48 protein-coding genes are annotated in these 52,519 nt (G+C 62.1%); 22 read left to right on the plus strand and 26 right to left on the minus strand.

The window, feature by feature from the left end; all coding sequences use genetic code 11:
- From PHS32_RS15785 to PHS32_RS15810, 6 genes are all read left to right on the plus strand, one after another.
- Window positions 1-210 (plus strand): hypothetical protein (locus PHS32_RS15785; protein ID WP_301079997.1); only part of this gene is annotated, 210 nt, incomplete at its 5' end.
- Between the two features lie 312 nt (window positions 211-522).
- The gene (locus PHS32_RS15790) at window positions 523-1,776 is read left to right on the plus strand and encodes an MFS transporter (RefSeq protein ID WP_301079998.1); all 1,254 of its coding nucleotides are present in this window, start codon (window positions 523-525) and stop codon (window positions 1,774-1,776) included.
- Between the two features lie 62 nt (window positions 1,777-1,838).
- Window positions 1,839-2,282 carry a PTS fructose transporter subunit IIA gene (locus PHS32_RS15795; protein ID WP_301079999.1) on the plus strand — a complete coding sequence of 148 codons (444 nt, stop codon included), beginning with the start codon at window positions 1,839-1,841 and terminating at the stop codon, window positions 2,280-2,282.
- The gene (locus tag PHS32_RS15800) at window positions 2,251-2,520 is read left to right on the plus strand and encodes an HPr family phosphocarrier protein (RefSeq protein ID WP_301080000.1); all 270 of its coding nucleotides are present in this window, start codon (window positions 2,251-2,253) and stop codon (window positions 2,518-2,520) included. The genes PHS32_RS15795 and PHS32_RS15800 overlap by 32 nt, the downstream gene beginning before the upstream one ends.
- 45 nt (window positions 2,521-2,565) lie before the next feature.
- Window positions 2,566-4,344 carry a phosphoenolpyruvate--protein phosphotransferase gene (gene ptsP, locus PHS32_RS15805; RefSeq protein ID WP_301080001.1) on the plus strand — a complete coding sequence of 593 codons (1,779 nt, stop codon included), beginning with the start codon at window positions 2,566-2,568 and terminating at the stop codon, window positions 4,342-4,344.
- A 90-nt stretch (window positions 4,345-4,434) separates the two neighbouring features.
- Window positions 4,435-5,511 (plus strand): LD-carboxypeptidase, encoded by a 1,077-nt coding sequence (locus tag PHS32_RS15810; RefSeq protein ID WP_301080002.1) that lies wholly within the window; start codon window positions 4,435-4,437, stop codon window positions 5,509-5,511.
- Window positions 5,512-5,532: 21 nt separating this feature from the next.
- Here PHS32_RS15810 and PHS32_RS15815 read toward each other — a convergent pair whose 3' ends face one another.
- Genes PHS32_RS15815 through PHS32_RS15835 form a run of 5 tightly spaced genes read right to left on the minus strand, consistent with a single transcriptional unit; the run spans window position 5,533 to window position 12,151 of the window.
- Entirely contained in the window at window positions 5,533-6,315 is a 783-nt protein-coding gene (locus PHS32_RS15815) for an N-acetylmuramoyl-L-alanine amidase (protein WP_301080003.1), read from the minus strand.
- Window positions 6,316-6,342: 27 nt separating this feature from the next.
- On the minus strand, window positions 6,343-7,251 hold the full coding sequence (locus tag PHS32_RS15820; RefSeq protein WP_301080004.1) for a BadF/BadG/BcrA/BcrD ATPase family protein: 909 nt from the start codon (window positions 7,249-7,251) through the stop codon (window positions 6,343-6,345).
- A 4-nt stretch (window positions 7,252-7,255) separates the two neighbouring features.
- On the minus strand, window positions 7,256-8,230 hold the full coding sequence (locus PHS32_RS15825) for a succinylglutamate desuccinylase/aspartoacylase family protein (RefSeq protein ID WP_301080005.1): 975 nt from the start codon (window positions 8,228-8,230) through the stop codon (window positions 7,256-7,258).
- Between the two features lie 28 nt (window positions 8,231-8,258).
- Complete coding sequence (locus tag PHS32_RS15830; protein WP_301080006.1) at window positions 8,259-9,554, minus strand: AmpG family muropeptide MFS transporter; 1,296 nt, start codon at window positions 9,552-9,554, stop codon at window positions 8,259-8,261.
- Window positions 9,551-12,151 carry an MFS transporter gene (locus PHS32_RS15835; protein WP_301080007.1) on the minus strand — a complete coding sequence of 867 codons (2,601 nt, stop codon included), beginning with the start codon at window positions 12,149-12,151 and terminating at the stop codon, window positions 9,551-9,553. The genes PHS32_RS15830 and PHS32_RS15835 overlap by 4 nt, the downstream gene beginning before the upstream one ends.
- Window positions 12,152-12,335: 184 nt before the next feature.
- Here PHS32_RS15835 and PHS32_RS15840 point away from each other — a divergent pair, with 184 nt between their 5' ends.
- Window positions 12,336-13,217: an N-acetylmuramic acid 6-phosphate etherase gene (locus tag PHS32_RS15840; protein WP_301080008.1), complete on the plus strand. Its 882-nt coding sequence runs from the start codon at window positions 12,336-12,338 to the stop codon at window positions 13,215-13,217.
- Window positions 13,217-14,773, plus strand: a complete 1,557-nt coding sequence (locus PHS32_RS15845; RefSeq protein WP_301080009.1) for a family 10 glycosylhydrolase — start codon at window positions 13,217-13,219, stop codon at window positions 14,771-14,773. Before PHS32_RS15840 ends, PHS32_RS15845 begins: the two co-directional genes overlap by 1 nt.
- Before the next feature lie 123 nt (window positions 14,774-14,896).
- On the opposite strand, the gene PHS32_RS15850 is transcribed toward PHS32_RS15845, so the two are convergent.
- Both PHS32_RS15850 and PHS32_RS15855 read right to left on the minus strand, forming a co-directional pair.
- The gene (locus PHS32_RS15850) at window positions 14,897-17,740 is read right to left on the minus strand and encodes a TonB-dependent receptor (protein WP_301080010.1); all 2,844 of its coding nucleotides are present in this window, start codon (window positions 17,738-17,740) and stop codon (window positions 14,897-14,899) included.
- A 125-nt stretch (window positions 17,741-17,865) separates the two neighbouring features.
- Window positions 17,866-18,465, minus strand: a complete 600-nt coding sequence (locus PHS32_RS15855; RefSeq protein WP_301080011.1) for a M15 family metallopeptidase — start codon at window positions 18,463-18,465, stop codon at window positions 17,866-17,868.
- Window positions 18,466-18,613: 148 nt separating this feature from the next.
- On the opposite strand from PHS32_RS15855, the gene dacB reads away from it, so the two are divergent.
- Window positions 18,614-20,062 carry a D-alanyl-D-alanine carboxypeptidase/D-alanyl-D-alanine-endopeptidase gene (gene dacB, locus PHS32_RS15860; RefSeq protein WP_301080012.1) on the plus strand — a complete coding sequence of 483 codons (1,449 nt, stop codon included), beginning with the start codon at window positions 18,614-18,616 and terminating at the stop codon, window positions 20,060-20,062.
- Between the two features lie 6 nt (window positions 20,063-20,068).
- Here the strand turns inward: dacB and PHS32_RS15865 are convergent, their stop codons facing one another.
- The 11 genes from PHS32_RS15865 to PHS32_RS15915 form a co-directional block, all read right to left on the minus strand.
- The gene (locus PHS32_RS15865) at window positions 20,069-21,079 is read right to left on the minus strand and encodes an SIS domain-containing protein (protein ID WP_301080044.1); all 1,011 of its coding nucleotides are present in this window, start codon (window positions 21,077-21,079) and stop codon (window positions 20,069-20,071) included.
- A complete protein-coding gene (nagA, locus tag PHS32_RS15870; RefSeq protein WP_301080013.1) occupies window positions 21,069-22,199 on the minus strand; it encodes an N-acetylglucosamine-6-phosphate deacetylase in 1,131 nt (376 codons plus the stop codon). Before nagA ends, PHS32_RS15865 begins: the two co-directional genes overlap by 11 nt.
- Window positions 22,196-23,044, minus strand: coding sequence for an N-formylglutamate amidohydrolase (locus PHS32_RS15875; protein ID WP_301080014.1), 849 nt, complete (start codon window positions 23,042-23,044; stop codon window positions 22,196-22,198). Before PHS32_RS15875 ends, nagA begins: the two co-directional genes overlap by 4 nt.
- Before the next feature lie 11 nt (window positions 23,045-23,055).
- Window positions 23,056-24,030, minus strand: coding sequence for a dipeptide ABC transporter ATP-binding protein (locus tag PHS32_RS15880; RefSeq protein ID WP_301080015.1), 975 nt, complete (start codon window positions 24,028-24,030; stop codon window positions 23,056-23,058).
- Complete coding sequence (locus PHS32_RS15885) at window positions 24,027-25,055, minus strand: ABC transporter ATP-binding protein (protein ID WP_301080016.1); 1,029 nt, start codon at window positions 25,053-25,055, stop codon at window positions 24,027-24,029. Before PHS32_RS15885 ends, PHS32_RS15880 begins: the two co-directional genes overlap by 4 nt.
- A 2-nt stretch (window positions 25,056-25,057) precedes the next feature.
- Complete coding sequence (locus tag PHS32_RS15890) at window positions 25,058-25,987, minus strand: ABC transporter permease (protein ID WP_301080017.1); 930 nt, start codon at window positions 25,985-25,987, stop codon at window positions 25,058-25,060.
- Complete coding sequence (locus tag PHS32_RS15895; protein WP_301080018.1) at window positions 25,953-26,912, minus strand: ABC transporter permease; 960 nt, start codon at window positions 26,910-26,912, stop codon at window positions 25,953-25,955. The genes PHS32_RS15890 and PHS32_RS15895 overlap by 35 nt, the downstream gene beginning before the upstream one ends.
- Before the next feature lie 23 nt (window positions 26,913-26,935).
- Complete coding sequence (locus tag PHS32_RS15900; protein WP_301080019.1) at window positions 26,936-28,726, minus strand: peptide ABC transporter substrate-binding protein; 1,791 nt, start codon at window positions 28,724-28,726, stop codon at window positions 26,936-26,938.
- A gap of 59 nt (window positions 28,727-28,785) precedes the next feature.
- The gene (locus PHS32_RS15905; protein WP_301080021.1) at window positions 28,786-30,027 is read right to left on the minus strand and encodes a nucleoside recognition domain-containing protein; all 1,242 of its coding nucleotides are present in this window, start codon (window positions 30,025-30,027) and stop codon (window positions 28,786-28,788) included.
- Window positions 30,028-30,128: 101 nt separating this feature from the next.
- On the minus strand, window positions 30,129-30,593 hold the full coding sequence (locus tag PHS32_RS15910; RefSeq protein WP_301080022.1) for an SRPBCC family protein: 465 nt from the start codon (window positions 30,591-30,593) through the stop codon (window positions 30,129-30,131).
- A gap of 53 nt (window positions 30,594-30,646) precedes the next feature.
- Window positions 30,647-31,246: a TetR/AcrR family transcriptional regulator gene (locus PHS32_RS15915; RefSeq protein ID WP_301080023.1), complete on the minus strand. Its 600-nt coding sequence runs from the start codon at window positions 31,244-31,246 to the stop codon at window positions 30,647-30,649.
- Window positions 31,247-31,369: 123 nt separating this feature from the next.
- Here PHS32_RS15915 and PHS32_RS15920 point away from each other — a divergent pair, with 123 nt between their 5' ends.
- The 4 genes from PHS32_RS15920 (at window position 31,370) to murA (ending at window position 36,483) form a co-directional block, all read left to right on the plus strand.
- Window positions 31,370-31,870 (plus strand): DUF2141 domain-containing protein, encoded by a 501-nt coding sequence (locus tag PHS32_RS15920; protein ID WP_301080024.1) that lies wholly within the window; start codon window positions 31,370-31,372, stop codon window positions 31,868-31,870.
- A 79-nt stretch (window positions 31,871-31,949) separates the two neighbouring features.
- Window positions 31,950-32,750, plus strand: coding sequence for an ABC transporter ATP-binding protein (locus tag PHS32_RS15925; protein WP_301080025.1), 801 nt, complete (start codon window positions 31,950-31,952; stop codon window positions 32,748-32,750).
- Complete coding sequence (locus tag PHS32_RS15930; protein WP_301080026.1) at window positions 32,747-35,113, plus strand: ABC transporter permease; 2,367 nt, start codon at window positions 32,747-32,749, stop codon at window positions 35,111-35,113. The genes PHS32_RS15925 and PHS32_RS15930 overlap by 4 nt, the downstream gene beginning before the upstream one ends.
- Window positions 35,114-35,205: 92 nt before the next feature.
- The gene (murA, locus tag PHS32_RS15935) at window positions 35,206-36,483 is read left to right on the plus strand and encodes a UDP-N-acetylglucosamine 1-carboxyvinyltransferase (RefSeq protein WP_301080028.1); all 1,278 of its coding nucleotides are present in this window, start codon (window positions 35,206-35,208) and stop codon (window positions 36,481-36,483) included.
- A gap of 197 nt (window positions 36,484-36,680) precedes the next feature.
- Here the strand turns inward: murA and PHS32_RS15940 are convergent, their stop codons facing one another.
- The 3 genes from PHS32_RS15940 to PHS32_RS15950 all read right to left on the minus strand — a co-directional run bounded on the left by PHS32_RS15940 (window position 36,681) and on the right by PHS32_RS15950 (window position 38,561).
- Window positions 36,681-37,085, minus strand: coding sequence for a cupin domain-containing protein (locus PHS32_RS15940; protein WP_301080045.1), 405 nt, complete (start codon window positions 37,083-37,085; stop codon window positions 36,681-36,683).
- Between the two features lie 196 nt (window positions 37,086-37,281).
- Window positions 37,282-37,986, minus strand: coding sequence for a class I SAM-dependent methyltransferase (locus PHS32_RS15945; protein WP_301080029.1), 705 nt, complete (start codon window positions 37,984-37,986; stop codon window positions 37,282-37,284).
- Window positions 37,987-38,021: 35 nt separating this feature from the next.
- On the minus strand, window positions 38,022-38,561 hold the full coding sequence (locus PHS32_RS15950) for a GNAT family N-acetyltransferase (RefSeq protein WP_301080030.1): 540 nt from the start codon (window positions 38,559-38,561) through the stop codon (window positions 38,022-38,024).
- Window positions 38,562-38,771: 210 nt separating this feature from the next.
- On the opposite strand from PHS32_RS15950, the gene PHS32_RS15955 reads away from it, so the two are divergent.
- Window positions 38,772-39,044, plus strand: a complete 273-nt coding sequence (locus PHS32_RS15955; protein ID WP_301080031.1) for a hypothetical protein — start codon at window positions 38,772-38,774, stop codon at window positions 39,042-39,044.
- Between the two features lie 111 nt (window positions 39,045-39,155).
- Here the strand turns inward: PHS32_RS15955 and PHS32_RS15960 are convergent, their stop codons facing one another.
- Window positions 39,156-40,658: an FAD-linked oxidase C-terminal domain-containing protein gene (locus tag PHS32_RS15960; protein WP_301080032.1), complete on the minus strand. Its 1,503-nt coding sequence runs from the start codon at window positions 40,656-40,658 to the stop codon at window positions 39,156-39,158.
- Window positions 40,659-40,867: 209 nt separating this feature from the next.
- On the opposite strand from PHS32_RS15960, the gene PHS32_RS15965 reads away from it, so the two are divergent.
- From PHS32_RS15965 to PHS32_RS15975, 3 genes are read left to right on the plus strand one after another with little or no spacing between them, the layout of a single operon-like run.
- Window positions 40,868-42,169 carry an MFS transporter gene (locus PHS32_RS15965; protein ID WP_301080033.1) on the plus strand — a complete coding sequence of 434 codons (1,302 nt, stop codon included), beginning with the start codon at window positions 40,868-40,870 and terminating at the stop codon, window positions 42,167-42,169.
- A 52-nt stretch (window positions 42,170-42,221) separates the two neighbouring features.
- Window positions 42,222-43,076: an archaetidylserine decarboxylase gene (gene asd, locus PHS32_RS15970; RefSeq protein ID WP_301080034.1), complete on the plus strand. Its 855-nt coding sequence runs from the start codon at window positions 42,222-42,224 to the stop codon at window positions 43,074-43,076.
- A 27-nt stretch (window positions 43,077-43,103) separates the two neighbouring features.
- The gene (locus PHS32_RS15975) at window positions 43,104-43,889 is read left to right on the plus strand and encodes an enoyl-CoA hydratase-related protein (RefSeq protein WP_301080035.1); all 786 of its coding nucleotides are present in this window, start codon (window positions 43,104-43,106) and stop codon (window positions 43,887-43,889) included.
- Here PHS32_RS15975 and purU read toward each other — a convergent pair.
- From purU to PHS32_RS15995, 4 genes are all read right to left on the minus strand, one after another.
- Entirely contained in the window at window positions 43,882-44,730 is an 849-nt protein-coding gene (gene purU, locus PHS32_RS15980; RefSeq protein WP_301080036.1) for a formyltetrahydrofolate deformylase, read from the minus strand. The two genes, PHS32_RS15975 and purU, sit on opposite strands and share 8 nt — an antisense overlap.
- Before the next feature lie 22 nt (window positions 44,731-44,752).
- Window positions 44,753-45,583, minus strand: a complete 831-nt coding sequence (locus PHS32_RS15985) for a ChaN family lipoprotein (protein WP_301080037.1) — start codon at window positions 45,581-45,583, stop codon at window positions 44,753-44,755.
- A 31-nt stretch (window positions 45,584-45,614) separates the two neighbouring features.
- Window positions 45,615-45,926, minus strand: a complete 312-nt coding sequence (locus PHS32_RS15990) for a DUF3567 domain-containing protein (protein ID WP_301080038.1) — start codon at window positions 45,924-45,926, stop codon at window positions 45,615-45,617.
- An 82-nt stretch (window positions 45,927-46,008) separates the two neighbouring features.
- Window positions 46,009-47,103, minus strand: coding sequence for a DUF3108 domain-containing protein (locus tag PHS32_RS15995; protein WP_301080039.1), 1,095 nt, complete (start codon window positions 47,101-47,103; stop codon window positions 46,009-46,011).
- 248 nt (window positions 47,104-47,351) lie between these two features.
- On the opposite strand from PHS32_RS15995, the gene PHS32_RS16000 reads away from it, so the two are divergent.
- From PHS32_RS16000 to PHS32_RS16020, 5 genes are all read left to right on the plus strand, one after another.
- On the plus strand, window positions 47,352-48,326 hold the full coding sequence (locus PHS32_RS16000) for a thiamine pyrophosphate-dependent dehydrogenase E1 component subunit alpha (RefSeq protein ID WP_301080047.1): 975 nt from the start codon (window positions 47,352-47,354) through the stop codon (window positions 48,324-48,326).
- A complete protein-coding gene (locus PHS32_RS16005) occupies window positions 48,317-49,282 on the plus strand; it encodes a transketolase C-terminal domain-containing protein (RefSeq protein ID WP_301080040.1) in 966 nt (321 codons plus the stop codon). Before PHS32_RS16000 ends, PHS32_RS16005 begins: the two co-directional genes overlap by 10 nt.
- Before the next feature lie 60 nt (window positions 49,283-49,342).
- The gene (locus tag PHS32_RS16010; RefSeq protein ID WP_301080041.1) at window positions 49,343-49,870 is read left to right on the plus strand and encodes a TRAP transporter small permease; all 528 of its coding nucleotides are present in this window, start codon (window positions 49,343-49,345) and stop codon (window positions 49,868-49,870) included.
- A gap of 85 nt (window positions 49,871-49,955) precedes the next feature.
- Entirely contained in the window at window positions 49,956-51,254 is a 1,299-nt protein-coding gene (locus PHS32_RS16015; RefSeq protein ID WP_301080042.1) for a TRAP transporter large permease, read from the plus strand.
- A 40-nt stretch (window positions 51,255-51,294) separates the two neighbouring features.
- Window positions 51,295-52,332, plus strand: coding sequence for a DctP family TRAP transporter solute-binding subunit (locus tag PHS32_RS16020; protein ID WP_301080043.1), 1,038 nt, complete (start codon window positions 51,295-51,297; stop codon window positions 52,330-52,332).
- The last annotated feature ends 187 nt before the right edge of the window (window positions 52,333-52,519 follow it).

Genomic DNA, 52,519 nt, shown 5'->3' on the forward strand with positions numbered 1-52,519 from the left:
GAACTTGGCAATCGCCTTCAAACGCCCACACTTATCGGCTGTATGTTTTTAAAGATCCAGAGCACTCCACTTGACTTTCGTCTAGCTTCTTTACCCCTCTTCACTGTGATCAGCGAAGCCTTGAATTATGCCATGCTTTTTAAGCATCTGTCAAACCGCTGGCTGTTTTTTTTAACTAAACAACCAAAACCGCTCGACCCCCTCGCTTGATACGAATATGCTTACGTCTCTTTAGCGAAGCCTTTTACTATAACACTGCCGCACCAGCTTTGGCGACTTCTTTCACACCCAAGGTGTTCATCGGGAGTAAGCCGACAAGTCCCAACAGCGCCATAAGGACGAAATTCCAGGCTGATCCGCTCGTACATACGGCAACAGGAACAAAGAAACGGAAAATTGAGGTGCTTTGGTTGCAGCGATGAGGCGCCACCGTTTTGGTGGCGAAGGGCTGAGCAGCCGGAATCCGACACCGCAGCGGACTGCCTGTGGCAGCGCGACTGAAGCAGCACAGATAATCGGCCCATGCACCCTTTCCCCAACGTCACCGTTCTACCCAAACAGCCCGCCATCATCGTCTTTCTGGCTTTTGCCTTTGCCTACTTCTTTTCGGCACTCATCCGTGCCATTACGGCCACACTGGCACCGGTTTTGACGCAAGAATTTGGACTTAGCGCCAGTGACTTGGGCTTGTTGGCGGGGGGCTACTTTCTGGGTTTCTCGGCCACTCAGTTGCCTTTGGGGACGTGGCTGGACCGGCATGGCCCCAAAAGAGTTATTCTCTACTTTCTGACAGTAGCCGTGGTGGGATGTCTGGCCTTTTCTTTGGCCACCAGTTTTTCCGGGTTGCTGGCGGCGCGGGTTTTCTGTGGTGTGGGTGTCAGCGCCTGTTTGATGGCGCCGTTGACCGCCTATCGCCGCTGGTTTGCCGCAGCTACCCTGATGCGCGCGAACTCCTGGATGTTGATGACCGGATCCCTGGGCATGGTTGCCTCGACCCTGCCGGTGCAATGGCTGATGCCGCTGGTCGGCTGGCGCGTGTTGTTTGTACTCTTGGCCGCGCTGGTACTGATATCCATGGCATTGATCGCCTGGTGGGTACCTGGCTGGGATCTTTCGGTGCCGCCTGAAGGGGAACCAGCGCGAACCACACCCAGCTACGCCGAGGTCTGGAAGCATCCCTATTTTCGCAAGATGGCGCCCATCGGCTTTTTTTGCTACGGTGGTTTGGTCGCCATGCAAACACTGTGGGCGGCGCCCTGGATGATCACGGTAGGCGGTTACAGCCCGCTGCAAGCCGCCGCCGGATTATTCTGGATCAATGTCGCAATGCTCTGCACTTTTTGGACCTGGGGCTTGCTCAACCCCTGGCTGACCCGCAGTGGTTTCCATGCCGATCGTCTGATTGCGTTTGGCCTGCCCTTGAGCTTCGTTCTTCTTGCCATGATTACCATGGCTGGACCCAGCCTGTCAAAAAACTCGGGGGCATTCTGGGCTCTTTATTGCATGAGCTGCACCTTTGTTTCATTGGCGCAACCTGCGGTCGGCATGGCCTTTACGCCAGCGCTTGCTGGGCGGGCACTCTCGGCCTACAACCTGGTGATATTTGCAGGAGTGTTTGTGGTGCAGTGGGGAATCGGCCTCGCCATAGACGGATTCAAAGCGCTGGGGCTGACCGAAATACAAGCGTTCCAGTCGGCGATGAGCGTATTTTTACTGTGCTGTGTCGTCTCATATGCCTATTTCCTGACTACAAAAAGCCATAATCAATCCATCTGAAATGTTCCGGGCTGGACCGGCTTGGCCAACGCCGGGCTGGGGTCCACCCCTATAGTGACCAAATGAACGGGATTCTCATCATCGCTCACTCACCCCTGGCCAGCGCGCTGTGCCAGTGCGTTTTGCATGTATTTCCAGATGGTGCGGCCGGGGTGGCGGCGTTTGATGTGCAGCCCAATGTTCCTCCCGAAGAAACACTGGCTGGCGCGGCGCAGGCGCTGGCTCTGCTCAACACCCCCCAGACCCTGGTATTGACCGATCTGTTTGGTGCAACACCCTGCAACGTAGCGCAAAAACTGGTGGATGGTTTGAATTCAAAGCTGATAGCCGGAGTCAATCTGCCCATGCTGCTGCGCACCGTTACTTATCGTCGTGAATCGCTGGATGCGTTGGTCGCCCGGGCTTTGGCCGGTGGCACGCAGGGCATCATGCAGGTGGCAACGACGGCGCCGCAGAACCAGGTGAAAAGGAAAAATGATCAAAGCAACAACGACCATCAACAATAAGCTGGGCCTGCATGCACGTGCCTCGGCCAAGCTGACCAAATTGGCGGGCAGTTTCCCATGTGAGGTCTGGCTGTCAAAAAGCGGGCGACGCGTCAACGCCAAAAGTATCATGGGGGTCATGATGCTGGCGGCCGGCATGGGCAGCCTGGTTGAAATTGAAACCAGCGGCGAACGCGAGCAGGAAGCACTGGACGCCTTGCTGGATTTGATATACGACAAATTCGGGGAGGGTGAGTGATGTCGCCCCCACGCTCTCCACTTTCGCAATGACACGGGCCAAGAAATGACTTTCTCCATTCACGGTCTGGCGGTTGCCCGCGGTATCGCCATCGGGCGCGCGGTGCTGGTCGCCTCTAGCCGGGTGGATGTGGCGCACTACTTCATTGAGGCGTCCCAGGTTCCCGCCGAAATTGACCGGGTCCGCATCGGGCGCAACGCGGTGGTGGACGAAATTCACCGCCTGCAAGCCAGTATCACGCACATGGGCCCCAAAGAAGCGCCCCATGAATTGACCGCGCTGCTGGACGTGCACTTGATGCTGCTGCAGGATGACGAACTGATCAGCGGCGTCAAACACTGGATCACTGACCGCCTGTACAACGCCGAGTGGGCGTTGACAACGCAGTTGGAGGTGATTGCGCGCCAGTTCGACGAAATGGAGGACGAATACCTGCGCGAGCGCAAGGCCGATCTCGAGCAAATCACCGAAAAAGTATTGCGCGCCATGAAAGGCGTGGCCTCGCCCGTGGTCCAGCAATTGGGCCGCGCGGCACGCAAGAAGTCGCAGCAAGATCTGTTGCTGGACGACACCGTTGATGTGCCCTTGATCCTGATTGCGCACGACCTTTCGCCGGCCGACATGCTGCAATTCAAGCAAAGCGTGTTCGCGGGCTTTATTACGGATGTCGGCGGCAAGACCTCGCACACCGCCATCGTGGCGCGCAGTCTGGACATTCCGGCGGTGGTCGGTGCCCGCCTGTCGAGCCAACTGGTGCGCCAGGATGACTGGGTCATCATCGATGGCGATGCCGGTGTGGTGGTGGTGGACCCGTCTTCCATCATCCTGGCGGAGTATGGTTTCAAGCAACGCCAGGGAGAGCTCGAACGCGGGCGGCTGGGCCGCTTGCTGCACACGCCAGCCATCACCCTGGATGGTCAAAAAATTGAGTTGCTGGCGAACATCGAAATGCCGGAGGACGCACCCATTGCCATCAAGGCCGGTGCCGTGGGTGTCGGCCTGTTCCGCAGCGAATTTCTTTTCATGGGCCGACAGGGAAAACTGCCCAACGAAGAAGAGCAGTACCAGGCCTACCGGCGCGCCGTCGAAGGCATGCATGGCCTGCCGGTGACCATTCGCACCGTCGATGTCGGCGCCGACAAGCCGCTGGACGAGTCCTTGCAAGACTCTGCTCACCTTAACCCGGCCCTGGGTTTGCGCGCCATTCGCTGGAGTCTGGCCGACCCCGCCATGTTCCTGACACAGTTGCGCGCGATCCTGCGTGCGGCGGCCCATGGTCGAGCCAACCTGCTGATACCGATGCTGGTTCATGCCAGCGAAATTCGTCACACTTTTGCCTTGATTGACCGTGCCCGCGCCGAGCTCGACAACCGGGGCGTTGCCTACGGGCCGGTCAAGATCGGCGCCATGATCGAGATCCCGGCGGCGGCCCTGACGCTCAAAGTGTTCCTGAAATATTTTGATTTCCTGTCGATCGGTACCAACGACCTGATTCAGTACACCCTGGCGATCGACCGTGCCGATGAGTCGGTTGCCCACTTGTACGACCCCTTGCATCCGGCCGTGCTGGGGCTGGTGGCTCAAACCATCGCCGAGTGCCGGGCCCAAGGCAAAGGAGTGAGCGTATGCGGTGAAATGGCGGGCGATGTCAGCCTGACCCGTCTGTTGCTGGGCATGGGCTTGCGCAGCTTTTCCATGCATCCGGCCCAAATCCTGGCGGTCAAGCAAGAGGTGTTGCGCGCCGATGCAGGCAAGCTGGTCGCCTGGGCCGAACAGGTACTTGCCAATGACGAGCCCGGCCTGCTGATGAAGAACCACCATTGATACAACGCATGGTGGCTGGCGCCACCCGCAACAAAAACTGCCATCAGAACTTCACACCCTCCGTTGGCGCGGGACAGAATTGGACGGAAATTGGAAAACTCCTCTGACAGCAGTACGCAACTGAGTCGCCGCCATCTGGCGAAAAGCGCGGCCCTGGTTTTGGCCGCATCCCTGTTGCCGGGATCCGGCGAAGCGAAAGCTTTGCCCAAAAAAAGCAAACTCATCAAACCCCCGCGTTTGAAAGAAGGCGATGTAGTGGGTTTGATCACGCCTTGCGGCTTCCTGGAGCAAGACGGCATCGACAAGGCGATACGCAACATCGAGGATCTTGGGGTCAGGGTAAGACTCGGAAAATACGTCCTGGCGCGCCGCGGGCGTTACGCCGGCACCGTTGAACAGCGGCTGGAAGATTTGCACGGCATGTTCGCCGACCCGACCGTCAATGCCGTGTGGGCCGCCACCGGTGGCTCCGGCGGCATCTCGCTGCTGCCGCACATCGACTACGCACTGATTCGAAAACATCCCAAGATTTTTGTCGGCTACTCCGACGTCACCTGCCTGCATCTGGCAATACATCGAAAAACCCGACTGGTCACCTTTCACGGGCCGGTTGGCATATCCACTTTTTCGGACTACTCGAAAGGACATCTGAAGGCCATTCTGATGCACCCCGAGAAGAAATACCTGATGTCCATGGCCGATGAAAACCGCGTCAAGGCAGAGACCGCGCCCCAGTACCAGATCAGAACCGTGCGCCATGGCGCCGCCGTCGGGCGTTTGACAGGTGGCAATTTAAGCTTGGTGGCGGCCTTGTCCGGTACGCCTTATGCAGCCGAGCTGCGCCAGCACATTCTGTTTCTGGAAGACATCAAGGAAGAGCCGTACCGGATTGACCGGATGCTGACGCAGCTTGACCTGAGCCTGGGGCTGAATACGACGGCCGCCATGATGTTGGGAGTTTTCGAAAAATGCGAGGCCCCGGAAAGCGAACTCTCCCTGACGTTGAATGAAACAGTGGATGATCACCTGAACCGCTTGACCGTTCCGGCCGTGACCGGCTACTCGGTCGGGCATATCGCCAACCAGATGACACTCCCCCTGGGTGTCACGGCACGCCTGGATACCCAGGCCCAGACTTTGACCTTGTTGGAAAGCGCTGTCTTATAGCGTCGCCAAGGCGGTTGCAGCCTATTTCACTGGCGTCGTCAAGACATCCAGAATCGCTGCCGTCTGCGCATCCGGCGTACCGTCAAATTTCGACGGGCGGTATTTCATTTGAAAGGCACTGACAACGTTGCGCGTGGCTTGGTCCAGCTCGCCGCTCTGCACCAGGCCGAAACCATGCTCCGCCAGTTTCTTTTGAAACCATGCCACATCGGGCAGTTGGCCCTCGAAGCCCGCCAAGCGCAGCGCCACTTCCTTCTCGTCGGGCCACAACACCAGACCGGCATCGGCCAACTGCTTCCAGGGGAACATGGGCCCCGGGTCCTGTTTGCGCTGCGGTGCGATGTCGCTGTGCGCCAGCACGTGGTCGGGTGCGATGTCGTGGCGCTTCACGATGTCTTTGATGAGCGGGATCAGGCGGTCAATTTGCCCTTGCGGAAACGGTATCCAGACCCGTCCCTGGTCGGTGTCGCGCCACCCCGGATTGACAATTTCGATACCGATCGAACTGGCATTCAGGCTGGTATTGCCCTTCCAGGAGCTGAGTCCAGCGTGGTAGGCACGGCGGCTCTCGTCCACCAGCCGGTAAATCTTGAAACCGTCGCCGTCATCGACCAGGTAATGCGAACTGACTTGCTGTTCAGTCAACACCTTCAAAGAAGTAGGAAAGTCGCCAAACGTGTAATGCAGTATCAGGTAGCGCACGCGACTGTCCTGGCTGACAGAACTGAAGCTGGTGTCAATGCGCGGTCCACTGGCGCAGCCGCTCAGCAGTGCGACAAGAAAGATCAGGATAATTTTTTTCATTTCGAAACCTGGGTACCAGTTGTCAATTCAGGGAGTCAAACGCAAAGCCATGCGGGCCGCGGCAATATGGGCTTGTAAATGTACCTGACGCAAATCACCGCCCGGCAGCAGGCGCTGGCGCATGGACTGTTCTATCAACGGATGCAGTTGCGGCACCCGCCCCGCCAGAACCATGGGACGCTTGCCGAAGCGGTTCAGCATGGCGTTGCCAAGACGGGCCAACTCAAAACCGGCGCGTTGCAGGATATCGTGCGCTACCGGGTCAATGTCTGCGCTAGCGGCAACAGCCAGCGCCAGCAGACCGATCCGGCCGCGACTGGCACCATAGACCAGTTGGCGTGACAAAGACCAATCGCTGCCGCCGATTTCCTTGAACAGGGCAAGCGCCATCGGCGAGTCAACCCAGCAACCGGGCGCTTCATCTTCGGCGCGCCAGATGTGGCGCAAAGCCTCAACGGCAATCCAGTAGCCGCTGCCGCCATCGTCCAGCATGCCACCACGGCCGCCGGCGCGATGAAATTCACCTTGCGCATCGACAAAGCCCGCAATCGATCCGGTGCCGGCATAGACCAGATAACCCTTGCCCGGCTCGAACGCCGCAAGGCACGCCAGTTCGATGTCATTACTGATCACAACAGCATCCCCGGGCACATTCAAAGCCTTGACCAGCAAGGCCTGCAGGGCTTGTCCCGAGCGCTCGTGCAAACCACCAAAACCTGTGACACCGGCACGCACCGAGGACACACCGCCGTAAGGCGAGAGTTCGACCAGCAGGTTCGAGAGAATATCGCTCACCTGCCTCAGACCGGACTCGCTGCCCATCTGCAAGGCGCTAAAACCGGCCAGCGTCCCCTGGGCCGTGACAGCGCCGTCCGGACCCGCCAGAGCCCAGCGGCTCTGGCTGCCACCGACATCAATGCCAAGACCTGTTCTCATGCTGTCAGACTGCGCTCAGGCGCGGGTTGGCACGGGCCAAATAGAACCACTCGTGTCCAGGGCTGGCTTTGGCGTTGGGAAACAGGATATAGCCATCGCTCTGTGCGTGCACCCGTTGGCCGTCCTGTCGCGTACCGATCAGGTCGCCGGCATGCAGCGGATCAAAGCTGGACCAGGGCCGGCTGAAGCTGTCGTCCTGGTGAACCTTGTCGATCACGTCGAAAATCCGCAAGGCTTCGATATTGGCCACGGCGGCCGGCCTGGGGGCGGCGATGTGCCCCAAATGGGCCAGCGTGTTCACAATCGCTCTGTAGGCCACCTCGGGCGCTGCCGGGTCATCGTGCTGACCACATTCCAGGGTCAGCGCATAACCGCCGACGCAGCGCATGTACTCGGTGGTGCCAACCCCGTAGCGCGGATCGGTGTCGAGTTGCTGGCTGCGGCTGAAGACCGTTCCCATGGCGGCGCGCCGGCGCTCCACGCCTTGGGCATAAGTGCTCAGCCAGCCGTCCACAAAACGGCCAACGCCCAGGCGCAAGGCCAGCGCCACTTCAGCCTCGGCCTGGCTAAAGGGCTCCAGCGCGCCGCTGTTGTTCTCCGGCCCGACCATGACAAAGGCGCGCCCCTGGGCCTGGAAGGAATGCAGGTCCAGCAACACGTCATGCCTGGCCATCAGGGGACACAGCCAGTTGGCGATATGGTCCTCAAATTCCTTCGGCTGCGCGCTAGGCCCCAGGTTGCGGTTGAGGTTGCGCTCGCCAACCCGCTGGCCTCGCTCATAAGCCAGCGGGTTGGTAATCGGCACGAAGGTCACGCTGCCCGCCACCAGGCTCAGGGTTTTGCCATCCAGTTCCCTGAGCACGCGCAGAATTCCCTGGGTTCCGGCGGTTTCGTTGCCGTGCACGGCCCCCAGCACCAGCAGGCGCGGACCCGCTTGAATGGCCTGGTAAGAGACGGCTTTGAAATAGTGTGTCTGCATGAAAAGAACTCGCTTCAATAAATACGTATCAGGATCTTTGCACCTTCTTGCCAAAGTCCTTGTCGACCCGAATCGCTGCCGTTGCGATAAACGCCGGAACAGCGGCAAAACAAACCCAGATGAAGAAATTGGCATACCCCAGTTGCGTCTGCACCCAGCCGCTGACCATGCCCGGCAACATCATGCCAAGGGCCATGAAACCGGTGCAGATGGCGTAGTGTGCCGTCTTGTGCGGCCCGTCGGAAACCATGATCATGTACAGCAGATACGCGGCAAAGCCGAAGCCGTAACCCAACTGCTCCAAGGCCACCGCGGCGCCGATCTGCCAGATGTTGGTCGGCAGCGCGTGGGACAGATAGACATAGACCAGGTGCGGTACGTTGACCGACAAGACCATGGGCCAAAGCCAGCGTTTCAACCCATGCAGGGAAATCACATAACCCCCCAGCAGGCCACCCACTGTCAAACACAGAATGCCGATGGTGCCGTAGACAACCCCCACTTGCTGCGTGGACAAGGCCAGGCCGCCTTTTTCCGCGCTGTCGAGCAGGAACGGGGCCGCCAGCTTGAGCAATTGCGCCTCGCCAAAGCGGTACAGCAATAAAAACGCCAGGATGGCGAGAATTTCCTTCTTCCTCAGGAACGTGGCGAACACGGCAAAAAATTCCCGCACCGGCGCCGTCGCCGCAGGCCCAGCCGCGTCACTGTCGGGTTTCGGCAAGACAAACTTGTGATAAATCGAAAGGGACACAAACATGGCGGCCAGAATGATGAATACGATGGACCAGGCGAAGGGCACATTGCCGGTCGCTTGTTCGACGCGGCCGGCCACAAAAACCAGTCCGCCCTGGCCTGCGATCATTGAAATCCGGTAGAACGTGCTGCGCACGCCGACAAACGCAGCCTGCTCGTGCTCCTTCAAGGCCAGCATGTAAAAACCGTCGGCGGCGATGTCGTGCGTGGCCGAACTGAAGGCCATCAGCCAGAACACGGCCAGTGTGATCTGAAAGAATTGCGGCAGCGGGATGGTCAAGGCCACCCCCGCCAACGACGCGCCTATGAGCAACTGCAGGCTCACGATCCAGAACCGCTTGGTGCGAAACATTTCAACGAACGGTGACCACAAGGGCTTGATGACCCAGGGCAGATACAACCAACTGGTGTACAGGGCAATGTCGGTATTCGAAATCCCCATTTTTTTGTACATGATGACCGACAGCGTCATCACCACCACATAGGGAATACCTTGGCCGAAATAGAGCGAAGGTACCCACCACCAGAGGCTCCTTGGCACGGCTTCACTCTGAACATTTGTTGGCCTCATGGTTCTTTCAGAATGGCGTGTCGGTAAAGCGCATCAAGCACTCTTTCCTCCCACGAATTCAGACTCGAGTACCGGCCGGGGTCGCTCTCAGGATCAAAGCCGGTCCCCCCCATGAGGTAAATCATTCCAAAGCGTTTGACCGGATCAAAAAAGAAGGCACTCTGAAGGCCATAGGCAAATCCAAGGTGCCCGTAGCCGCTGACCCCGCCGCCGGCCACCAGGCGATCGCCACGCTGGGGCGCACTGAGATCAAGAAACCGCTGCACCCCAAGACCCCAGGCGTTGAACAAGCCCTTGTAATTGTCGCCATTCTGTTTGTTTTCATCGTGGCGCCATTCTTCATGCAGCATGGCCGCAATCGAGTCCTGGCTTAACAAGCGGACGCCGTCGACTTCGCCCCCGTTGATCAGCAGCAGCATCAGCTTGGCCAGACCAGCGGCGCCGATGCGCAAGCCGCCCTGCGGACTGAAGGGCGTGGCATTGCGACCCGGCCGGTAGCGCTCCATGCCGGCGCGAGGCGCCGGCGGCTTACCCTGATAGTCATCGATCTCGGCAACCCAGGGGCCCGTCGGGTCCCAGACCTCGTTGCGGCGCTTGCGGTACAGGACTGCCAGATTCCGGATCTCGCTAGCGGACAATTCTTCGGTGTTGAAATTGCCCGGGATCTGCAAAGGCGACAGCACCGCCTGCCTCGTGTAGCGGTCAAAACGCTGTCCACTGACCGCCTCCATCACGGTCCCCAGCAGCCCCCAGTTGAGGTTGACGTATTGGAAATACTTGCCCGGTGCCCGGTCGCCGGAACTGTCGACTGCTGCCCACTGGCGGCCGCTGCCGTAGTTTTCGCCTGCCGGGTCCAGCACGCTTTGCAGGCTCTGTTCCAGCGGGAAAGAATAGCCGCCACCGTCGCGCAGGGATGAGGTGTGGTTCAGCAGCATCCGCGTGCTGATCCGGGCGTCGGGAAAATTGGGATTGCGCACCCTGAATCCCAGATAGCTGCCGATATCGGCGTCGAGATCGAGCTTGTTCTGCTCCACCAATCGCATGACGCCGATGGCCGTCACCAGCTTGGAGAGGGACGCCACCCGGTACAGCGTCTGCGTATCGGTAGTCAAATTCCTGGCGGGCATGGCGTTGTCAATGAAACGGTAGCCGAAATGCCCTTCATAGACAACTTTCCCGTCGCAAATCGCCACTGCGGACAAACTGGCAAGCGGCTTCAGCGGATCGTCCAGTACGGCTTTCAGTTCGGCATTCAATTGGCCCACGCTGACAGCGCCAGGCGCTTGCGGGGCAATAGATTGGGCGGCGCAGAAGTCAGTCATCAAGGCAGTCAACAGGACAAGGGCAAAAAACCAACGGCTTCGAATGGTAACCGGGACCGGCCGCAGCCCCATCCAGCAGTATTTCATCGCTCTTCCTTGCCAAATCGGGGATCCACTTCGATCAAGGCCGTGGCAGCAAAACAGGGAAGCGCGGCAGCGCACACCCAGGTGAAAAAATTGGCATAGCCCAGGCCCGCTTGCAGCCAGCCGCTGAACATGCCTGGCAGCATCATGCCCATGGCCATGAAGCCGGCGCAAATGGCGTAATGCGCGGTCTTGTGTTCGCCGTCCGCCGTCCGCCGTCATGATCATGAACAGTACGTAAGCGGTAAAGCCAAAACCATAGCCCAGTTGTTCAAAGGCGACGGCGGCGCCAATCAGATACAGATTGCCGGGCAGTGCCAGTGCCAGATAGACATACACCAAATGCGGCACATTGATGGCCAGCGCCATCGGCCACAGCCAGCGCTTCAGCCCATCGCGCGCAATCAGGTAACTGCCCAGCAAGCCACCCACCGTCAGCGCCACCATGCCGATGCTGCCATAGACGATCCCGACCTGGGCCGTCGACAGCGCCAGGCCGCCACTGGCCTTGGAATCAAGCAAAAAAGGCGGCGCCAGCTTGACCAGCTGAGACTCGCCAAAGCGGTACAGGAGCAGGAAGGCAAGCACCCGCCCGATGTTTTTCTTGGCCAGGAATTCTCTGAAAACCAGCAGAAAAGCGACCCCGACATGGCCGTCCCCGGCCAGCGCGTGATCGGCCGCCGGCGTGGGCAAGACGAGACGGTGGTAAACAAACAGCGCGATGAACATGGCCGCCAGCACAAAAAACACCAGCGACCAGGCGAAGGCGGTGTTGCCGGTCAACTCCGTCAATCGGCCGGCCAGGAACACCAGTGCCCCCTGGCCGGTCAGCATGGCCATGCGGAAAAACATGCTGCGCACCCCGACATAGGCCGCCTGCTGGTGCTGCTTGAGCGACAGCATGTAGAAGCCGTCGGAGGCGACGTCATGGGTGGCGGCGCTGAACGCCAAAAGCCAAAAAATGGCCAGCGTCAGTTGAAAATAACTGGCCAGGGGAATTACCAATGCGACCAAGGCAAAGCCAGAGCCAATCAGCAACTGCATGGTCAGAATCCACCAGCGTTTGGTCCTGAACATGTCGACAAACGGCGACCACAAGGGCTTGATCACGAACGGCAGGTACAGCCAACTGGTGTAGAGGGCGATATCGGTGTTGGAGAGGCCCATGTTCTTGTAAAAAACGACCGACATCGTCATCACCGCAACATAGGGCAGCCCCTGTGCAAAATAGAGTGACGGCACCCACCACCACCAGACTCTGTTTGACGTTTGACGCAACTGTTGCATCGGCTCTTTATAGTTGAAATTCGCTAGTAAAACCGGGCCTGAATAAAGTAAGCTGTGGCAAGCCTCCCGCAAGCCCTCAGAACCAACCATGCTGAACACGGAAACACCCAATCTGGCCCATGCCGCCCTCGACCAATACGCCACCGATCAACTGGTCAATGCCTTTGTCGACGACCAGTTCAACGCCGTGCAGGCGGTACGCGCAGCCGGCTCGCAACTGGCCAAGGCGGTCGACGCCGCGGTGCCGCGCATCATGGATGGGGGCCGGCTGATTTATGTCGGCGCCGGGACTTCCGGCCGTCTGGGCTTGCTCGACAGTGTCGAGCTTTACCCGACCTTTTCCTGGCCCAGGGAGCGCGCCGTGGCACTGCTGGCCGGCGGCGCGCCGGCCGTCTACCAGGCGGTCGAGGGTGCCGAGGATGACTTCGAGCAGGGCGCGATGGACCTCAGGGCCGCTGGCATCAAAGCCCTTGACGTCGTTCTGCTGCTGGCCGCGTCGGGCAGCACGCCTTACGCCCTGGGTGCCCTGGCGGCGGCGCGCTCGGCCGGCGCGCTGACCATAGGCATCGTCAACAACCCGCAGGCGCCGCTGGCCCAACAGGCCGAAATTGGCATCACGCTGGACACCGGCCCGGAAGTCATTTCCGGCAGCACGCGCCTGAAAGCCGGCACCGCGCAAAAAATTGCCTTGAACACTTTTTCCAGTTCCGTGATGGTGCGCCTGAACAAGGTCCATGGCAATTTGATGGTGGATCTGAAACCGACCAATGCCAAACTGGTGCGGCGCGCCATTGCCTTGACCGTGCTGGCCACCGGAGCCAGCGAGCAGGCGGCCCGTGCCAGCTTGCAGGAGTGCGAGTTCCAGGTCAAGGTGGCGATCGTGGCGCTCCAAAAGAACGTGACTGCTGGCGCGGCTCGGCAACTGCTGGAGCAGGCCGGGGGCAGCGTGCGACTGGCGCTCCAGGATTGATGAAGCGCAAGCGTTGGCAGTCCCTGGGTGTGCTGCGTGGCCTCGCGCTGGCGGCCATGTTGCTGTTGCTCGGTTGTGCCGGCCAACCGGTCGCGCTGGAAGCACTGGCAGACGATCTGGCACCACCCGCTCCGCGCGAATTCCGAGCCGCCTGGGTCGCCAGCGTCGCCAATATTGATTGGCCCAGCCGTGCCGATTTATCGGTGGCGCAACAGCAGGCCGAAATCATCGCCCTGCTGGACCAGGCGCAGGCGCTGCACCTCAACGCCATCGTGCTGCAGGTGCGCCCCAGCGCCGATGCCCTCTATGCCTCGACCCTGGAACCGTGGTCCGAGTACTTGACCGGCCGGCAGGGCCAGGCGCCGGAGCCTATTTACGATCCCCTGAAGATGTGGATTGAAGAGGCGCACCGACGCGGCATCGAGTTGCATGCCTGGCTCAACCCGTACCGCGCCCGCCACCCCAGTGCCAAGTCCGCCTTGGCCGCCAATCACCTGGCAAACACCCAGCCCCAAGCCGTCAAGCCGTATGGCGATCTGCTGTGGATGGATCCGGCGGAACCGGCGGCGCTCCAGCGCACGCTGGACGTGGTGGCCGATGTGGTGCGGCGCTACGACGTGGACGGCATTCACATCGACGACTACTTTTACCCCTATCCGATACAAGGGCCTGACGGCCTGGAGCTCGACTTCCCCGATGAACCGGCCTGGCAACGCTACCTGTCCTCGGGCGGCCAGGCCTCACGCGCCGACTGGCGACGCCAGCAGGTCAACCATTTGATTGAACGGATGTACACGCTCATCCACCGGGAAAAACCCTGGGTGCGCTTTGGCATCAGTCCGTTCGGACTGGGCCGACCGGAACGCCGCGCGCCCGGCATCGTCGGCTTCAGCCAGTACGACAAGCTGTATGCGGACGCGGAATTGTGGTTGCGCCAGGGTTGGCTGGACTATCTGTCACCGCAGCTTTATTGGCCTGTTGACCAGAGCCCGCAAGCGTTCGCCCAGTTGCTGGACACCTGGGCGCGGGAAAACACGCAGCGGCGTCACCTCTGGCCGGGACTCTTCACCAGCCGCATCGATGACTCGCCCAAATCCTGGCCGGCGCAGGAAATTGTCAGACAAATCACCCTCACCCGAGCCCAGCCGGGCGCAAGCGGGCATATTCACTTCAGCATGATTGCCTTGCTGCAAGATCGGCGGGGCATCGCCACGCTTTTGAAGTCCGGCGCCTATACGCAAGCCGCACTGGTACCGGCAACGCCCTGGCTGGGTGCCCAGGCGCCCAGCGCGCCCCGGCTCTCATTCAAGCACGCTGACGGGCACGGCACGCCGGACACCGTGCTGATCGAGCCTGAAGACGATTCAACCCTGCGTCAGTTCGCGATCTGGAAAAGATACGGATCAGAGTGGGTCTTTGCGGTACAACCCGCCTCCATGCCACAGGTGGCACTGGACGCCGATCCCGAACACGGAAAACCCGATGCCGTGGTGGTCAGTTCGGTCAACCGCCTGGGCAACGAGAGCCCCCGCACAACGGTGCAACTGCCACCTTAGCCGCCCCGCAACTCGGCACCCCTCAGCGTCCCGCCATTGCAGCCTGGTGAGGGCAAAAAAAAGCTCTCTGCCGGCACAGTGCCGACAGAGAGCGGTAGTTCAGCGGATCGCTACCGGTCCGGATCAGAACTTGTAGGTTGCCAGCAACGTGAAAGCACGACCACGTGGATCGGCAATCCGTGGTTCCCAGGAACTGCCGGCACCGGTGTTGCTATCGTAGGCTGCCGAGAACGGTGGATCGGTGTTGAACAGGTTCTTGATACCGAAGGTCAGACCCACGTCCTTGAAGCCGGTATAGCCGATGCTCATGTCGTAAACCGTATACGCCGCCACGTTGGGGGTCCAGTCCGGTGGCACGATGCTGCCGTTGGCGACACCCGGCAACACGTAATCCTTGTAGCCGCTACGGTAGCGCTGGGTCAGCGTGGCCATCCACGAGCCGCGTGCATAGGTACCGGTGAGCGCATGCTTCCAACGCACACCCAGATCGCCGGCGCGGGTGAAGGTGGCAACCTCGCTATCACCGAAGGGAGCGCTGGCAACCAGACGCGATTTCTTCTCGATCAGGTAGCTGCCTTCCAGATTGACGCCCCACCGGGCATTTCCGATCTTGCCATTGGCACTGGCGTTGATGTCGATGCCCTTGGTGATCGACTCGCCGGCGTTGACCCAGCGCTGGTCGATAAACGTCACGTTGCCATTGGCATCGCGGATGAAGTTCTGCGGGAACAAGGCATAGTTGTTGACCAGGTCCGTCAGACTGAGCGTCTGAATGGTACCGGTCTTGTTGATGCTCCACCAGTCGGCGCCAAAACTCATGCTGTTGGTGGGCGCCCAGACAAAGCCCACGGTGCCTTGCTTGCTCTTCTCTGGTCCGAGGTCGGGCTTGCCGCCCGACAGCGTGCTGGGCGTAATGGCCTGACAGGCGGGGGTGGCGTCAACCTTGCCGCTCGGGCACTTGGTGGGGTCCACCAGGTCCTTGCCGCTGTAGGGCGACTCGGTGATCCCGTTGAACAACTGGTTGAAGGTCGGCACCCTGAATCCGGTGCTGTAGGAACCGCGCACCAGGAACTGCTCCACCGGCGTGAAACGCAGCGCAACCTTGGGATTGGTGGTGCCACCAAAACCGGTGTAGTCGTCGTGGCGGACCGCGATCGTCGCCTCAAGTTTCTTGGTGATGGGCACCAGCACCTCGGCATAGACGGCCTTGATGTCGCGCTTGACGACATCGAGCGTGTTGATGCTGTCAAACGGTGCGTTGAAGACCCGGGCCTGCGTCACCAAGTCGGTGGCGTTGCCGTTGAAGCGGTACTCCTCGGTACGCAGATCGACGCCCACCGCTGCCATCACATCGCCGGCCGGCAGCTTGAACACCGGCCCACTGGCCGTCGCGTCAGCTTGTTGCAGTGTGAACTTGCCGCCGTACAGCGTGACGCCATTGGCCGAAGCCGCCTGCAACGCTGCCAGCGCCTCCGGGGTTTGCGCCTGACCCGGCATCAGGAACGGATTGAGCAAACCGCTGTTGATCGTGGCGGCAAACTCCTTGCCAAAAAAGTAACCATTGCCCAGCACCGAGGTGGCCGAACTGCTGGCCTTGGAGATGCCGGCACGGTAGTCCCAACCGGCCAGCCATGGCAGTGGGCCTTCGGCGCCGAGCAGCAGGCGGGCGGTGTCGCTGCTGGTATCGAGCTCGCGCGAACCGCAGGGCAGGCAGCGCCAGCGGAAGGCCATCGGTTGCCCGCGATTGGCTTCCACTGTCGGAAACACGGCGACCAATTGATTGAACACCGAGTTGTAGGAGGCACCGGTACTCGGGTAGGCCAGTTTATAAAACGGGCTGGTTGCCGAATTGCTGCTTGTAATCTGGTTCGCCGAGAAGGTCTTGGCGGATTCGACCTTGGCACCGGTGAACTCGGCATAGAGCTGGTGCTCACCAACCCGCAAGGTGCCACGCGCGACCAGATTGGTGTTCGACACCGGCTGCTGCAGCACGGCGGCGCGTCCGGTATCCCAGGCGCAAGCCCATTTGGCATTGGGTACCGCCCACAGCACGGCATCGTAGGGCGCCTGACCGTCGACCGAACCGCAACCGGCGCCGCCCGGCAGATTCAGTACATTGATACCGCCCGACATGGGCACGCTGGTGCCCGGCTGGATCGGACCATTGCCACTCTTGTTGCTGAGCGCGGTCCACATGCTGCTCAGCGGGAACAGGGTGGCGAAAGGTGTGCCGCGGGTGTCGACCGACAGGCCGCGATTCGGTTGAAAGGTGTTGACGAAACTGCGCTGGTCGCCGCGCAAGGCCTGGTTTTCGCTGCGCCCCAGGGAAAACAGCACGTTGTACTTGTCTTTGTCGAGGTCGCCGGCACCGGCGGTCAGGCTGACGCGGCTGATGTTGCCGCCGCCTTGCTGGGTGACATCGGTGAAGGCCTCTATTTCCACACCCTTGTAGTCCTTGCGCAGGATGAAGTTGATGACGCCGCCAATGGCGTCGGTGCCGTAGATGGCCGAAGCGCCGTCCTTCAGGATTTCAATGCGCTCGACGGCGGCCATCGGGATCGAATTCAGGTCCACCACGCCACCATTGAGGCCATGCGCCGCCACCCGGCGGCCATTGAGCAGCACCAGCGTACTGGTGGCACCCTGGCCGCGCAGATTGGCTGCCGACGCGCCGTTGTTGCCGCGCTGGGCGCCCGCCACCACATCGGCGTTACTGGCCAGGTTGTCCAGGCCATTGCCGTTGATACTGAGCGAGCTGATCAACTGCTCGGCAGTAGTGATGCCCTGGTTCTTCAGGTCCTGGCGGGTAATGATCTGCACCGGCAGGGAGCCTTCGGCGGCAATCCGTTTGATGCTGCTGCCGGTGATTTCGACCCGCTGCAGCGAGACGTCGGAGGTTTGTTGCGCAGCCACGCAACTGGCGAATCCAGCCAACGCCAGACATTGCGATATTCGTTTCAATTTCACTTGGGATGCTCCTGGAGGGTAATCGAATATCTTTACATATTTTTACGCGATCTCCACCTAGGGGAACCACGTATGGACCACAAAAGGGAAGCGATCCGAGCGCTAAAAAGGGGACTGCAAAGCTGCTAATCGATGCGCCGATAGCCTTGCCGGACCAGGGTCCGGTCGCCAAAATCGAAATGCCACCACTCGCTTGCGATGCCGGAGAAGCCGCCGTGCAGCATGGCCTGGCGCAGCATCCACCGATTTGCCATCTGGGCATCGCTGAGCAAGCCCTGAGCCAGATGCCTTGGTTCGTGTTCAGGATGGGAAAGCTCCGTCATTTCGTCAAAGCCGCTTCCCATGTCAAGCTCCACGCCGGCGCCATCGAGCAGCGTGACATCGACCGCCATGCCGAAGGAGTGGATGGAGCCCAGGCCTGGATCCGCCAGATACTGCTGCAAATCGGTGCCGGCCAGCCATTGCCAAAGAGTCTGCTGCACCCGGTGCGGGCGCAAGGCGTCCAGCACCAGCAAAGTGTGGCCGGGATGGTGTGTGCGCAAGTACGCCACCACGGCGTCCAGGCCGGCGGCGGCTTCCCGGTGCAACCAGGCGCAGTTCAGTTCGCCATACAGCTTGCGTCCGACAAAATTGTTGGCGCCGGCATACCGGAGATCGACACGGATGCCGTCAATCGTGGCGAGGGGCCGAAAATCGGCTTGTTCAGCTATCAGTTCACTCAGCATGGGTTTTCAAAATGTAGTGTCGTGGCATCAGGGTGCCGCTCATGAGGGGTCGGGCCGCCACGGCCTCGGGTGTGCGACTTTACCAGCCGTCAGCGGCCCCTGGCGCTGACACCTGATGGACAATCGCGCAGAATTACGCGGATAAGCCATGAAACAACACCCGGGCAAAGCTTTCTTCCTCAAATTTCTGTGGCTCGCAGGCTTGCTGTGCGCGGCGACCAGCGTTCAGGCGCAAAGCAGTTTGCCGGAGAACGTGGCGGCGGCGCTACGCGAAGCCGGCATGGACCAGACCTCGATCAGCGCGCTGGTGCTCCCGCTGCAGGGTGGCGAGCCGCGTCTGGCCCACTTGGCAGAGCGACCAATGGCGCCGGGATCGAGCATGAAGCTGGTGACCACCCTGGTGGCACTGGAGCAACTGGGCCCCACGTTTCGCTGGCACACCCAGTTGCTGAGCGCTGGCAGTATCCAGGGCGACCGGTTGCGCGGAACGCTGTACCTGCGCGGCGGCGGCGACCCGAACTTGACCTGGGACGGCCTGCGTTCCATGTTTCGTTCCTTGCGCGCGCAAGGCGTTCGACGCATCGACGCCGATCTGGTGCTGGACCGGGCCTATTTTCAGCCGGCACGCCCGGACATTGATGCGCCAGCCTTCGATGAGACACCCAACGCCTACTACAACGTGATACCGGATGCCTTGCTGCTGAACGGCAACATGATCGAATTCGCGCTGGAATCGACCGAGCGGAAAACCTCGGTTCGCAGCCAGCCGGCGCTGGACCGGTTTCGCATCGATGCCAAACTTTCCCTGACCGACACGCCCTGCCAGGACTGGGATGACGACTGGGATGCACCGCAAGCCCGGATCAACAAAGCCGGTACCGTGACGCTGCTGCTGCGCGGCGCTTTTCCCCGCAACTGCAAAACCAGAACCCGGCTCAGTCTGCTCGATCGCAACCTCTATATCGAACGTTTCCTGCGCGCCTTCTGGCAGGAGCTGGGCGGTAGCTGGAAGGGCAAGACCAGCGACGGGCTGACACCGCAAGACGCCCGGTTGCTGCTTGAACGCAGCTCCGACACCCTGGCCGATTTGGTGAAAACCACCAACAAATCGTCCGACAACGCGATGGCCCGCACGCTTTACCTGACACTGGGCACGCAATGGCCCAAAGAGGGACGCGGCGCCAACACGCTTGACAACGCCCAGGCCACGGTTCGCGCCTGGTTTGCCAATAATGGCATTGCGGCCGATGGCCTGGTGCTGGAAAACGGCTCCGGCCTGTCACGCCTGGAGCGAATCAGCCCACGACAACTGGCTGGCCTGTTGCAAGTGGCGGCCAGAAGCAACTGGTTTGCCGAATTTGCCAGCAGCCTGCCTATCGTGGCCCTCGACGGCACCATGCGCAAACGGCTGCGGGAATCGCCGGCGGCGGGACGCGCCAGAATCAAGACCGGCACCCTGAAAGACGCCGTGGCGATTGCCGGCTATGTGCGCGATGCGCGCAACCAGGACTGGATCGTGGTGGCCATCATCAACGACCCGGAGGCAAAGAAAGGGCGGGTCGCGCTGGATGCCCTGATCAACTGGGTTGGTGGCTGAGCGCCCCTATTGGGTGCGCGTGACCTTGGCCAGGTGCCGGGGCTGATCCGGATTCATGCCGCGGGCACGGGCCAGCGCCTCCACCATGGGGTAAAAACTCTGGACTATCGAGATCGGATCAAGTTCGATCGATCCGGTTTCCGCAATCGGCAGATTCGCGCCCGGTGTGCCCGGCGGCGCCGCCAACAAAACACGGGCACCGCGGGCGCGCATTTCATCCGCCAGGGCCAGCAGCCCCGCCTGTGCCGAACCGCGCGGCGCCAACACCAGCAAGGGATAGCCCTCGTCAATCAAGGCCATCGGGCCGTGCTTGATTTCAGCGCCGGAAAAGGCCTCGGCCTGAATGCCGCAAGTTTCCTTGAATTTCAGCGCCGCCTCCAGTGCCACCGACAATCCGCTGCCGCGACCCACCACCAACAGACGATCAACGGGGCGCAGCGCCTCCACTGCCACTGACCAATCGGCGCTCGCGGCGCGCGCCAGGGCGTCGGGCAAATTCGAGAGAGCCGCCTGCAACACGGGGTCCGGCTGCCAGGCCGCGACCACGCGGACCCCGGCCACCAGTTGGGCGATGAAACTCTTGGTGGCGGCAACACTGGTCTCGGCCCCCGCATGCAAGGGGAACAGCCATTGCGCGGCGCGCGCCAGCGGCGACTCGGGATCGTTGACGAAAGCCGCGGTACAGGCGCCGCCGTCGGCAAAGAAGCGCATCGGCGCCACCAGATCCGGGCTTTGCCCGGACTGCGAAAACGCCATCGACAGCAGACCATCGCAGCGAATCCGGGAATGGTAGAGCGTGATCAATGACATCGGCAGCGAAGTCACCAACCTCCCCAGGCGCGCCATGATGAGGTAGGCCATGAAGCCGGCGGCATGGTCGGAACTGCCGCGCGCCACCGTCAGGATGGAACTGGGCGTCCGGGCCCGAAGAAACTCGCCGAACGCGCCGTATTCCTTGTCGTTGTGCGCCAGTTGCCGCGCCACCGCCGCCGGAGCCTCAAGCGCCTCAATCAGCATTTGCGTGTTCAATGGAACTTCCCTCAAGATAGACATCAAGCAGCTTCAAATCGCGGTCCAGCAGCACCACGTCGCCCCAGGCGCCCACTGCCAGACGACCGCGGTCGGTCAGGCCCAGATAGTCGGCGGCATGGGTGGAAACCCGGCGCGAGGCGTCCGGCAATGTCAGCCCCAAGGCATTGACCAGATTGCGCAAGGCCTGGTCCATGGTCAGCGCCGAACCGGCCAGCGTCCCATCGGCCAGGCGCACGCCGCCCAGGCATTTGGTCACGGTATGGCTGCCCAGTCGATACTCGCCGTCGGGCATGCCCGAGGCCGCGGTGGAGTCGGTGACGCAATACAGACCGGGAATGGCGCGCAGCGCGACCCGAATGGCGCCGGCATGAACATGAATCAGGTCCGGAATGATTTCCGCATAATCGGCATGCGCCAGCGCCAAACCGACCATGCCCGGCGCGCGCTGCTGCAAGCCGGTCATGGCGTTGAACAAGTGGGTGAAGCCGCCGGCCCCCTTCGACAAAGCGGCCAGCCCCTCTTCGTAGCTGCCCAGCGTGTGCCCGATCTGCACCCGAAAACCGGCGACGCACAGCGACTCGATCACTTCCATGTTGCCCGGCACTTCAGGCGCCAGCGTGATCAGGCGGATCGGAAACAGGTCGTGCAGGCGCTGCAATTCACTCATCGCAAAGGTACGCGCGAAGTCGGGCTGCGCGCCCAGCTTGCCCGGGTTGATGTAAGGGCCTTCCAGGTGCACGCCCAGCACCCGCGCGGCACCCGGACGGCGCTGCGAACCGAGCGCCTGCATGGCAAGGAAAGCGGCCTCCAGCTCCGGCGCCGACGCCGTCATGGTGGTCGCCAACAGTGCGGTGGTGCCATGGCTGGCGTGCAACTCGCTGACGCGCGCCAGGGCATCGCCGCCCTCCATGATGTCGCGCCCGCCGCCGCCATGCACGTGCAGGTCGATGAAGCCGGGCAGCACCAATGCCTGTTGGCCGTCGCGCGCCTCCTGCTCGGTGACCGGTTCACCGGCAATGCGCGCCACCCGACCGTCGTCGCCCAACTCAAGCTGGCCCCGCACAAATCCCTGCGGCGTCAGAATGTTGCCGGCCAGTGTTTTCATCGATCCCCCGCGTAGCGCACCAGTCGGGCCATCAATTGGTCCAAATCCGACGCCAGCTTGGGGAAGCCGGCGCTGGGCTCCACGCTGCCACTGTGCAAGTAGAGGCGCTTGTTGAGTTCGATCTGCAAGCTGTGCCGGCCCTGCATAGGCGCCGAGTACCTGCGCACCAATTCGACCCCCTTGTAGGGGTCGTTGATCGCCACTGAATAGCCGCGGCTGGCGAAGAAGTCCGCCACACAGCGGGTGAAGCCGGGCTCGCAGGTCGTGCCGTCGCGGTCGCCGAGCACCACGTCGGCACGGGCGCGCCCCGTGACACCTTCAGCCATGGCGCCGCCCACCGGGTCCATCGAATGGCAGTTGATGTGGTACACAACGCCGTGCGCCGCATGCGCCTGGTCCAGCAAGCTCTTCAAGGCCTCCTGGTAGGGGTGCAGGTAATGCGTGATGCGGTGCGCAACGGTGGCCACGCTCAGTCGCGACGCATAGATCGCTTCGCCATCGTCCAGCGTGCGCCAGACCAGCGCCTTGCCCAGGCGCGCCTTGCCGCTGGGTTCATAGAGATGGGGCCAGGGGCCGTCCAGCAGTTCCAGATCGATGTCGCCGGCCGACCGGTTGGGATCGATATAGCTGCGCGGGAAACAGGCTTCCAGCAGATGCGCGCCGTGCGCCGGCGCGCCGGCATAGAGCTGATTCACCAGCACGTCCTCGGCGCTGCGCAGCCGCTCGGTGCTCAAGGCGGCACCGAAGTCAGCCGGGAACTGGTGGCCGGAGTGCGGCGAATCGAGCACCAGCGGCGCCGGCAGGCCGGTCGGTCGGTGGATTTTGAAGACGTTTTCGGGTTGCATGGCGGGTCGGATCAAGCGCGCAGGTGGCAGGCCACCCAGTGGCCGTCGCCGCTTTGCTTGAGTTGCGGCGACTCGCTGCGGCACAAGTCGTTCTGCGCCATCGGGCAGCGGGTGTGAAAGTGGCAGCCCGACGGCGGTTTGATGGGACTCGGGACATCGCCTTGCAACATGATGCGCTTGCGCTTGAACTGCGGGTCGGGCACCGGCATGGCCGACAGCAAGGCCTCGGTATAGGGGTGCAGCGGCTGCGTGTAGAGATCGCGCGCCGAGGCCAGCTCGACGATGCGCCCCAGGTACATCACGGCAACCCGGTCGCTGATGTGTTCCACCACCGAGAGGTCGTGCGCGATGAACAGATAAGTCAGATTGAACTTGGCTTGCAGGTCTTCCAGCAGGTTGATCACCTGGGCCTGGATCGACACGTCCAGCGCCGACACCGCCTCATCGCAAACCACCAGTTTGGGGCTCACCGCCAGGGCCCGCGCAATGCCGATGCGCTGGCGCTGGCCGCCCGAGAATTCATGCGGATAGCGTCGCATCTGATCGGCGCTCAAGCCCACCGTCTCCAGCAATTCGACGATCCGGTCCTGGTACTCGCGGGCGTTTCGGGTCAGCTTGTGAATGGTCAAGGCCTCGCCGACGATGGCGCCCACCGTCATGCGCGGGTTCAGCGAGGCGTAGGGGTCCTGGAAGATGATCTGCATGTCGCGTGCCATGCTGCGCAGCTCGGTCTTGCCCATGGCCGTGACGCACTTGCCGTCAAACCAGACCTCGCCCGCAGTCGGCTCTATCAAGCGCAGGATGCAGCGGCCGGTGGTGCTTTTGCCGCAACCCGATTCGCCCACCACGCCCAGCGTTTGGCCGGCCGCCAGTTCGAAGCTGACGCCATCGACGGCATGCACCTTGTCGACGACGCGCCCCAGCATGCCGCCCGTGATCGGGAAGTGCTTGACCAACTGTTTGACTTTGAGCAGTGCTTCGGTCATGGCGAGCCCAGGTCAAAAATACAGGCCACCTTATGCCCCGGCACCACCTCGCGCAAGGGCGGTGAGGCCTGCGTGCAGGCCGGCGTCGCCAGCTTGCAGCGCGGCGCGAAGCGACAACCTTCGGGCGGCGCAATCAGCTTGGGCACAACACCGGGAATGGTCTCTAACCGCACCTTGTGCAGGGCGGCCGTATCTATGCGTGGAATGGAGCGGATCAGGCCCTGCGTGTAGGGGTGGCGCGGCTGCGCGAACAGCTCTATCACCGGCGCCTCCTCAACCACCTTGCCGGCGTACATCACCACCACCCGCTGCGCCACCTCGGCCACCACCCCCATGGCATGCGTGATCAGCATGATGGCCATGCCCAACTCGTCTTTGAGCTCGGCCAGCAGGTCCAGGATTTGCGCCTGAATGGTGACGTCCAGCGCGGTCGTCGGCTCGTCGGCAATCAGCAACTGGGGCTTGCACGACAGCGCCATCGCAATCATCACGCGCTGGCGCATGCCGCCGGAAAACTGGTGCGGATAGTCGTGCACCCGCCGCTCCGGCGTCGGGATGCGCACCAGCTTGAGCATCGCCACGGCCCGCTCCAGCGCCTCCTTGCGGCCCAGTCCTTCGTGCAGTCGCAGGCCCTCGGCGATTTGCTCGCCAACCGTGTACACGGGGTTCAAGGAGGTCATCGGTTCCTGAAACACGATGGCGATTTCCTTCATGCGAATGCCGTGCATCTGGTCCTCGGAGAGCGGCACGATGTCGCGCCCCTGCCAGAGAATTTGCCCCGCAACAATGCGCCCCGGCGGCATCGGCAGCAGCTTGAGCACCGACATTGCCGTCACCGACTTGCCGCAGCCGGACTCGCCCACCACGCACACCGTCTCGCCGCGGTCTATGCCGATATCGACGCCGTCGACCGCATGCAGCCAGCCGTCGTCGGTCTTGAAATGCGTCTTCAGACCCCGAATATCGAGCAGCCGCTGCGGCGGTTCGCCGACCACGCTTGAAGATGCCAGGTTGCTGTTGCCCATGCTTACATCACCTTGCGCGGATCGAGGGCATCGCGCAGGCCATCGCCGATGAAATTGATGGTCAGCACGGTGAGAAAAATCGCCGCCCCCGGAAACATGGCCCAGTGTGGCGCCACGTCCAGGTAATCCTTGCTGTCGAACAGAATGCGGCCCCAGGTCGGGATGTCGGGCGGGAAGCCCAGGCCCAGAAACGACAGGGTCGATTCGGCGATGATGGCCGCCGCCACGTCGATGGTGCCGGCAACGATCACCGGGCCTAGCGTATTGGGCAGGATATGCCGCACCACTTGACGCAGCGTGGAGGCCCCCAGGGCCCGTGCCGCCTCCACATACTCCTTCTCGCGCAAGGAGAAAAACTGCGCCCGCACCAGCCGCGCCACCGGCATCCAGCGAAAGCCGCCGATCACCAGCACGATCAGGATGAAGACACCCACCTCCGGACCAAAAGCGGCCTTCAGCCGATCGCGAAAGAGGTAGATCAGCAGCAGCAGCAAAGGCAGTTGCGGCAGCGACAAAAACAGATCGGTCAGCCACATCAGGGCGGCGTCGACCGCGCCGCGCGAAATGCCGGCAACGGCGCCTATGGTCACGCCGACCAGAATCGCCATCGCCATCGCCGCCAGACCGACCGCCAGCGAAATGCGGCCACCATACAGAATCCGGGCCAGCAGATCCTGGCCCAGATCGTCGGTGCCCAGGGGATGCCCCAGCGACGGCCCCTTCAGGCGCGCCGTGAAGTCGATGTCATTGATCGCGACCTGCCACAGCAGTGGCCCGAGCGCCACCAGAAACACCATGGTCAGCAACACGACCAGGCTCGCCACCGCCATCTTGTGGCGCCGGAAACGGCGCCAGGCCTCACGCGCCAGCGAGACGGGAGCTGCCGGCGGCGGCGCCTTAGCGGTAACTGATGCGGGGGTCGAGCCAGCCATAGAGCAAATCGGCAATCAGGTTGAACAAAATCACCAGGCAGGCGAACACGAAGGTCACCGCCATGATGACCGGCGTGTCGTTGCGCAGGATGGCGTCGATCAGCAGCGACCCGATGCCGGGGATGCGAAAAATCTGCTCGGTGACGATGGCGCCGCCGAACACCGCCGGCATTTGCAGCGCCACCAGCGTGACCACCGGGATCAGCGCGTTGCGCACCACATGCTTGACCACCACCACGCGCTCTTTCAGGCCCTTGCTGCGGGCCGTGGTCACGTAGTCGAGCCGGATCACATCGAGCATGGCCGAGCGCACGTAGCGCGTCCAGCTGGCGCCCTGGAACAATCCCAGCTCCAGCACCGGCATGATGGACTGGCGCACCTGTTCCCACCACCATTGCCAGCCGCTGGCCGAGATGTCGGCGCGGAAGACAAAGGGCAGCCAGTCGAGCGTGATGGAGAACAGAAAGATCAGCAGCAGGCCGGTGAAAAACGTAGGCAGGGAAAAGCCGACAAAAGCCAGCGTGCTGGCAATCCGGTCAAACCACGAGTAGGGCTTGGCGGCCGAGTAGATGCCTACCGGCAAGGCAATCAACAGCGCCAGCACCTGTGAAGCGCCAATCACCGCCAGCGTGACCGGCACACGTTGCAGGATCAGCGTGTCGACGTCGACCCGGCTGATGAAGGAAAAGCCCCAGTCGCCCTGCAGCATCGCCGCCAGCCAGCGAAAGTAGCGCTGCCAGATCGGGTCGTCGAGGCCGAACTTGGCGCGCAACGCGATGCGCACCGCGGCCGGCACGTTGGGGTTGGTGGCCAGTTCCTCGAACGGGTCCCCCGGCGCCAAGGCCAGCACGGTAAACAGCACCACGCTGATGCCCAGCACACTGGGCAGGGCAATCAACAGGCGCCGCAGGATATAAGTGCCCACGGCTACGCGTTCCGGCTAACGGCTCAAGCTTCGCGATACCAGTTTTGCAGTGTCGAGAAGTCCAGATCCCAACCCGACAGACTGGCCACCAGTTTCAGATTGGCACCGCGCGCGCGCGGCCGGCTGATCAGTGGAATAACGGCGTTATCCTTGATCACCATGTCGTTCATGCGAATGAACAGTGCCGCCCGCTTGACCGGATCAAGCTCTGCTTCCGCCGCATGGTAAGCCTTGTCGTACTCCTCATTGCGATAGCGGGCAATGTTGCGTCCCAGCCATTTGTTGGCCTTCGAGGAGACCTCCCGCGAGGTGTACTGGTCCATGAAACGCTCGGCATCGGGCTGCGTCATGGTGGTGGTGTACATCTGCATGTCGCACCAGAATTTGCCGTAGGTATCCGGGTTGGCAACGTCCGAAGAGAAGAATACGGAACCCGTGACGGACTTCAGTTCCAGCTCGATGCCGGCCTTCTGGCAAGCCTGTTTGATAACCGCCTGTTCCTTCTGGCGGATTGAATTGACCGAGGTCTGGAACACCAACCGCATCTTCTTGCCGCCCTTCTCGCGGACGCCGTCGCTGCCCTTCTTCCATCCGGCGGCCTCCAGAATCTGGTTCGCCTTGTCGATATTGAATTCCCACTTGGTGTTGGGCGAACGAAAACGCGGCGGGTTGTTCAGGAAATTGCTGGTCGCCACGCCGGTGCGGCCATAGATGAAATCCTGCACCCCCTTGCGGTCCACCAGCAGCGACATGGCCTCCCGCACGGCCGGCTCGCTGAAGGCGAAGTGTTTGGACTTGATGCTGGCGCGCTCGCCCTCGACCTCGTTGAACGGATCGGTCGGATTGAGCTGGATGAACTCGATGTCGCCGCTGTCAATCACGCGCACCTTGCCCTTGCCGCCGGCTTCCATGCGCTTCAGGACTTCGTCTTCCACCTGCAGGTTCCAGGCGTAGTCGTACTCGCCGGTCTGCAATACGGCACGCGCCGCCGAAGTGGCGTCGCCGCCGCCCTTCATTTCGATGCTGTCGAAAAACGGGCGATTGGGCATGTGGTAGTTGTGGTTGATCTCGCCGCGCACGATGTCGCCCGGCTTGAAGTCGACAAACTTGTAGGGACCGGTACCTACCGGTTTCAGGTTGTTGGGCGCCTCGCGCGACTTGGCGCCACTGTAGGCAGCGAACAAGTGCTTGGGGATGATCATCCCTTCCGCCGCGACGAAAGTGGTGGCCCAGAACGGCGTCGGCTTCTGAAAGATCACCCGAACGCTGTGCGAGTCGATTTTCTCGACCTTGACATCCTTGTAGACGCCAGCCGTTATGGCTGCCGTGGCCGGGTCGCGTGCAAACTCCCAGGTGAATACGCAATCGTCGGCACTAAAAGGCTTGCCATCGTGCCAAGTGACGCCTTTTTTCAGCTTCCAGACCACCGATTTGCCGTCCGCCGCCAGACCGCCGTTTTCGCGCGTCGGGATCTCGGCCGCCAGGATGGGCACCAGATTGCCCTCGTTGTCCCACACCGCCAGCGGTTCGTAGAAGATGCGCGAGCCTTCCTGGTCCTTGGTGCCGGAAGCAAAATGCGGCTGCAACAAAGTGGCGCCCTGCCACCACAAGGCTTTGAGCGCGCCGCCGCCGCCGCGCTTGGTGGGCTTGTAGAGGGAGGTGGTTTGCGCCTGCGCGATACCCGAGTGCATCAGCAGTTGCGCCGCCATCGGCGCCGTCAGGCCCAGCGACACCAGTTGCTGGATAAAGTGCCGGCGCGGCAATTTGCCGACGCGCACATCCTCGATCAGTTCACGTAACTCGCGTTCCTGCATGACGTTTCTCCTCATTTTTGGATAACAGATTGGCTGGCAATAATATCTGAACCGTGGGCTCAGGCGTGAAAAAACAGATAGGCGACAAAAACAGCGGCCACCACGCCGGCCAGGTCCGCCAGCAGCCCCATGGGAATCGAGTAGCGGGTCTTGCGGATACCGACCGAGCCGAAATACAAGGCAACGATATAAAAAGTCGTGTCGGCGGAGCCCTGAAAAATGCAGGCCAGACGACCGACAAAGGAATCGGCGCCATAGGTTTTCATGGCATCCACCATCATGGCGCGCGAGCCACTGCCGCTCAAAGGCTTCATCAGTGCGGTTGGCAAGGCCGGCGTGAAATCGGTATTGATGCCAAGCTGCGTAAAGACCCAGGTAAAGGCCGAGACGACCAGATTCAGCACCCCTGAATTGCGCAGCACGCCAATCGCCACCAGCATGCCCACCAGGTAGGGAATGATGGTCAGCGAGGTCTGGATGCCGCCCTTGGCGCCCTCGATAAAGGCCTCATAGACATTGACGCGCCGGCGCATGGCCCCCAGCATGAAGGCGACGATGATGGAGAACAACAACAGATTGCTGCTGAGCTTGGAAAACACTTCGATTTCGGAGCGGCTCATGTGCTGGCTCATGGTCCAGACCAGGCCCACGATGAAGGCGCTGATGCCGCCCAGCCAGCCCAGCACCACCGGCTGCAGCAGATTGATGCGCTGGCGCAGGGCGACCGCTATCAGACCGACCACGGTCGCCACATAGGTGGCAATCATGCAGGGGATGAAAATATCCGACGGGTCTTGCGCGCCCAATACCGCGCGCTGCGCCATGATGGCCAAGGGGATCAGGGTCAGGCCCGAGGTGTGCAAGACCAGAAACATGATCTGGGCATCGGTCGCCTGGTCCGGATTCGGGTTCAGGCTTTGCAGACTTTCCATCGCTTTCAGGCCGAACGGCGTGGCGGCATTGTCCAGGCCCAGCAGATTGGCCGAGAAATTCATCACCATGTGGCCATTGGCCGGATGGTTCTTCGGCACGCCGGGAAAGATGCGCTCGAAAAAAGGCGCGATGATTTTGGCGATGAAATCGATCGCGCCGGCCTTCTCGCCGATCTTCATGATGCCCAGCCAAAGCGTCATCACGCCCGCCAGCGGCAGCGCGATGTCCATGACAGCGACCTTTGCCGACTCGAAAGTCCCGTCGACGATGCGCTTGAAAACCTCCACATCACCCAGGAAAAGCCATTGTCCCAAGGCCGCGATGAAGCCAACCAGAAAAAAGCCAGTCCAGATGTAGTTGAGTACCATGGTGCGTTGAGGTCGGAGTGTCGAAGGGCAGCGGGCTTTGTAACATGAATCGCAACCGGCTTGATCGGCCGGCTACCGGGCAGGCTGGCCGCCGGGAGGCCTCACCGAATATTTGCCTCGATCAGAGCGGGCAATCGGGAATCGATCAGCCGCTTCCATTCTTCAATCATCTCCGCGAAAGCGGCCCCTTCGAAGGAAACCAGGGACTCTTCGCCCTTCGGCGTCAGCGCGGTTAACGTATAGCTGACCGTGACTTCCGTGGCTGTTTCGCTCTGGGCTTGGCACTTGATTTCAACCGTCCCGGTGCACAATGCCGGCGTAACCCTTGAGTAACGGGAGTAGTGCGTCTGCGGGTCGAAGTCCACCAGATTCCAGATCGTGAAGTCGTCGCCGCTACCGGTCGTGAAAATCATGCCGCGCTCGGTTCGACCATCTGTCGGGAAATAGTAGCTAGGCTGCCAGCCATCAACCCACAATGCTTCACCGGCTGGGGTGAAAAAGCGGTGGCATTGATCGATCGGGGACGCGATAAGAATTTGATGCGTTGCGCAGCAATGTTTCGACATTTGAAATCTCCATGAGTTGATAAAGCAAGGTAGGGGCTCCTTTCGCTTGCGACTCACGCTCCCTTGCGGTCCGGCGGCAACGCCGAACACGACAGCTGGTTGAACAAGCTTGCCAGTTCCGTCGGCGGCATCGGTGTGCGCTGCTCCACCCACCAGCTGAGCAGTTCGACAAAAGCCCCGGCGAGCCAGCGCACGACGGCCCCGCGCGGCAAGCTGCCGGTTGTTGCCGGCAGCTCGGCGGCAATGAGGCGAATCACCATTTCACGAAAACGCTGTTGCACCACATAGCCACTGCGCCGACCGATCAGGCCGCGAAAGAGCTTGCGCTGTTCGTGCGCATGCTCGATCAGTCCCAGCGCGAACTGCAAGCCTGGCGGCGCCCCGGTGGCTGGACTGGCGCCGGTTGACCGGGCACGGGCCTGGCGCTGTAGCTCGGCTTGCAGGCCCGCCAGACCACCTTCCAGCAAGGCCTCCTTGTTGGGGTAGTGCAGGTAGAACGTGGAGCGGCCGATGTTGGCCGCCTGGCAGATGTCCTGCACCGCCACGTCATCCCAACCGCGCTCGGCAATGAGTTCTATCAGCGCCAGGTGCAAGGCGCTGCGCGTGCGCAGGCTGCGGCGGTCGGTCGGCGGTTTGGCAGGCGACTTTGTCATGGCAATTCCTGAACAGCAAAACGGCTTGTGTCTGTAACTGGACAAACAGGCTGTTGTGGTGCTTGGACGCCAATACCAGCCCGGGACAAAATGAACACGTGTCCATTATAGAAAGAGTTTCCGATGAATCAACCCTACGCACCAACCCTGCACCCCTCAAGCCCGATTGGAACCACCCGCCCGCAGCAGAGTGTTATGCGCAAAACAGTGCTGGGCCTGGCATTCAGCGGCGTTGGCATCCTGGCGGCGGCAGGCGAACTCAACGTTGGCGATTTGACGATCCACGCCACCGGGTTCACGCATGCTGGTGGGCACGCGATCGCCAAGCTGTTTGCTCCCGGCGACAACGTCCTTGGGCCGGGGCGCTGGCAGGCGAGCACGCCTGTTGAGGGAGGCAGCGCGGTGTTTCGCTTTAAGGAGTTGCCCGCCGGGCGCTATGCGGTTGTCGTATTTCATGACGAGAACGACAACGGAATCATCGACCACGGCTTGCTAGGCCCGTCCGAGCCACTCGGGTTTTCGGGAGGCTTCAGGTTGAACCTGCTATCTGGCCGTCCCGATTTCGAGCGGCTGAAATTCGATTTCAAACCACCGACGCAAAGGCTGGAGTTGCAAGTGCAATGAGGCCGCATGCAGCAGCTCGGGCCGGTCCGCAAATACCGCCAGCCCACCAACCACAACCAGAACGCATTGAATGGAAACCATGATGTACCAGAAGCAACTCCCGACGACCGAACCGGCGTCAACTCGACCCGCCGCACCCGGTTCATCCAACTCAGGCCTGACCACACCGGGCCGGCTGATCGAACTCCGGCAGGTCAGCAAAACCTACCCCGGCGCAGGCGGCGGATTCACGGCCCTCAGCCAGGTCGACCTGGAATTCTGCGCCGGTGAATACGTTGCGATCGTCGGCAAGTCGGGCAGCGGAAAATCGACGCTGCTGAACATGCTGACCGGCATCGACCACCCGAGCCAGGGCACGGTGCGCATCAACGGTGTCGCCGTGCACACGCTGGGCGAGAGCGCACTGGCAAGCTGGCGCGGGAAAAACATCGGCATTGTCTTCCAGTTCTTCCAGTTGATTCCGACACTCACGGTGCTTGAGAATCTGTTGTTGGCGATGGACTTCGTCAAGGTCATCGCAAGGAATGAGCGGCAGCAGCGCGCAGAGCTGCTGCTCCAGCAAGTGGGCATTGCCCAGCACGGCCACAAGCTGCCATCGGCCTTGTCCGGCGGCGAGCAGCAGCGTGCCGCCATCGCCCGGGCGCTGGCCAACGATCCACCCATAGTGGTTGCGGATGAACCGACCGGCAACCTCGACAGTCAGACCACGGAAGTCATCCAGGGTTTGTTCAAGGAACTGGCCGATGCCGGGAAAACAGTCATCGTCGTGACGCACGACAGAGCTGCCAGCGCCAGATTCGACCGCGTCGTCACGCTCAAGGATGGCGCGGTGGAAAGCGACCAGCCAAAAGCCACCGCAGAGTCAGGGGCACGGCCATGAACATGACGCTCAAGAAGGCCTTCAGTGACTTGCGAAGCTCGCCCGGCCAGACCTTGCTGGCCATCTTTGCGCTGGTGATCGGGCTGTGGGGCGTCGGCGGGATTCTGGTGTCGTACACCATTCTGACCAACGATCTGAAGCAGAACTTCACCCAGACGCGTCCGGCGCACGCCCAGCTCACCTCGAAAGACTTCGCGCGCCTCGACCTGGCCGCCCTCAGAGCCAGGCCGGAAATCGAAAGCGCGGAATTCCGCGATCTGTCGATGCAACGAATCGAAGTCCATCCCAACGACTGGATTCCGCTGTGGCTGTTCGGCGTGGCGGATTTCAAGCATCCCGCGCTGGCCCTGATTCAGAACGAAAAAGGGGCAGCAATCCCGGCGCCCGGAACCATGCTGATGGAGCGTGACGGGCGCCTGGTGTCGAATCTGAATCTTGGTTCGCGGGCACGGGTGCGTGCCGGCCAGCGCATGCTTGAGCTTCCCATTTCCGGGATCAGCTTCGATCCGGCCCAGGCACCGGCCACGCAAGACCATTTCATCTACGCCTATGTCGACCAGCAGACCTATGCCGACATTAGCGGCGAAGCCGCCAACCAGCGCTTGATTTTGCGCGTCAACAAGGCACGCAGCAAGCAAGACGTTCAGGCTGCGCTGGAGGGGACTCTGGCCTACTTCGGGTCGCTGGGCATTCATGTCGCCAGCGTCAACATTCCAAAGTTCAACGAGCACCCGCATCAATGGCAACTCAATACCCTGCTGTTTCTGCAAGGCAGTATTGGCCTGCTGGCGTTTCTGATGGGCGCCGTGCTGGTGTCCCAGCTGATGGCCTCTATCCTGGCCAAGCAGGTGCGCCAGATCGGCGTCCTCAAGGCCATCGGCGCTTCGCGCTGGCAGGTATTGAACATCTACCTGCTGATGGTGCTGGCGCTGGGCGCCGCCGCCGGTGTCGTCGCCATCCCCCTGGCGGTGGCGTCGGGCTATGCCTTCTCGAACTTCGTGGCCGGAAAATTGAACTTCAATCTGCTGACCCTGCAGTTGCCGCTGCATTTGTATTTCGCGCTGGCCGCGACCAGCCTGGTGTTGCCCATCCTGCTGTCGTTGCCCGCCATCCTGAAGGGGATCAACTTGTCGGTGCGCGACGCGTTGAGCGACTACGGCATCGCAGCGGATGCCATCGGCCCGGCGGCGGCCGTTGCGCCGTCATGGGCACCGCGCTGGCTGCTGCTGGCCGCCAGGAACAGCTTGCGGCAAAAGCGGCGCTTGCTGGTCACCGTATTGACGATGGCGCTGGGCGTCGCCATCTTCAGCACCGGCTTCAATGTGCGCCAATCCCTGGCCAACCTGCTGGCCGACTACGACCAGAGCATGAAGCATGACGTGCAAGTCGTATTGAGCGGACAGATGCCGCGCGGGCCTGCCATGGCGACCTTTGCCGGCATCGCCAATGTCGATCGCCTGGAGACCTGGAATGGCGGCCGTGGCGAGCTGCAATCGCGGGTGATCGCGACCGGCGGCGGGGTGGGCGTGGTGGCGCTGCCGCACGACACCGACCTCTTCAAGCCCAGACTGGTTCAGGGCCGCTGGCTGCGATGGGCCGAGCCACCCGAAGTTGTCTTCAACCAGCAGGCGATGGAACTCTTTGGCAACCCGCCGCTGGGCAGCAGTCAGCAACTCGATATCGGCGGCAAGCGTCTGGCGGCGACGCTGGTGGGCGTGGTCGAGGAGTTGGAAAAAGCCAAGATCTACCTCGATGAGGCCCAGTACGACGCTTTCGCCAATCCGGGCCACCAGATCAACAGCCTGATGTTCGTCGCCAAGGACAAGCGATATGAGAGCGTCATGGCGCTGAAAAGCGCTATCGAGGCGGCGATCGCCGCGTCCGACCTGAAAGTCCTTTACGTGATGTCGCAGGCGGAGCGGGTAAAAGTCATCTTCGACCACCTCAACATCATCCTGACGGTCATCGTCTTTCTCTCGCTGCTGGTGCTGGTGGTCAGCGCGCTGGGGATGGCTTCGGCAACGGGCATCGCCATCCAGGAGCGGACCCGCGAGATCGGCGTGCTGCGGGCGATCGGCGCCACCCCGCGGATGATTTTCGGACTGTTCGTCGCCGAGGGCATGCTCACCAGCCTGGCCAGCATCTTGCTGGGCTTGCTGCTGGCGTGGCCTCTGAGCCGGGTGGCGTCGGTCTTCTTCGGGAATCTGATGCTGGGCGAAGGCGCCACACTGCGCTACGCCTTCAGCGGCCAGGGGCTGCTGGTGGTGCTCGCCACAACGCTGGTATTCGGCTGGCTGGCCAGCCGCGTTCCGGCGCGGCGCGCCATTCAGCTGTCGACGCGCGATGCGCTGGCCTATGGGTAGGGGCAGGATGCAGCGCAAACCGGGGTGTTGCAGGAGCCGTGGACGGGGTTGCGGGTGATAATCCTGCCTGATCGTCACAGTTCCAAATTTATATGTCCATTTTCGAAATTGAAGGCGGTGTTCCGCTGCGTGGCACCGTGCGTGCATCCGGCAACAAAAACGCCATCCTGCCCATGATTGCCGCCTGCATCCTGACCGATCAGGAGGTGGTTCTGGACAATGTGCCCGACATCATCGACGTCCGCCACATGCTGGAGGTGATCACCGATCTGGGCGGCACGGTGGAACGCAGCGGCGAGCGCGTCAGCATCCACGTGGCCAAGCTGAACAAGAGCGAAATCGGGCGCGAACTGTGCAACAAGGTGCGCACCTCCATCCTGTGCGTGGCGCCCCTGCTGCACCGCACCGGCAAGGCAAAACTGTTCCCGCCGGGCGGCGATGTGATTGGCCGGCGCCGGCTGGACACGCACTTCTACGGCCTGCAAAAGCTCGGCGCCAGCATGACGCTGGGCGACAGCTACGATTTGTCCCTGCCGCACCCGCTGACCGGCGCCGAACTGTTCTTTGACGAACCCTCGGTGACCGGCACCGAGCACATCCTGATGGCGGCGGTGGTCAGCGCCGGCCACACGCTGATCCGCAATGCGGCCAGTGAGCCGCATGTGCAGGATCTGGCCCATATGCTCAACGCCATGGGGGCCAGGATCACGGGCATAGGCACCAACCAACTCAGCATTGAAGGCGTCTCATCACTGGGGGGCACCACGCACCGGGTTTGCCACGATCACATCGAGGCCGCCTCCTACCTGGCGCTGGCGGCCGCCACCGGCGGTGAGATCAGGGTCGAGGGAACCGATTTGCACTCGTACTGGATGTGTCACCGTGTCTTTGCCACGCTGGGCGTCAAGATCGAGCTCTACAAGGATCACATTTTTCTCTCCGGCGACCAGGAGATGCGCGTCACGCCCGATTACGACGGCTCCATGCCGGTGATCGACGACGGGCCCTGGCCGCAGTTCGCCAGCGACCAGATGAGTTGCATGATCACGCTGGCAACCCAGGTCGAGGGCAATGTGCTGTTTTTCGAGAAGATGTTCGAGTCGCGCCTGTACTTCGTCGACCGTTTGATTGCCATGGGCGCCCGTGCCGTCGTCTGCGACCCGCACCGGGTTGTCATCAGCGGGCGCTCGAAACTGCGCGCCACCACCCTCAGTTCGCCCGACATCCGGGCCGGCATGGCCTTGCTGGGCGCCGCCCTGTGCGCCAGCGGCAAGTCGACCGTGCAAAACGCCAACATGATTGAGCGCGGCTACGAGCGCATCGAGGAAAAGCTGCTCGGTCTGGGGGCCCGTATCACGCGCCGGGCTTGAGCTTCGGGTTGCCTTCAGCCCTCTGATCTACTCGCTCCAAACCGGCTGTTCGGATATGCCTTTGAAGGACGGCAATGTGGCGATTGGTTCGTCAACCTGAGTACCCGCCAACGACCAGTAGCGGACAGTCACGCTGGTGGCTCAGAGTACCCGCTGGAGGCTGAAAACGGCAATACAGATTTCCGAAAAGCAGCCGGTCAGAAATCCACCAACACTTCCAAAGCACCATTCATATGCAGCCTCTTTCCCTTCCTTGGGTACTCGCAAACATCATGTTCCAGTCGCTGTCCAGCAACCAAGAGCACCAACGGCTCGCTGCCATTGTTTGATATCGAATGTGCTGCGCCCCTCCGAGGGAAACCAAGAAACGCGCCAACCGTTATCTCAAAAGATTTGCCATCAATGACTGCGAGTCCATTGCCTGACAAGACGTAGGCACATTCTTCCTCGTAGAGATGACGGTGATATTCGGCTGACTCGTGGTCAGGCATGATGGTCACCATGTGGACGCCAAGTTGAGTAAGTCCGACGGCGTCACCCAAGGATTTGCTAATGCGAACCGCGTTTGGGTTAAGCGTATGTACCCTGACTTCGCCTTCCATCGCATTTATGGCTGCCGCACTCAAAAATTCGCGTGCATCTTTCATTGCATATCCCCTGATGTTTCCATAGGTACCAATATAGAAAGTCCCAGTGTAATGTCCCACTTGTAGACGATTGCAGGGCGGCTGCCGACCAACAGCGGACGGTCAACGCAGGTGTCGATTACCCGCTGAAGGCAGCAAGCGCTCTTAGGCCTCACATCTTTTGCGCCAGTAGCGCCCACAGAAACGGTTCTCCGAACAACCCACTCTCCGTGCTCGGCTTGTTCATCCGGCGCAGCACGCGAACTCGGAACGTGCTGGACCAGATTTCGCGCAGGCGTTCCTCAGCGTAGCCCAGGCCTCCCCCCATCGACCGGCGCTCATAAACCTCCTGGTCCCAGTAGCCGCTCCCGCCTTCAGGCCTGAAGCAGGCCAAGCCGAATAACCCGCCAGGTTTCAGTGCGCGAGACACTAGTGCCACATAGGCGTTTCGTCGATGCGGTGGAATGTGATGAAAGCAACCGGAGTCGTAGACCAAATCGTAGCTGCCGGCCTCGAGTTGCAACTCAAACACGGACTGATGGCGCAGGAGCATGTCTACGCCGGCCTCAGTTGCACGCTCTCTTGCCCAGTCGATGGCGGTTTGGGAGTAGTCAACGGCCTCAGTCGCGAACCCTGAGCGGGAAAGAAAGATGGCGTTTCTTCCGTTTCCACAGCCAAGGTCAAGAGCCCTACCTGGGCGAACCAAGCCTTCGTCTATCCAATTCGCCAGGCTTTCGTCAGGAAATGTTCCGAAGAAGGGGCACGGCTTTGCGCGGTTGTCGTAGAACGAATCCCACCAACTATTCTCGTGACCAGCCAGCAAAGCATCCAACTCCGCCAATGCCTCCCCTTTAGCGTTGTCGAAGTCGTTTGTCATTGCGCTGAGGCGGTGCCCGTTCGTGGGTGTGAGGCCTATGAGTGTGCACCGACCATGACGTGGTTGTCATGTTCCACATCTCCGAGAACAAAGACGTAGGTGCCAATTTTCGTATACCCGTGCTTGGCGTAGAACATGGTCGCCCGCTCGTTCTTCACATTCACCGTAAGCCAGAGCCTACTGCTGGCTTGAACCTTCGCCAATTCTTGCGCTTCTTTGAGCAAGGTTGAACCAATACCCATGCCAACGAAGTGCGCTTGAACATACAGAGTAGCAAGTTCAGCCGTCGCGTCTTGGGCCTTTCGGCAAGCGGTTCCCAGCTGGACAACCGCGAAGCCCAACAAATTTTCGCCTTGCTCTGCGACCAAAATCAGGGCTGACGGACTCTGCAGCAACGCTGTGTATTTTTCAGGAGTTAGCTCGTTCAGGACGTATTCGGAGATTAGGGACGACACGCCGCCCGTTGCGTATGTATGAAGCCACACTTGAGCGGCCAGCACGGACAAGCGCTTGGCATCCTCATGTTGTGCTTTTCTAACGAGGTAATCCAGACTCATTGCAGCATTGTTGCTCATGGTTGGTAGGGGACTGATGTGTCAAAGTTTGTTAGCTTATGGCTGAAGAACCTCAATCACCGCGCAAGCGACGGTCAAATTGCGACCATTGGCGGTCGTCGGCATCGCTGCTTTGCGGCTGATCGCACACCACTGTTGGCGGAAACAGTTGTTGTTGAAACGTACCCAATTGGGTATCGTTGAGAACACTCTAATGTTGGGCCAATCCCTATGAACCACAATACGGTCTCCATCGCTGAAATCAAGCGCCGTGGCATGGCGGCCATCGCCGAAAGCTTGAGACGCGGCCCGGTGCACATCGTCAAGCGAAACAAGATGGCCGCTGTCGTTCTTTCCGAAGACGACTATCAGCGCCTCACCAATCAAAAATCGGCGTCGCCGTCGGGCATGACCGCGATACAGTGGTTGCTGACACAGCCGGCGACCGAAAAACGAAGCAAGAGTCAGATCGATGCCGACCTCAAGGCACAGCGTGCCTGGTGATTTGGCGCTTCGGACAATGGCGTAATTCGCAAGGCGGGCAGCCAACATCCCGCTTCGTGTTGAGGACAGAGCTGGCTCGCTTCGCGTAGCTGCGGTCTGTCCCGCAAAGTTTCAGAAACGTTCCAGCTCCGGGAACTTCAATTTGCCGCCGCGCACCAGCATCTTGCCGTACTCGGCGCAGCGCTGCGGCGTCGGAATCACCTTGCCTGGGTTGAGCAGGCCTTTGCTGTCGAAAGCCCTCTTGACGCCGAACATCTGCTCATTTTCCGCGACTGAAAACTGCACGCACATGGAGTTCAGTTTTTCGATGCCGACGCCGTGCTCGCCGGTCACGGTGCCGCCCATGGCGACGCTGGTTTCCAGAATGTCGGCGCCGAACAACTCGCAGCGATGCAGTTGGTCCGGATCGTTGGCGTCGAACAGAATCAGCGGGTGCAGGTTGCCGTCGCCGGCGTGAAATACGTTGCAGCAACGCAGCTGGTATTTTTTCTCCATCGCCTGGATCGCCAGCAACATGTCGGCCAGGCGTTTGCGCGGGATGGTCGAGTCCATGCACATGTAGTCGGGGCTGATGCGGCCGCTGGCCGGGAAGGCGTTCTTGCGGCCGCTCCAGAACTTGAGCCGCTCGGCCTCATCTTTGCTGACCGCGATGGCAGTGGCGCCATGCCGGCGCAGCAGTTCGCTCATGCGGCCAATTTCTTCCGCCACCTCTTCCGGCGTGCCGTCGCTCTCGCACAGCAGAATAGCCGCGGCACTCAGGTCGTAGCCGGCATGCACATAGTCTTCCACGGCGGCGGTCATGGGCTTGTCCATCATCTCCAGGCCGGCCGGCAGGATGCCGGCCGCGATCACCGCCGCGACCGCGTCGCCGGCCTTGCGGATGTCGTCGAAGCTGGCCATGATGGCACGCGCCAGTTGCGGTTTGGGCACCAGCTTGACCGTCACTTCGGTGGTGACGGCCAGCATGCCCTCCGAGCCGATGACGATGCTCATCAAGTCGAAGCCGGCTGCATCCAGCGCATCGGAGCCAAATTCAACCGCCTCGCCGGTCATCGTGAAACCGCTGATTCTCTGCACATTGTGCAGCGTCAATCCGTATTTGAGGCAGTGCACGCCGCCGGCGTTCTCCGCCACGTTGCCGCCGATGGTGCAGGCAATCTGGCTCGACGGGTCCGGCGCGTAGTACAAGCCATGCGCTGCGGCGGCCTCGCTGATGGCCAGATTGCGGACCCCGCACTGCACCCGCGCCGTGCGGCTGGCCGGGTCAATGCTCAGGATTTTGTTGAACTTGGCCAGCGACAGCGTGACCCCCAGGCGATGCGGCATGGCGCCACCCGACAGACCGGTGCCGGCGCCGCGCGCCACCACCGGGACTTCCAGCGCGTGGCAGGTTCGCAGCACCGCCTGCACCTGCTCTTTTGTTTCCGGCAATACCACCACCAGCGGACGCTGCCGGTAGGCGCTCAAGCCGTCGCATTCGTAAGGCGTCGTGTCCTCCTGCTGCCACAGCAGGGCATGCGCCGGCAGACAGGCGGTCAGTTCCTTGACCACTTGCGCCTGGCGCTCGGCTCTGTGCAGCGATTCCGGTTGCTCGGGCGAGCTGGGTGGATTCATGGGGCTTCCAATTGTCAATTCAGCAAGGGTTGTAAAAGCAGGGGCCGGCCAGACTCGCCGCGGCGGCCGACCGCCAGACTGTTATTGTCACATTTACGGCGGCACCCCCAAAGCCGGCGCCAGCGGACCCACCGGCAGCCTGAGCGCTGGCTAAAATCAGGCCTTCAACAGTTCCCTCAATTGACGGAAAACACCCCCTTGGAGACCCCATGCCGCCTAAAGCCGCCAGCGCAGGGCGCCGACTTTGGCTGAAATGGCGGCCGATTTGGCCTGCGCTACCTGCCCATGACCTGCTGCGCGATGCCACCTACCGGCGGCTCTGGACATCGATCCTGATCAGCTCCTTTGGCGGGCAGATCACCATGCTGGCCCTGCCCTTGACGGCCGCCGTGCTGCTGCATGCCACGCCGTCCCAGATGGGCATCCTGACGGCAATGGAACTGGCGCCCTTTGTCTTGCTGTCGCTGCCGGCCGGCGTCTGGCTGGACCGCGTGCGCAAGCTGCCGGTCTATGTCGTCGGAGAAGGCGTCATCGCCCTGGTGCTGGCCAGCGTGCCCCTGAGCTGGTATCTGGGCTGGCTCAGCATGCCCTTCATGTACGGCGTGGCGTTCGCCATCGGCTGCGTCTTTGTGACCGCCGGCACGGCGGCGCAAATCGTGCTGACGCAGGTGGTGCCGCGCGAACGGCTGGTGGAGGCGCATGCCAAGAATGCGCTGGCCTCGTCCGGTGCCGAAGTCGCCGGCCCCGGCGTCGCCGGCGCCCTGATCAAGCTGGTGGGGGCGCCGCTGGCCTTGTTGGCCGATGCCGCGCTGCTGCTGGGCAGCGTCTGGATTCTGCGCGGCTTGCGGGTGACGGAGAACCGCCCTGCCACGCAAGCCACCCACTTCTGGCGCGACTTGCGGGCCGGGCTGCGCTTTGTCGCCGACCACCGCATGCTGGTGTCCCTGGCCACGGCGGTGGGTTTATGGCAGATGTGCCATCAGTGCGCCATGGTGGTGCAAATCCTGTTCGCTACCCGGACCCTGGAACTCAACGAACACCAGGTCGGTCTTTGCTACATGGGCCTGGGCTTGGGCACCGTGGTGGCCAGCACCCTGGGCAACCGCATCTCGCGCCGCGTCGGCCCTGGCCCCTGTCTGATTCTGGGTTTCGCGGTGTGCGGCCTGGGCTGGCTGCAATTGGCTGTGGCGCCGCTGGGGCCTTGGGGCGTCGCCTCCTTCGTGTTTATGCTGCTGTGCTTCAGCGCCGGTGCGGTGCTGATCTTCATCAACTTCCTGGCCTTGCGCCAGGCAGTGACGCCGGAACCGCTATTGGGGCGCATGACCAGCACCATGCGCTGGCTGATCTTGCTGCCGGCCGGTCCCGGCGCGCTGCTGGGCGGTTACCTGGGCGAACACCTGGGCTTGCGTTACGCCCTGGCCCTGGGTGGCACGGGTTCGCTGGCGCTGGCACTGTGGGCCTGGCGTCATCCGGTGCTGCGCAATGTGCGAACGCTGCCGACGGCGGCCTGACCCCGCTGGCGCTCGGTACAATCCGCGCCATTCCCAACTCCGGTAGCCATCCATGTCCGACCGTCTTGCCGTGCTGCCGCAATACCTGCTGCCCAAGCATGCGTTGACGACTTTGGCCGGGCGGATTGCGCGCGCCCGCGGTGGCCGGCTGACGACGCGGCTGATAGCGTGGTTTGTGCGACACTACCAGGTCAACATGGGCGAGGCGGCCAACCCGGACATCGCCAGCTACGCCACGTTCAACGATTTTTTCACCCGCGCCCTGCAAGAGGGCGCCCGACCGCTCTCCAGCGCCGACCTGATCTGCCCGGTCGATGGCGCCATCAGCCAGTTTGGCGCCATGGCGCGGGATCAGATCCTGCAGGCCAAGGGGCACCACTATTCCAGTACCGCGCTGGTCGGCGGGGACGCGGCCTTCGCGGCCTTGTTCGACGACGGCAGTTTCGCCACGCTGTATCTGAGCCCGAAAGACTATCACCGCGTCCACATGCCTTGTGACGGGCGTTTGACCCGCATGATCCATGTGCCCGGCGACCTGTTTTCGGTCAATCCCACCACCGCCCGCGGCGTACCGGGTTTGTTCGCCCGCAACGAACGCGTGGTCTGTGTTTTTGAATCCGGGCACGGCCCGTGGGTGCTGGTGCTGGTTGGTGCCACCATCGTCGGCAGCATGGCCACAGTGTGGCATGGCGTGGTCAATTCCCAGCGCAGCGGGCAGTTGCGTGAGTGGCGTTACGACGATCGGAGCGTGCAACTGCGCCAGGGCCAGGAGATGGGCCGCTTTCTGCTGGGCTCAACGGTGGTCATGCTGTTTCCCAAAGGCCCGCTGCAATTCAATCCGGCCTGGGCAAGCGGCGGCGCCATCCGGCTGGGTGAGGTCATGGCCAACCGGGCGCGGCTTGCCTAGGCCGGGCCGGACTGCCACAATGTTTCCATGAACTACCAACACCTGCTGCTCTCATCCGATGGCGTCATCACCACCATCACCTTGAATCGCCCTGAAAAGCGCAACGCCCTGGCCATGAACGTCATGCTGGAATTGACGCAGGCCTTGCATGAGGTGGCGCGCAGCGACGCCCTGGGCGTGATCCTGGCGGCGAATGGCCCGGTCTTCAGCGCCGGGCATAACTTTGCCGACATGGCCGGCGCCACGCTGGAGCAGGCGCGCGAGTTGTTCCGGGTCTGCACCGACATGATGGACGCCGTCCAGGCCATGCCGCAACCGGTGATTGCCAAGGTGCATGCGCTGGCCACAGCAGCCGGCTGCCAGCTGGTGGCCAGTTGCGATCTGGCGATTGCCGCCGACAGCGCCTCGTTCGCGATACCGGGCGGCAAGGGCGGCCTGTTCTGCCACACCCCGCTGGTGGCCGTCGCGCGCAGTATTGGTCGCAAACGGGCGCTGGAAATGGCAATGACCGGTGACGCCATCGATGCCGCCACTGCCGCCCAATGGGGGCTCATCAACCGCGCCGTGCCGGCCGACCAGTTGGACGCCGCGACCCTGGATTTGATCAGCCGCGCCAGCCGTGGCAGCGCGCTCTCCAAAGCCATGGGCAAGCAGGGCTTTTACCAGCAGGTCGGCTTGCCGCAGGATCAGGCCTACCAGCTGGCAGTCGAATTGATGGCCTCGGCAGCCCTGACGCCGGACGCCCAGGAAGGGATTCGGGCTTTTCTGGAAAAGCGCCACGCGCATTACACGCAGCGCCCCGCCATCACTTGAAAATCACGGTTTTGTGACCGTTCAGCAGCACGCGGTGCTCGCTGTGCCATTTGACGGCACGCGCCAGCACCTGGCTCTCGGTGTCACGGCCCAGGGTGGTCAGGTCTTCCACCGTCTTGCTGTGGTCCACGCGCGCCACGTCCTGCTCGATGATGGGACCCTCGTCCAGTTCGGCGGTCACGTAATGGGCGGTGGCGCCTATCAGTTTGACGCCCCGGTCATGCGCCTGGTAATAAGGCTTGGCGCCTTTGAAGCTGGGCAGGAAAGAATGATGGATATTGATCGCCGAGCCTGACAGCTGGCGGCACAAGTCGTCACTCAAAACCTGCATGTAACGCGCCAGCACCACCAGTTCCGCCGCTTCGCTGTGGATGATTTCCAGCTGCTTGGCCTCGACCTGAAGCTTGTTGGCGGCGTTGACCGGCAAGTAATGAAAAGGCACGTTGTAGCTGGCGGCGAGCTGATAAAAGGTGCGATGGTTGGAAATGATGGCACGAATGTCCAGCGGCAACAAACCGCTTTTCCAGCGAAACAGCAAATCGTTCAGGCAATGGCCTTCCTTGCTGACCATGATCACCGTGCGCATCGGCTCGGCACGGGCGTGCAAACGCCACTGCATCTGATACGGCTGGGCAAATACACCGAGTTGCGTCTTGAGTTCCTCATGCGTCAATTGCGCGCAGGCAAACTGCACCCGCATGAAAAACAGTCCGGTATCCAGGTCGTTGTACTGGGCCGCCTCCTCGATGTTGCCGCCGCGCTGGGCCAAAAAGCCGGACACCGCGTGGACCAAACCCAGGCGGTCCGGGCAGGACAGGGTAAGAATGTAAGAAGGATTCATGACGCTGGGGGATAGGGCCAGTTCAGGCCGGTGGGCGCCGGGTGGCGCCAAATTTTGCGCAATAGTCGACCGGCGGCGCCGCTTGGGCCGGCCAGATGGCATCGAAATTTGCAGCCTCGTTTTTATCTTCCGACGCTTGTTCCGATTGCATCAGCACGGCTTTGGCCTTGATTGTCGGCGCCAGGTGCAGTGGCACGCCCAGGCTGCGATCCACATGCCCGCCGCCCGCCAGCAAAACAACTATTTTGCCGGGCCGACTCGCCTGGGTGACGGTTTGCGCCATCGCCATGTCGCGCGCAATCTGGACCCGCGTCATCGGTGCGATCTGGCTCTCGGGCAGCATCTCGCAGTGACCCTGGCGGATATTTTGCTGCTGGGCTTGCAGCGCCGGCCGGCTCAGCCGTGTCTCCAGTTCCTGGTTGGCCATCGCCTCGCGCAAACGCGCGTTGGGCAGGTTGGCACCCAGCACCGGCACACCGGCCCTGACGGCAGTCATGACCGTCGGACCGTAGGCGGCCCAGGGCCAGCCCTGGTTGTTCCACTGCAAGGCGGCGCGCACCGCTTCTTCACTGGCGTCGGGCGCCAGACTCTGCGTGGATTGGCCCTGGCTGGCCATCTCCAGCGTCAGGGCGGCCAGGACCTGCCGCGCGATCAGCGCTTGCACCACGACCCGTTGCGCCTGCTGGTGGTCCGGTGCATCGTGTTGCTCGCCCAGCAAGATGGCGTCAGCGGGCAGCAATTGCCCCAGGCGCTGGATTCGACTGGCGTCGGAATAAGAGGTGGGTGAAATGGGGAGGGCACAGCCGGCCAAGCCAAGCGCCAGTGCCACCGCCCAGAGGCGTCTGACGATCATCAAAAGCTTATGCCAACTGGCGTCTGGTCTGTCAGTGAACCACCACTGGGTTTTGCGCCAGTTCGGCGTACTGTTCCAGCGTGTCCTCGACCTCTTCCTGGGTTGGGGTATTTTGTTGCCAAGCGGAAATGTGCTGCTGAAACAACTCGGCCCAGGAGCCGTCCAGATAGACCTCTTTGCCGGCGCGCTTATCGACGATCTCGAAGCCGTGGCGCGCCAAAGTGGGCACCAGCAACACCTGCTCGACGCGCTGGCCATTGACCTCGCAGGAGGCATCCGCCGCCACTGCGTTGGCCAGCATATGTGTCACCGAATAGGTGTCAGAGTCATAAAGCGTGTGCATGGTTAATTATCTCTCAATTGTCCTTGGCATGCAGGTGGCAGCGCAGCGTCCAATTTCAAGAGCAGCAAGCTCCAGCGGCAGTTCATTGAGGGGGCTCGCTGGCCAGCCACTGCTGGTCGACGAAGTCGCCATTGGCCTCGGTGATCCGGATACGCACCGGCAAATAACCCAGTGCCGGGGCAAGCCACAACTCGACCTTCTGGTCGAACTCCTGACGCGGGTTGCGCATCAGCTTCAGGGTTGCCTGCTCACCCCCCGGCAGTGTCAGTGTTTCCTCGCCCCCCACGGTAAAAAGCCAGGTATCGGCAGCGCGTGGTCCCACGGTCTGAAGCGCTATGGTGGTGGCTTCCGGGTAGTGGCCGGGGTCGCCGGCGATCATGCTGGCCAACTGCACCATGATGCTCAAGCGGTCCTGCGCATCGGCCAGCAGGGGTGCGTCGGGCGTATTGGCGCTGAAAACAATCTTGCCTTGTTCCCGCACAAAGTGAGCGGCGACTTCACTGCGCCTTTTGTCGGAATAGCGTATGGGGGCCAGCCCCTCCGGGGTGATCTTTCCGCGGCTGGTTTGCAGCAGGACCGGCAGAAAACCGGCGCTGAATGCCAGCCTGGCGTCATAACTGTCGCCATCCTGTTGCCATACCATTTCGGCACTCAGGCGGTAGGGAAACTTGTTGCCTTTGACCTCATACTGGAGCCGCACCGAACCGGGTACCTTGTAGCTTCTTGGCGCGACCGGCCGCTCGCCTGGCGGGCGCGGCACGGCCGCCGGTGGATCGGCGTCGGCGCTGGCGCTGGCGGCGTCCTGGGGTTGCGCCTCCGGCGGGCGACTTGAAACCGCGTCATCGTTCACGCTGACGGGCGGCGGTTGCGTCGCCTCTTCGCCGGCGCTCCCGGTGAGGGCGGGGACCGTGGCCGGACTTTCCGGCTCGATCCGGGTCGGCGTTGGCGGCCTGCTTTGCATCGGTTTTGCCGCCGCCGGTCGGACTGTTGGTTGCGCGGCGGGTTGCCCGGTGGCGGGGAACTCGATGGCGCGCGTGCTGAAAGCGCGGCTTGGCGCGCTTGGCATCGAACTGAAAATCAAGGGGAGGCCCTGCAGCAGGACCAGATGGACCCACAGTACAACGACGCCAAGAGATGCCAGCACCTTGAACGACAACCCCGGATTGACACGCTTCATTGACCAGCATTTCCTGTGAAACCAAAGACACGGATCGGGCCACCGTCAACCGCTTTGGGTGGCACGCCATCAGTGCGCCGCCGGGTTATTCCGGCGGCACCGCGAACCGGCTGAGCCGGCTCTTTGACGCCCGGCTTGAGGCGCTTGAATGGCCTACCCGTCTCATACAATGCGGGCTCACTTTTAATTATGACAGCGGAGACAGCTTGAGGGACAAAGCACAAACTTTGGCGGACTTGTACCGCACCATGGTTCGCATTCGCGCCTTCGAAAACGCGGCCGAGGCGGCCAGCCAGGGCGGCGTCAGCGCCTACGGCAAGGCAGCCGATGGCAGCGCCAAGGTACGCGGGCCGCTGCATCTCTCCACCGGGCAGGAAGCCGTGCCGGCCGGGGTTTGCGCCCATCTGCGACACGACGATTACCTCACTTCGACCCATCGCGGCCACGGCCACACCCTGGCCAAGGGTGCCGATTTGCAGCGCATGATGTGCGAGTTGTTCGGCAAGGCCGACGGCACCAATGGCGGCAAGGGCGGCTCCATGCACATTGCGGACTTTTCTGTCGGCATGCTGGGCGCCAACGGCGTGGTCGGTGCCGGCCTGCCGATTGCCGTCGGTGCCGCGCATGCGCAAAAGCTGCAAGGACGACAGGGCATCACGGTCTGTTTCTTCGGCGATGGCGCCATCAACCGGGGGCCGTTTCTGGAGGCCCTCAACTGGGCCCGTGTCTATCAGTTGCCGGTGCTGTTCGTCTGCGAAGACAACCGCTGGAGTGCCACCACGGCCAGCGGACCGATGACGGCCGGTGCCGGCGCCTCGGCGCGCGCCCTGAGCCTGGACATTGTGGCGGTTCAAGTGGACGGCAACGATGTGTTGGCGGTGCACGCCAGCGCGGCTGAACTGGTGCAGCAGGTACGCTCGGGCAGCGGCCCGCGCCTGCTGCACGCCATCACTTACCGCGTCAAGGGCCATGTTTCTGTCGACCTCGCCGCCTACCGCCAACCCGAAGAGCTGCAGGCCGCCTTGAAGACGGATCCGATCGCCCGGGCTCGCGCGCACTACCTGAGCCTGCCCGGCACCGAGGCCCGGCAGCTCGACGCCATCGAACAGGCAGCCACGGCGGAAGTCGCCAATGCACTCAGGGTCGCCGAGGCCGCACCCTGGCCGGAAGCGGCCGCCGCCTTCACCGATGTCCAGACCACGGGGGCCGGCCAATGGCGCTGATGACTTACGCGCAAGCGGCGGCGCTGGCGCTACAGCACGAGATGGCGGCCGACGCCAATGTGGTGGTGATCGGCGAGGACGTGGGCCGTGGCGGCATCTTCGGCCAATACCAGGGCTTGCAGCAACGGTTCGGCGCCCAGCGCGTGATCGACACGCCCATCAGCGAGGCCGCCATCATGGGCGCCGGCGTCGGCATGGCGCTGGCCGGGCTGCGCCCGGTGGTCGAGATGCGCGTGGTCGACTTCGCGCTGTGCGGCATGGACGAGATCGTCAACCAGGCCGCCAAGAACCGTTTCATGTTCGGCGGCCAGGGCCGCGTGCCCCTGGTGGTGCGCATGCCGATCGGCATCTGGGACGCTTCGGCGGCGCAGCACTCGCAATCGCTGGAGAGCTGGTTTGCCCACTTGCCGGGCCTGGTGGTGGTCTGCCCGGCGACACCGCAAGACAATTACTCCCTGCTGCGCTCGGCGCTGGCCAGCGGCGACCCGGTGGTCTACATGGAGCACAAAACGCTGTGGGGTCTGACCGGCGAGGTGGATCAATCCCACGCCGTGGCGCTGGGCCGCGCCAACACCTTGCGCGCCGGAGCGGACCTCACGCTGGTGAGCTGGAGCAAGCAGCTACAGGCTTGTTCCAGTGCCTGCGAACAACTCGCAAAGGAAGGCATAGCGGTCGAGCTGATCGACTTGCGCACCCTCTGGCCCTGGGACCGCGATACGGTTTTGCAGTCCTGCGCCAGGACCAACCGGCTGCTGGTGGTGCACGAGGCGGTGCAGGTGGCCGGCTTTGGCGCCGAGATTGCGGCCAGCGCCGCCGAAGCTACCGGCTGCAAGGTCAAGCGCTTGGGCGCACCGCGCATTCCGGTCGGCTATGCACCGGTGCTGGAAGCGCAGTCGCGCATCGGCGCCGAGGACGTTGCCGCCGCAGTGCGCGCGATGCTTAAATCTTCAACTTAGCAAGGGTATCTCCTGATGCCCGATGCGCTCCTTCACCTCTAACCTCTTCCCCTTCGCCTCATGCCCCATCTTCACGAACCCACCCATCTGCCCGTCGAAGTGCCGGATCCCGCGGCGCAGGATGAGGTCACCGTCATTCCGCTCAAGATCGAAGACTGGCTGACCGTCATCGTCATGGGGCTGTTGGCGCTGATCACCTTCGGCAATGTGCTGGTGCGCTACTTCACCAGCCAGTCCTTCGCCTGGACCGAGGAGTTCTCGGTGTTCCTGATGATCGTGCTGGCGCTGGTGGCCGGCTCGGCCTCGGTGGCACGCAATCGCCAGATTCGCATCGAATACTTTGCCGACAGCGGCTCGCCGGCGCGCCAGCGCGCACTGGCGCGCTTTGGCGCCATCATGGTGTTCCTGCTGTTCACCCTGATCGCCGCCCTCAGCACGCGCATGGTGTGGGACGACATCCGCTTCGGCGAGACCTCGCCGGGCATTGGCGTGCCGCAATGGTGGTACACGATCTGGCTGCCGGTGATGTCGGTAGCCATTGCCGGACGCGCCCTGGGCCTGTTCATCCGCCGGGGGCGTCGAGCATGAGCGCCGCGCTGGGCCGCCCCGAGCAAGCGAACACCCCCGCGGGGGGCAGCGAGGACGCGTCAGCGCCGAGCGTGGGGGTCCGGTCATGATCCCGACCCTGCTGTTTGTCGCCTTCGTCGTCATGATGCTGCTGGGCGTGCCGATCGGCGCGGCGCTGGGCCTGGCCGGCGCCGCCTGCATCGCGCTGGCCAACACCGATGCCTTATGGTTCGGCTTGCTGGCGGTGCCGCAGAACTTCTATGCCGGCCTGGGCAAGTACCCCTTGCTGGCGATCCCGATGTTTGTGCTGGTGGGCTCCATCTTCGACCGCTCCGGCGTCGCCTTGCGGCTGGTCAACTTTGCCGTGGCCATCGTCGGCCGCGGCCCCGGCATGCTGCCGCTGGTGGCGATTGTGGTGGCCATGTTTCTGGGCGGCATTTCCGGTTCCGGCCCGGCCAATGCAGCGGCGGTGGGGGCGGTCATGATTGCCGCCATGTCGCGTGCCGGTTACCCGGCGGCGTTCTCGGCCAGCGTGGTCGGTGCCGCAGCCGCCACCGACATCCTGATTCCGCCCTCGGTGGCCTTCATCGTCTACTCGGTGCTGGTGCCCGGCGCCTCGGTGCCGGCGCTGTTTGCCGCCGGCATGATTCCCGGCGTGCTGGCTGGTCTGGCGCTGATCGTGCCGACGGTGCTGCTGGCGCGCAAGCACAAGATGGGCGCGCTCGAAGCCAGCCTGCCGCGGCCGCCCTTCTGGCAGAGCTTCAAGGAAGCGACCTGGGGTCTGGCGGCGCCGGTGCTGATCCTGGGCGGCATGCGCGCCGGCTGGTTCACGCCGACCGAGGCGGCGGTGGTGGCGGTGTTCTACGGCTTGTTCGTCGGCATGGCGATCCACCGCACCATCAAGGTCAAGGATCTGTTCGTCATCCTGCGCGAGTCGGGCGAACTTTCCGCCATCATCCTGCTGGTGGTATCGCTGGCCGGCATCTTTGCCTATTCCCTGTCGACCCTGGGCGTCATCGACCCGGTGACCCGCGCCATCGTCAATTCGGGACTCGGCGAATACGGTGTTTTGTCGCTGCTGATTCTGCTGCTGATCACGGTCGGCATGTTCCTTGACGGCGTGTCGATCTTCCTGATCTTCGTGCCGCTGCTGTGGCCCATCGTGCAGTTCTACAAATGGGACCCGGTCTGGTTCGGCGTTATCCTCACGCTGAAGGTGGCGCTGGGCCAGTTCACACCGCCGTTGGCCGTGAACCTGATGGTGTCGTGCCGCATTGCCAACGTGCGCATGGAAGAAACCGTGCGCTGGGTCGGCTGGATGCTGTTTTCGATGTTCCTGGTGATGGTGGCGGTGATCGTCTGGCCCGAGCTTGCGCTCTGGCTGCCGCGCTATCTGGGCTATTGAAGCGGGCCGATTTTTTTACTTTTTTAAGGAGACTTCCACTATGAAATCCCGCAGAACCCTTCTCGGCCTGCTGGCCGCGGCGGCGGCGCTGGGCACCTTCTCGGTCGCCGCGACCGCACAAACTGCCTACAAGGCCGAATACCGGATGTCGCTGGTGCTGGGGCCGCCGACGCCGTGGGGCCAGGCCGGCAAGGTCTGGGCCGACCTGGTCAAGGAACGCACGCAGGGCCGCATCAACATCAAGCTCTACCCCGGCGTCTCGCTGATCCAGGGCGACCAGACGCGCGAGTTCAGTGCGCTGCGCCAGGGCGTGATCGACATGGCGGTCGGCTCCACCATCAACTGGTCGCCGCAGGTCAAGGAGCTCAACCTGTTCTCGCTGCCCTTCCTGATGCCCGACTATGCCGCCATCGACGCCTTGACCCAAGGCGAGGTCGGCAAGAAGATCTTCCAGACCCTGGACAAATCGGGCGTGGTGCCACTGGCCTGGGGCGAGAACGGCTACCGCGAAGTGACCAACTCCAAGCGGCCGATCAAGTCACCCGATGACATGAAGGGCATGAAGATGCGCGTGGTCGGCTCGCCGATCTTCGCTGACATGTTCAGCGCCTTCGGCGCCAATCCGACCCAGATGAGCTGGGCCGACGCGCAACCGGCGCTTTCCAGCGGCGCGGTGGACGGCCAGGAGAACCCGCTGTTCCTGTTCACCATCCTCAAGATGCACACCGTGGGCCAGAAATTCGTCACCACCTGGGGTTACGTGGCTGACCCGCTGGTGTTCGTGGTCAACAAGGAAATCTGGAAATCGTGGACTCCCGCCGATCAAGCCATCGTGCGGCAAGCCGCGCTGGACGCCGGCAAACAGGAGATTGCCGTGGCCCGCAAAGGCTTGGTCGAGGCTGACAAGCCGCTGCTCAAGGACATCGCAGCCATGGGCGTGACCGTGACACAACTGAGCGCCACCGAGCGCGAGGCCTTCGTCAAGGTGACCCGTCCGGTCTATGACAAATGGAAGGTAACCGTTGGCGCCGATCTGGTGAACGCGGCAGAGAAAGCCATCGCCGCACGCAAGAAGTAATTTCTTTCGATCCGCCGGCAAGGGCCTCTCGTTTCGGGAGGCCTTTTTTTTATGCGCCAGCCGCTGTACAAGAAAATTATTCCCCCAGCAACGCTGCAAGCTGTTGATTTAGCTGGCGTTTCCTCTCTTGGCCAGTGCAATGCCCAAATCCGGTGTACAAAATCCATGTACTTGAACCCCGCGCAGA

Source organism: Rhodoferax sp. (genome assembly GCF_028714215.1).
In the GTDB taxonomy this organism is placed as follows: domain Bacteria; phylum Pseudomonadota; class Gammaproteobacteria; order Burkholderiales; family Burkholderiaceae_C; genus Rhodoferax.

What these genes read in the sequence shown, in the direction of transcription:
- PHS32_RS15790 (WP_301079998.1), top strand. Translation starts at nt 523, where the DNA reads ATGCACCCTTTCCCCAACGTCACCGTTCTACCCAAACAGCCCGCCATC.
- PHS32_RS15795 (WP_301079999.1), top strand. Translation starts at nt 1,839, where the DNA reads ATGAACGGGATTCTCATCATCGCTCACTCACCCCTGGCCAGCGCGCTG.
- PHS32_RS15800 (WP_301080000.1), top strand. Translation starts at nt 2,251, where the DNA reads ATGATCAAAGCAACAACGACCATCAACAATAAGCTGGGCCTGCATGCA.
- ptsP (WP_301080001.1), top strand. Translation starts at nt 2,566, where the DNA reads ATGACTTTCTCCATTCACGGTCTGGCGGTTGCCCGCGGTATCGCCATC.
- PHS32_RS15815 (WP_301080003.1), bottom strand. Translation starts at nt 6,315, where the DNA reads ATGAAAAAAATTATCCTGATCTTTCTTGTCGCACTGCTGAGCGGCTGC.
- PHS32_RS15820 (WP_301080004.1), bottom strand. Translation starts at nt 7,251, where the DNA reads ATGAGAACAGGTCTTGGCATTGATGTCGGTGGCAGCCAGAGCCGCTGG.
- PHS32_RS15825 (WP_301080005.1), bottom strand. Translation starts at nt 8,230, where the DNA reads ATGCAGACACACTATTTCAAAGCCGTCTCTTACCAGGCCATTCAAGCG.
- PHS32_RS15830 (WP_301080006.1), bottom strand. Translation starts at nt 9,554, where the DNA reads ATGAGGCCAACAAATGTTCAGAGTGAAGCCGTGCCAAGGAGCCTCTGG.
- PHS32_RS15835 (WP_301080007.1), bottom strand. Translation starts at nt 12,151, where the DNA reads ATGTCGGTCGTTTTTTACAAGAACATGGGCCTCTCCAACACCGATATC.
- PHS32_RS15840 (WP_301080008.1), top strand. Translation starts at nt 12,336, where the DNA reads ATGCTGAACACGGAAACACCCAATCTGGCCCATGCCGCCCTCGACCAA.
- PHS32_RS15845 (WP_301080009.1), top strand. Translation starts at nt 13,217, where the DNA reads ATGAAGCGCAAGCGTTGGCAGTCCCTGGGTGTGCTGCGTGGCCTCGCG.
- PHS32_RS15855 (WP_301080011.1), bottom strand. Translation starts at nt 18,465, where the DNA reads ATGCTGAGTGAACTGATAGCTGAACAAGCCGATTTTCGGCCCCTCGCC.
- dacB (WP_301080012.1), top strand. Translation starts at nt 18,614, where the DNA reads ATGAAACAACACCCGGGCAAAGCTTTCTTCCTCAAATTTCTGTGGCTC.
- PHS32_RS15865 (WP_301080044.1), bottom strand. Translation starts at nt 21,079, where the DNA reads ATGCTGATTGAGGCGCTTGAGGCTCCGGCGGCGGTGGCGCGGCAACTG.
- nagA (WP_301080013.1), bottom strand. Translation starts at nt 22,199, where the DNA reads ATGAAAACACTGGCCGGCAACATTCTGACGCCGCAGGGATTTGTGCGG.
- PHS32_RS15875 (WP_301080014.1), bottom strand. Translation starts at nt 23,044, where the DNA reads ATGCAACCCGAAAACGTCTTCAAAATCCACCGACCGACCGGCCTGCCG.
- PHS32_RS15880 (WP_301080015.1), bottom strand. Translation starts at nt 24,030, where the DNA reads ATGACCGAAGCACTGCTCAAAGTCAAACAGTTGGTCAAGCACTTCCCG.
- PHS32_RS15885 (WP_301080016.1), bottom strand. Translation starts at nt 25,055, where the DNA reads ATGGGCAACAGCAACCTGGCATCTTCAAGCGTGGTCGGCGAACCGCCG.
- PHS32_RS15890 (WP_301080017.1), bottom strand. Translation starts at nt 25,987, where the DNA reads ATGGCTGGCTCGACCCCCGCATCAGTTACCGCTAAGGCGCCGCCGCCG.
- PHS32_RS15900 (WP_301080019.1), bottom strand. Translation starts at nt 28,726, where the DNA reads ATGCAGGAACGCGAGTTACGTGAACTGATCGAGGATGTGCGCGTCGGC.
- PHS32_RS15905 (WP_301080021.1), bottom strand. Translation starts at nt 30,027, where the DNA reads ATGGTACTCAACTACATCTGGACTGGCTTTTTTCTGGTTGGCTTCATC.
- PHS32_RS15910 (WP_301080022.1), bottom strand. Translation starts at nt 30,593, where the DNA reads ATGTCGAAACATTGCTGCGCAACGCATCAAATTCTTATCGCGTCCCCG.
- PHS32_RS15915 (WP_301080023.1), bottom strand. Translation starts at nt 31,246, where the DNA reads ATGACAAAGTCGCCTGCCAAACCGCCGACCGACCGCCGCAGCCTGCGC.
- PHS32_RS15920 (WP_301080024.1), top strand. Translation starts at nt 31,370, where the DNA reads ATGAATCAACCCTACGCACCAACCCTGCACCCCTCAAGCCCGATTGGA.
- PHS32_RS15925 (WP_301080025.1), top strand. Translation starts at nt 31,950, where the DNA reads ATGATGTACCAGAAGCAACTCCCGACGACCGAACCGGCGTCAACTCGA.
- PHS32_RS15930 (WP_301080026.1), top strand. Translation starts at nt 32,747, where the DNA reads ATGAACATGACGCTCAAGAAGGCCTTCAGTGACTTGCGAAGCTCGCCC.
- murA (WP_301080028.1), top strand. Translation starts at nt 35,206, where the DNA reads ATGTCCATTTTCGAAATTGAAGGCGGTGTTCCGCTGCGTGGCACCGTG.
- PHS32_RS15940 (WP_301080045.1), bottom strand. Translation starts at nt 37,085, where the DNA reads ATGGAAGGCGAAGTCAGGGTACATACGCTTAACCCAAACGCGGTTCGC.
- PHS32_RS15945 (WP_301080029.1), bottom strand. Translation starts at nt 37,986, where the DNA reads ATGACAAACGACTTCGACAACGCTAAAGGGGAGGCATTGGCGGAGTTG.
- PHS32_RS15950 (WP_301080030.1), bottom strand. Translation starts at nt 38,561, where the DNA reads ATGAGCAACAATGCTGCAATGAGTCTGGATTACCTCGTTAGAAAAGCA.
- PHS32_RS15955 (WP_301080031.1), top strand. Translation starts at nt 38,772, where the DNA reads ATGAACCACAATACGGTCTCCATCGCTGAAATCAAGCGCCGTGGCATG.
- PHS32_RS15960 (WP_301080032.1), bottom strand. Translation starts at nt 40,658, where the DNA reads ATGAATCCACCCAGCTCGCCCGAGCAACCGGAATCGCTGCACAGAGCC.
- PHS32_RS15965 (WP_301080033.1), top strand. Translation starts at nt 40,868, where the DNA reads ATGCCGCCTAAAGCCGCCAGCGCAGGGCGCCGACTTTGGCTGAAATGG.
- asd (WP_301080034.1), top strand. Translation starts at nt 42,222, where the DNA reads ATGTCCGACCGTCTTGCCGTGCTGCCGCAATACCTGCTGCCCAAGCAT.
- PHS32_RS15975 (WP_301080035.1), top strand. Translation starts at nt 43,104, where the DNA reads ATGAACTACCAACACCTGCTGCTCTCATCCGATGGCGTCATCACCACC.
- purU (WP_301080036.1), bottom strand. Translation starts at nt 44,730, where the DNA reads ATGAATCCTTCTTACATTCTTACCCTGTCCTGCCCGGACCGCCTGGGT.
- PHS32_RS15985 (WP_301080037.1), bottom strand. Translation starts at nt 45,583, where the DNA reads ATGATCGTCAGACGCCTCTGGGCGGTGGCACTGGCGCTTGGCTTGGCC.
- PHS32_RS15990 (WP_301080038.1), bottom strand. Translation starts at nt 45,926, where the DNA reads ATGCACACGCTTTATGACTCTGACACCTATTCGGTGACACATATGCTG.
- PHS32_RS15995 (WP_301080039.1), bottom strand. Translation starts at nt 47,103, where the DNA reads ATGAAGCGTGTCAATCCGGGGTTGTCGTTCAAGGTGCTGGCATCTCTT.
- PHS32_RS16000 (WP_301080047.1), top strand. Translation starts at nt 47,352, where the DNA reads ATGGTTCGCATTCGCGCCTTCGAAAACGCGGCCGAGGCGGCCAGCCAG.
- PHS32_RS16005 (WP_301080040.1), top strand. Translation starts at nt 48,317, where the DNA reads ATGGCGCTGATGACTTACGCGCAAGCGGCGGCGCTGGCGCTACAGCAC.
- PHS32_RS16010 (WP_301080041.1), top strand. Translation starts at nt 49,343, where the DNA reads ATGCCCCATCTTCACGAACCCACCCATCTGCCCGTCGAAGTGCCGGAT.
- PHS32_RS16015 (WP_301080042.1), top strand. Translation starts at nt 49,956, where the DNA reads ATGATCCCGACCCTGCTGTTTGTCGCCTTCGTCGTCATGATGCTGCTG.
- PHS32_RS16020 (WP_301080043.1), top strand. Translation starts at nt 51,295, where the DNA reads ATGAAATCCCGCAGAACCCTTCTCGGCCTGCTGGCCGCGGCGGCGGCG.